Source organism: Streptomyces sp. NPDC003697 (assembly GCF_053587115.1).
Map to the genome: position 1 here is coordinate 1 of NZ_JBSFNN010000024.1, position 56,929 is coordinate 56,929.

Sequence of the window (56,929 nt, forward strand, 5' to 3'; positions counted from 1 at the left end):
GCCCGGCGTGAGCTTCGCGAGGTCGGCGACGTCCGAGTGGAGGTCGACCTCCTCCACGGTCCAGGTGTGGCGGCCCCACGGCCGGGCGGGTCCTCGGCCCGTCAGATCAGGGACGCGTACAGCGTGTGGAGGCGGTCGGTGACCGCGTCCAGCGAGAAGGACGTACGGGACAGGCTCCAGGCGGCCTCGGACGCGGCGTCGTTGGCGGCCGGGTCGAGCAGTTCCAGGATCTCCGCCGCCAGGTCCTGCGGCCTGCGGGCGACGCGGCCCGCGCGGGCGCGGGTGAGGTCGCCGGCGAGCCCGTTGGTCGGGGTCACCACCGACGGGACGCCCAGGGACAGGGCCTCCAGCACCGACATGGGGAACGGCTCGTCCACCGACGGCAGGACGTGCACATGGGTGCGGCGCAGTTCGGCCGCCACGGCGTCCGGGGCGAGCGTGCCGAGGTACTCGACGGAGCCGGCGACACCCAGGGAGGCGGCCAGCTTCAGCGCCGCGCCCAGCTCGCCCTCGTCGGCGCCGGCGAGCACGAACCGCGCGTCGGGGTGCCGGCGCAGCACCTCGGGGGCGGCGGCGACGAAGTCCGCGGGGCGTTTGCGGGCCTGCATACGGGCGAGGTAGAGCAGCCGCGGGGGTCCGGCCGGGCGCGGGCGCCGCTCCTGGGCGGGCACGCCGTTGACCAGACGGACCCCGTTGCCGGGGTCGGTGCCGCCCAGCACCGCGTTCAGTGCCCGGCGCTCGTAGGACGTCAGGTGCAGGACGGCGTCCGCGCGCCGCAGCACCCGGCGCACGGCGACCGCGTCCAGCATCCGGGCGAGGACCTTGTCGCTGGGGTCGACCATGCCGTGGGTCTGCACCACCAGCGGGCGGCGCGCGCGCAGCGCGGCCAGCGCGATCGGCAGGGTCACCAGATCGCGGGCGAGGTGCACGTGCACCACGTCGGCCGAGCGCACCAGACGGCGGGCGCCGGCCAGCAGCGCCGGTGAGGTGATCCCGCTGAACCCGGCGCCGGGAAGCACGCGGCGGGCCGGGAACAGGCAGGCGGGACGGCCGTCGACGTCGGCCGGGAGCGGCCCGTCGAATCCGGCGCCGAGGGCGACGATGCGGCTGTCCACACCGCGGGCGGCGAGGCCTGCGGTGAGGTTGACGGCGACCCGGACCGGGCCGCCGAACGCCCGGGTGGGCGTGTGCAGGGTGACCGCGTGCAGGGCCTTCACGACGCGGACTCCTTCCCGGCGGCCTCGGGCGCGGACCGGCGCCCGGCCTCCGGCACCGCCTCGCCGGACCGGTACCCGGCCTCCCGCCCCGCCGCCTCCGGCCGCACCGGCGGCTCCGGCCGAACGGCCGGTCGCGCCGACTCCTGCCCGGCCGTCCCCGCGGCCGACTCCCCCTGCACCGGCGGCTCCCCCCGGACCGGCTCCCGCCCGGGCGCGTGCCCGGACTCCGACTCGGGTACCGGCTCCCGCTCGGGGTCCCCCTTCGAGCCGGACGGTGCGCGGGCGGGGCGCTGCGCGGACGGCTCCCGGAGCGGGCGGTTCCCCGCCGTCGTGTGCAGGGTGAGTTCGGGCAGGTCGCGGCTGAGGACCGCGCCCGCCGCCACCACCGCGTGCCGCCCCACCGTCACACCCGCGAGCACGGTCGCGCGCGTGGCGACCCACGCGCCGTCCTCGATGCGGACGGGCGCGTTGCGGTAGCGGAAGTCGGTGGTGCGGTGGTCGTGGCTGCCGGTGCACAGCAGCGCCTCCTGCGAGACGCACACGTGGGAGCCGATGGTGATCGGCTCCAGGTTCAGCAGCCAGGCGCCCTCGCCGATCCACGTGTGGTCGCCGACCGTGAGCTTCCAGGGCCACAGCACCCGCACCCGGTGCCGTACGAGCACTCCCCGGCCGATCTCCGCGCCGAAGGCCCGCAGCAGCGCGACCCGCACCCGGGCCGGGCAGAACCAGGCCATGAACAGCGTGTTCAGCACGCAGAACCACAGGGCCTGGACGACGATCCCACGCCCCTTGTCGTACCCGGACAATGTGAACGTTCGCAGATCGCGCAAGAGTTCCCCCTCCTCCGCGCTCCACCCTAGGGATTCGCCACGCGGCTCGCACACGAATCCGTAGACTCTGCGAACGGGGAGCGGAGGGGGACCCATGGCGGCGGGAACGCCGGCTGCCGGACCGGCGGCCGCCGTACGACCCGCGCGCGCCGGTGTGGCGGACGCGCGCCGCGGTGTGCCGCGCGGCGCGCTCAGACGGGTGCTGGCCCTGCCGCTGGTCCTGGGCCTGACAGTGCTGCTGCCCGCGTTCGTGGTCCTGCGGGAGGGCGCGGGGTTGCGCGACCAGGCGTACTGGCTGCAACTGGTCCTCACCGTGTACGCGGGCGCCCGGCTGTCCGCGATGATCCTCGGCCGGCACCGCAAGCTCCTCCAGGGCACCTTCTGGCTCTTCGTCTACATGGCGATGGGCATCGCCCCGCTCGCGCAGGCCGTGATGGGCACGTACCCGGTGCCGGTGGCCGGGTCGCGCTCCGACCTGGCGCTGGCGGTGGGTCTGGTGCTGGCGGCCTGTGCGACGTTCGACGCGGGCGCGCTCCTGGTGCGGCCGGGGGTGCGGCCCACGGCCCGTACGGTGTTCCGCCCGGCGACGGTCGCCCGCCGGCGGACGGCGGTGCTGGTGGCGCTGGCGTTCGCCGGGAGCGGGCTGTTCGTCCTGAAACTGGGCGGCCTCGGCGTGTTCTTCGCCAGCCGGATGGAGATCACCCGCTCCATCGACGACAGCGGCGTGGGCGCACCCGGTTCACAGGCCGGCACGGCGATGCTGCGCGGCTTCGGCACCGTCCCGGCGCTGCTGGCGCTGATGGTGGTGACCCGCTGGCTGATCACCTCGCCGAGGGCGCGCGGGCGTCCCCTGCCGTGGCTGACGCTGGCCGCGCTGGCGGGCCTGAACCTGGTCGTCAACAACCCGGTCTCGAATCCGCGGTACTGGTTCCTGACCGTGCTGCTCGCGCTGCTGTTCACCGTCTTCCCGCAGAGCCCCGCGATGTACCGGGCCGCCCTGTCGCTGGGGGTCGCGGCGGCCGTGCTGGTCTTCCCCTTCGCGGACCGGTTCCGCTACGACGACGCGGGCACCCGCACCACGCGGACGTCCTCCGTGCTGGAACCGCTGGTCCTGAAGGACTACGACCAGATGGCCATGTTCGCCAACACGATCACGTACGCCGACGCGGGCAACGGCCACACCTACGGCCGCCAGCTGACCGGGGCCGTGCTGTTCTTCGTGCCCCGGTCGGTGTGGACGGCCAAGCCCCAGGACACCGGGGTGACGGTCAGCGAGTGGATGGCGGCGACGAACACCAACCGATCCTCCCCGCTGTGGGCGGAGCTCTGGCTGGACTTCGGCCCGGTGGGCATGGTCGCCGGGTTCGGGCTGACGGGCTGGGTGGCGGCCCGGGTGGACCGCAGGTACGCGCACGGGGTGCTGCGGGCCGGTCCGGTGAGCGTCCTCACCCTCGCCGTGCCGCTGGTGGCGGGCTACTCGTTCATCCTGCTGCGGGGGCCGCTCCTGCAGGCCTCCGGGCGGATCGCGATCGGTGTGCTGTGCCTGGCGCTGATCACGACGCTGCGCCCGGAGCGGTGGCGGCAGCTGCGCTGACGTCCGCCGCGGTCCCGGGCGGCCGCGCGGCCCGCAGCCAGGCGGCCGCGCCCTTGAGCGCCGAACCCAGGCCGAGGCCCCAGGCCGCGCCCGCGACCCCGGCCCAGGCGTAGCCGGCGAGGAGCAGTGCCGCCGAGACCGGCGAGAACACCAGTTGCACGGGCAGCGTGGCGCGGGGCGCGAGCACCCGCAGGGCGAGCAGCCCGCACACGCCGAAGGCCATCGCCGCGTACTGGGCGCCGGTGGCCGGGAGGACCGTCACCGCCGACTTCCAGGTGTCGCCCAGGAGTTGGCGGCCGTAGCGGGCGGGCAGCGCGTACAGCACGGCGGCCCAGCCGGCGGCCACGGCGGCGAGCGCGGCGCTCGCGGCCAGGGCGGCCCGCCGGGGCGCGGGGTGCCGGGCGAGCAGCGGCGGGCCGAAGCCGGTGGCCGCGTTGAACGCCACGTTCAGCGGTCCGAACAGGGTGGTGGCTCCGCGCAGCGCACCCACCGCGAGCGGGGTCGCGAACAGGCCGAGGGCGAGGACGGCGAGCTGGCTGGTGGCGTTGCCGACGCCGAACTCGACCAGGAAGCGGCGGCCCAGGTGGCCGCGGGCCAGGTAGCGCCGGGCGTCGCCCCGCCCGCCCCGGACGTGCGGCCGCAGCAGCGCCAGGGCCGTGAGCAGGGCGGGCAGCGCGGACAGCCCCCACACCAGGGTGGTGCGGGCCGCGGAGGCGCCGTCCGGCTGCACGGCCAGCAGCGGCAGGACGGCGCCCAGGCGCAGCAGGTCGGTGGCGAGGGCGAGGTGGGGCGCGCGGAGTACGGAGAAGCAGTACCGCAGGGTGTCCTGCGTCAGCGTCACCGGCAGGACGAGGCCGAGGGCCGCGAACACCGACGCGTCGGCCGGGATCGCGGCGGCGGTGGCCGCCAGCAGCACCCCGAGGACGCCCGACGCCCCGGCGGTGAAGACCACCGCGCCCCGGCAGGCCGTCCCCAGGGCCTCCGGCTCGCCCCGGTGCAGTACGAGTTCCTGGCCGACGTACGCGCCGAAGGCGCCGAGCAGGACGCTGAAGACCACGTACGCCGTCGCGAACACGGCGAAGGTGCCGGCCTCGCTGTGCCGGGCGACCAGGACCAGGACGGCGATGTTGGTGAGCGCGCTCACCGCCTGGTCGAGGACGGAGCACAGGACGGCGGTGCGCGCCCTCACCGGGTGCCCGAGGACAGGGTGTCCCGGGCGGCGGTCCGCGCGGTCGCGGTCCGCTCCCGCTCCGCCGCCGCGGGGGCGGCCGGCTGCCGCCGGCGGCCCCTGCGCTGCCCGTCGGTGGCGTGAAGGACCGCGCCGAGGACCTGGCCGCCGGCTCCGTCGATGAGTTCGCGGACGCGTTCGAGGGCGGTCCGGGCGGTGGTGCGCGGGTCGCACACGACCACGACCCCGTCGACGCGGTCGACGAGGGCCAGCGCGTCGGCGTACGAGAGCACGGGCGGGGCGAGGACCACGACCGTGGTGTTCGGGGTGTCGGCCTGGTCGATCAGGCGGGTGGTGGCGGAGGAGGTGAGGGTGCGGGCCACGTGCGGGACGCGGGCTCCGGGGACGAGTTCGAAGGTGCCGGACTCGCCCGCATCGACGGTGACGTGCCGGCCGCCGGGCCAGGGGGTGCCGTCCGCCGCCGGCCCGCGTGCCCAGCCGGCGCGGGCGCCGGGCGCCTCGGGCAGCCGGCCGGCCAGGCCGGGGCGGCGCAGGTCGGCCTCGACGAGCAGGGCGGCCATGCCGGTCTCGGCGAAACAGGCGGTGAGGTTGACGGCGACGGCGGCGGCCGTGGTGCCCTCGCCGTTCGGCTCGACGACCAGCAGCCGGCGCCGGTCGGCGAAGTGCCGGTCGTAGGCCAGCCGGAAGGCCACGGAGCGGTACTGCTCGGCGAGGGCGCCGTCGGCGGCGAGCAGCGGCTCCGCCGGGCCCTTCGGCAGGGCGGCGAGCACGGGGGCGCGCAGTGCGCGGGCCACGGTGTCCGCCGAGCGGGCCGACGGGTCGAAGATCATCCTCAGCCAGGCGCCGAGCAGGCCGAGCGCGAGGCCGATCACCCCGCCCAGCGCGATCAGCAGCGGCGTGCCGAGGCCCTCCGCGTTCGCCGGCGGCTCGGCCGTCACGGTGACGTAGCCGGGCGTGGTGTCCAGGGCCTTCAGCTCGCTGATGTTGTTGATGAGCTGGGTGATCTGGGCCAGCAGGTTGGCCTGGGCGGCGAGCACGGTGCTCTTCTCGGTGTCGCCCTGGAGCCGGTCGATCTGGTCGAGGAGGTCCTCGCGCTGCTTGGCCAGCGGGTCGAGCTGGTTCCGGTAGCCCTGGACCATGGTGGCGACGGTGCCGGCGGTCTGCTTCTGGCGGTGGTCGAGGTAGGCCTGCGCGAAGGCGTTGGCGCCCCGGGCGGCGGCCTTCGGGGTGCTCGCGACGTAACTGAACTTGAGCACCAGCGTGTTGGGCGGGTTGGTCACCTGCAGGTGGCGCTGCAGCTCGCCGACGTCCGCGGGTCCCCTGCCGAGCCGCTCGGCGGCGCGTGCGGCCACCGTGTTCCCGGCGGCCGTCTGCCGCTCGCTGCCGATGTCGACCTGCTTGTCGGCGGACGTGCCGTTGGCGGCGTACGGGTTGACGATGGCCGCCCGGACGAGGACCTCGCTGGAGGACTCGTAGGCCGGCGCCGTGCCGAAGGCGAACCAGCAGCCGGCGAGCAGGCCCGCGAGCAGGCCGCCGGCCACCAGGACGCGGTGCCGCAGGACCTGCTGCACCTGGTCGCGCAGGAGCTCCGGCTCGTCCTGCTGACCGCGTGCCTCGTCGCTCATGCGCGTGCCGCTCCTTCGTGCGCGGTGGTGCCCCGGTGCAGTGCCTCGGCGAGCACGTCGTCCAGGCGGCCGAGGCCGGCCGCGCGTCTCAGCCGCTCGTCCACGTACGCGGGCCCGCGGGCCCCCAGCCGGTCCGCCGCCGCCGGGTCGGCCGCCAGCTCCCGCACCGCCCGCAGCACGGCCGCCGGGTCCTCCGGCGGGACCAGCACGCCGGCACCCGAGCGGCGCACCTCGTCGGCGGTGCCGCCCTCGGCCGCGACGGAGGCGAGGACGGGGCGCCCGGCGGCGAAGTAGGAGGTGAGCTTGGACGGCACACTCATGTCGAGCACGGAGGCCCGCTGGGTGACCGCGAGGACGTCGGCGGCGGCGAGGACGTCGGGGAAGCTGGCTTCGTCGGCGGGCGGCAGGAAGTACAGGTTGGGCAGGCCGCGGCCGCGTTCGCGCAGGGCGGCGCGCTGGTTGCCGTCGCCCATGAGGACGAAGTCGGTGCCGGGGTCGAGCCGGGCCGCGTCGACGAGGACCTCCAGTCCCTGCTTCAGGCCCATGTTGCCCGAGTGCAGGACGACGGGGCGGTCCCGCGGCCAGCCGAGCCGGGCCCTGGTCTCGGCGCGCGGCCGCGACGGGCGGGCCACGTGGGACCAGTTGGGCACGAGCCGGATGCGGGCGGGCTCGACGCCCATCGCCTCCACCCGGGGCCGGAAGCTGTCGTGGATGACGCCGACGAGGGTGGCGCGGCCCAGGGCGTACCGTTCGGCGCGCGCGGCCACGGCGGCCGCCCGGTCGCCGCCCCTTATGCCGCTCTGCGCGGCGGCGGCGCCCATCAGGTCCTGCACGACGGGCACGAACGGCACCCCGTGACGGCGGGCGATCCGGGCGGCGGCCACCGCGCCCGCGAGGCTCGGCATCTGCGCGACGACGGCGTCCGGGCGCCGCATGCGGGGCGGCGCGGCCAGCTGGTGGGCGAGCAGCGACGCCTCGAACAGGGCCCGGCGCAGGGCGGTCTGCCGGGCCGGCACGGTGTGTCTTCGCCGGTGCACGGTGACCCCGCCGCGCTGCTCCGTCGTCCGCCAGAAACCCGCGTACGCCGGGTCCACCCGCCAGGACGGGTAGTGCGGCATGCCCGCCAGGACGTGCGTGTCGGCGCCGCGGGCCGCCCAGTGCTCGGCGAGCTGGGTGGCGTACGGGCCGATGCCCGTGTGCTCGGGCGCGTAGTTGGTGGACACCAGCAGCAGACGCCGGCCGGTCAGGGCGCCGTGCTCGGCCGGTTCCTTCGCGTCGTGCTCTTCGCGGGCATGTGCGGGCTCCGATCCGGTCAACGCCGGTCCCCTTCCCCCCAGAAGCGATCCCCGCCCACCTTAACCGTTCACCCGATCTCCAGGTGGGCTTCACAGTAAGGTCGGTGGACCATCAACTGCCGCTGGCGGATTGACGTTCACTGTGGGGGGAGAACGCATGGTCCATCGAGTCGGTTATGCGCCGGGGGTCTACGACCTGTTCCACATCGGCCATCTCAACATCCTTCGGCACGCCCGCAGCCAGTGCGACTACCTGGTCGCCGGGGTGGTCTCGGACGAGATGGCCGAGTTCGCCAAGGGCCGCCGTCCGGTGATCCCGCTGCCGGAGCGCCTGGAGCTCGTGCGCAGCGTCCGGCACGTGGACGCCGCGTTCGTCGAGACGGTCCCCGACAAGCTGGAGACCTGGAAGCAGGTGCGCTTCGACGTCCTCTTCAAGGGCGACGACTGGCGGGGGACCGAGAAGGGCGAGCGGCTGGAGCGGGACTTCGCCGGCGTCGGCGTCGAGGTCGTCTACTTCCCGTACACCGTCCACACCTCCAGCACTCTGCTGAGCAGGGCGCTGGACAAGCTGGTCACGCCGGGTTCCGGGGAAGCGCGGAGAGCTCCCTGAACCACTTGGCGAGGAACGCCACCAGGAACAGGGCGTGCGTGGCGGCCAGCACGGCGTAGGCCACGCGGAAGACGGGCGGTGCGCCGAGCGCGAGGAACACCAGGCAGAACACCCCGTAGTCCACCGGCAGCAGGGCGACGGCCCGCGCCCGGGAGGGCACGGCCGCCGGGGTGGCGCCGGCGCCCCGGCCCCGCTTGAGCTGCTCGGTCAGCAGTCCGCCGCAGAAGGTCACTACGGCCGCGAACTGGAAACCCAGGGGGATCAGCAGCCAGCCGTCGCCGGGCAGGTCGAAGAAGCGGTGGAACGCGATCAGGACGGCGGTGTGCAGCGCCACCATCTTGGCGCAGTCCACCACGTGGTCCAGCCACTCCCCTGCCGGTCCGCCGGTGCCGGTGAGCCGGGCGAGCTGCCCGTCGGCGGAGTCGAAGGCGAAGCCGGCGGCCAGCGCGGCGTACACCGCGACGGCCAGCGGCCACGAGGGCCGGACGAGCGCCACGGCGGCGATGCCGGCGAAGGTGAACGCGGCGCTGACCAGGGTGACCTGGTTGGGCGTCAGGCCGAGACGGTACGCCCCCGCCGCCAGGTAACGGCCCGCCGGCCGGTTGACGTACCTCGAGTACAGCGACACGCCCTTCGCGGACTTCTGCGCCCCGCGCAGCTCCCCCAGTACCGTCGTTGCCACGAGCCCCCCTCGTGTCCCCGCGCGGCACCGACCCCCCGGCGCCCGCGAACTGCGGTGGTTTCCCGCCCGGACGGCGAACCGGCGTTCGGGCGGGTGGACGCCATGATGGCACGCGGCGAACGGGGGCGGGTGGTGTTCGGGACGCCGGGGAGCGGCACGGCGGTCTCCCCGCCCCCGGCGGGCCCGTACGGGAACGACGGGGCGGGACCGCAGTCCGGCCGTCCGGCGGCCCCGGCCGGGGACCCTCACGCCGTGCGGGCCGGGAAAAGGGAGGGGCCCGGCCACCGGCAGACGCCGGCGCCGGGCCCCTCCGGGCGCGTCAGGGGGTCACAGGGCGAGACCGGTCAGCACCAGCACCCGCTCGTAGGTGTAGTCCTCCATCGCGGAGCGGACGCCCTCGCGGCCCACGCCGGACTGCTTGACGCCGCCGTACGGCATCTGGTCGGCGCGGTAGGACGGGACGTCGCCGACGACCACGCCACCGACCTCCAGCTCGCGGTGGGCGCGGAAGGCGGTCTGCAGGTCATGGGTGAACACACCCGCCTGGAGCCCGTACTTGGAGCTGTTGACGGCGGCGAAGGCGGCGGCGTCGCCGTCCACCTTCTGCACGGTGAGGACCGGCCCGAAAACCTCCTCGCAGGCGATCGTCACATCGGCGGGCACGTCGGCGAGGACGGTCGGCGCGTAGGTGGCGCCGTCGCGCTCGCCGCCGGTGAGCAGGGTCGCCCCGGCCTCGACGGCCTCCCGCACCCAGGACTCGACCCGCTTCGCGGCGTCCTCGCTGACCAGCGGTCCGACGTCGGTCTTGTCGTCGGCCGGGTCCCCGGTCACCTGGGCCTCGACGGCGGCGACGACGCGCGGCAGCAGGCGGTCGTAGACCGCGGCGTCGGCGATCACGCGCTGCACCGAGATGCAGGACTGGCCGCCCTGGTAGTTGGAGAAGGTGGCGATACGGCTCGCGGCCCAGTCGAGGTCCTCGTCGCTCGCGTAGTCGGCGAGGACGACGGCCGCGCCGTTGCCGCCCAGTTCCAGGGTGCAGTGCTTGCGCGGCACCGAGTCCATGATCGCGTAGCCGACCTTCTCGGAACCGGTGAACGAGATCACCGGCAGCCGCTCGTCCTGGACGAGGGCGGGCATGCGCTCGTTGGAGACCGTCAGGATGCTCCACGAACCGGCCGGCAGGTCCGTCTCGGCGAGCAGCTCGCCCAGCACCAGACCGGACAGCGGGGTGGCCGGGGCGGGCTTCAGGATGATCGGGGCGCCGGCGGCGACGGCCGGGGCGACCTTGTGGGCGCACAGGTTCAGCGGGAAGTTGAACGGCGCGATACCGAGGACGACACCCTTGGGGAAGCGGCGGGTGAGGGCGAGCCGGCCCTGGCCGCCGGCGTCGGTGTCGAGACGCTGCGCCTCGCCGCCGTTGAACCGCCGGGCCTCCTCGGCGGCGAACCGGAACACGGAGGCGGCACGGCCGACCTCACCCCGGGCCCACTTGATCGGCTTGCCGTTCTCGGCGGAGATCAGCTGCGCGATCTCCTCGGTGCGCTCGACCAGCCGCGTGGCGACGTGGTTCAGGGCGGCGGCCCGCACGTGCGCCGGGGTGGCGGCGAACTCGTCCCGCACGGCGTACGCGGCGGCCACGGCCTCCTCGACCTGGGCGTCGGTGGGCACGCTCACCTTGCCGACCAGCCGCCCGTCGTAGGGGTTGGTGACGTCGAAGGTGTCCTCGCCGGTGACCTGGCGGCCGGCGAGCCAGAAGGCGTGGGTGGAAGTCATGTACGAGTCCCGGCCCTTCCCGTTGGGGTGTGGTCAATGGATGGCGTGCTCCACGGTAGGGCGGGAGGCGCCGTCCGGCGTTTGTCCGAGCCGTAGCACTGGGCCCCGCCGACACACCGAATTGGCCTAGCCAGGAGCCTCCCGGCCGAAGGCCCGCCCTCCACCACACGCCATCGCCCCGCCGCCCCCGACCGCGGACCCCGAGCCGCGGCCCGTCGCGCCGTCCCGGCGGCGAAGGCAGGCACCCGGCCACCCCGAACCGCGGGCACCCGTGCCGCCGGAGCGGCACCGGTGGGCGCGGGCGGCACCCCGCACGCCGGGCCCGCGACCCGACGCGGCCTCCGCACACCACCGGGCACCCACCCGGCCGACGCCCGGGTCACCCCCCGAACGCCGCCCGAGGCAGCCCGCCCGGACCGACTCAGTCGGAGGACGTCGCCTTCAGCGCCAACCACAGCTCCATACGCACGTCCGGATCGTCCAGGGAGCGCCCGAGGATCTCCTCGACCCGCCGCATGCGGTACCGGAGCGTGTGCCGGTGCACTCCGAGGTCGGCCGCGGCCGCGTCCCACTGGCCGTGCCGCGAGAGCCAGGCCCGCAGGGAGGCCACCAGGTCCCCGCGCCCGGTGGCGTCGTGCTCGTACAGCGCGCGCAGCAGCCCGTCGGCGAAGGCCCGCACCGCGTCGTCGGCCAGCAGCGGCAGCACCGAGCCCGACGCCACCTGGTCGTGCTCGACGAGCACCCGGCCCCGCCGCCGCGCCACCGACAGCGCCTGCTCGGCCTGCTTGTACGCGGCCGCCGCGGCGATCGGGCCGGCGGGCGCCGACAGCCCGACGACCACTTCCTCCTCGTCCCCGCCGGGCGCCTGCTCGCGCACGGTGGCGGACCGTGCCTCCTCCAGCGCCGCCGCGTACGTCCCGCACGCCGCGACGGCCGCGCCCCCGTCGGCCGCCAGCACCACCAGCCGCTCCCCCTCGGGGACGACCAGGACGGCCTCCCCGGAGCGCGCGGCCGCCGCCTCCACGACCTCGGCGAGCCCCGCCAGCGGGTGGCCCGCGGAGCCGACGGCCGGCAGGGCGGGGGAGGGCCCGGCGGCGGGCGTCCAGGCGTCGGCGTGCGCCCGCGCGGGCGGCGCCGGGACCGACTCGGCCACGATCATCCGGAAGGGCGCGTCCAGCAGCCCGCCGTACAGGTCGCCCGCGGCGGCCCGGGCGTGGTCCTGCTGCCCGGCGAGCAGCATCCGCAGCACGGCCGCGCCGACGCGCTGCTCGGCGGCGTGCAGGGACCGCGAGCGTTCCGTGGTCAGCGTCATCAGGGCGATGGCGGAGTGGACGGCGTACCGCTCGGCGGTGCCGAGGGTCGCGGCCGTGCCGACGGCGAGGGCGGCGCGCGGACGCCGTCCGGTGCCTATGGAGTGCAGTTCGACGCGGTCCTCGGTCTGGGGCCCGCCGACGACCGAGCTGGCGGGCGCGGGCCGGTCCCGCAGCCGCTCCACCTCGGTCGTGAGCCGGGCCGCCCGCCGCCCCGCCCACTCCGGCGCGGTCGCGACCACGGCGCCCGAGGCGTCGTACAGGGCCGCCCAGCCGTCGACCTGGGCGGCGAGCGCGGCGAGCAGACCCTCGGGGCCGGCGTTCAGCGCCTGCCGGGTCAGCTCGCGCTGGGCGGCGAATCCGGCGGTGACCGCCCGGTACTGGTCGGCGGCGATGGCGGCCGAGACGGCCTTGCTGATCGCGAGGAACGGGGTGCGCCGGGGGACCTCCAGCAGCGGCAGGCCCTCCTGCTCGGCGGCGTCGACGAGCGCCTTGGGTATCTCGTCGTAGTTGACCCCGACGGCGAAGCCGAGCCCGACCACCCCGGCGCCGACCAGCCGCTTCACATAGCGGCGCATGGCCTCGGCGTCCTCCGCGTCCAGCTTCAGGGCGGTGATCAGCAGCAGCTCCCCGCCCTCCATGTACGGCACGGGGTCGGCCAGCTCGCTGACGTGCGCCCAGCGGACGGGCACATCCAGGCCGTCCTCGCCCGCACGCACGGTCAGCTTGAGCGCGGAGTGGTGGACGAGCGAGGCGAGCGTGGGGGGCATGGGGCCTTCAGGTCTGCGGAGATCGGGTGATCGTTGTGATCTTTTGGCCGCCGCGTATGAACGACCTCTGTCGATTCTGCCTCACCGTACGGTCACCGTGTGACCGTACGGTGCGATGTTCGGGTCGTCCGTCCGCGTTCAGCTCCGCAGGTCCACCAGCAGCGGCGGCGCGTGCTCGCCGCGCACGGTCGTCAGCGACAGCACCGCGTGCCCGGGCGGCACCTCGTGGGCCAGCCGGGAGGCCGACCAGCGCTCGCGCTCGACCTGCTTCACGGTCACCGCGTCCGTGGTGACGGCCTTCCCGGTGACCAGCTTGCGCAGGGCGTGCAGGGCCCGGGTCATCGGCTGGTCGGCGAAGACGGTGTGCTGGGCGACCTCCTTCGTCTCCACCCACTCGGTGCCCCAGGCGTGCGCGAACCGGCTGCCGTCCCAGGTGGTGACCCCGGACAGCGCCATGCGGCAGCCGACGGCGCCGAGCAGCGGGCCGTGCAGCGCCTCGGGGACGTCGGCGACCGACCGCAGCGCGAGGACCACACCGGCGTTCTGGGAGCGCAGCCGCTGGACGCGGCGCACCGACTCGGTGGTGACGGCCCCGGTGGCGTCGTCGAGCACCAGGCAGGCGAAGTGGGGACGGCGCGTGTCGCGCACGACGGTGGTGAACTGCGCCAGCACCAGCCGCGTGATCAGCCGGGACGCCTCCTCGTGGCCGCGTTCGGGCAGGTCGACGCGGACCCGGAGCGGGTGGTGGGCCACGGCCCGCAGGGAGAACGGCCGTCCCGTGCCGCCGGAGCCGAAGAAGTCGGCGAACACCGGCCGGTCCAGCAGCGCGAGCCGGCCGGCGAGCGCCGGACCGGCGTCGGCCGCGGTGCCGGCCTGGCGCAGACGGGCGTCCAGGTCGCGGCGCATCACGGCGTGCTCGTCCCCGGCGAGGGCGGCACGCAGCGCCGACAGTGCCGCCGGCTCGCCCTCCAGGAGTTCGCGCAGCACCGGCAGCGGCGGGAAGTGCCCGTGCACGGCCCGGTAGGGACCGAGCAGCTGGGCGAGCGCGGTGGCGGCGCCCTGGGCGCCGACGGTGTCGAGGTCTCCCACGAGGGCCTCGGCGAGGACGGCGGCGGCCTCGTCCGGGTCGTCGGCCTCCGCGTACGGGTCCAGGTCGTGGACGGATTCGCGGTCGCCGATGCGGACGACGACGTCGAAGGCCGGGTCCGGGGCGAGCGGGGTCCCGGCGGCGCAGACGGCGACGACGGCGCACCGGCCGGTCAGCGTCTGCAGCGCGAGCGCCTCCGTGACCGGTGCGACGACGTTGCGGGTCTTCCCGGAGCCGGGCGGTCCCACCACGAGCAGGGAGGTGCCGAGGGCGGCGGGGTCTAGGGCGGCGTCCGCGCCGTCGTAGGCGCGCGGGCCCCGCTCCCCCGGTACCCACCGGCCGAGGCGCACCTGCCCCTCGAGCAGGTCGTGCCGGGCCGTGCGGCCCGGCAGGTCGCGCGCCCCGGACGGGTGCGTCCAGGCGGCGGCGCCGTGCCGCAGCACCGTGTCCGTGAAGTCGGCGAGGCGGGCGCCGCCGCGGGCCCGCGTCCAGGCGTGCTCCACGCGCGCGCAGTCGACGTCGTTCATCCGGCCCCCCGCCACCTCGGCGGACAGCAGGTCCGCCGCCTGGTGCTGCCCGGCGTCGCGCAGGTCCGGCCACTGCGACCGGGGCAGGACGGCGGCCGGCACGGCGGCGGGCTCCGTCCGGGCCCGGCGGCGCGCCGCGAGCTCCCGGCCGTACGCCCACCAGCCGCCGAGCCGGGCGAACGGCCACACGACCAGCAGGGTGATCAGGGCGTACAGCCCGTCGGTGAACAGCTGCGAGGTGAACAGGCCGTAGCCGCCCGAGACGAGGACGACGAGCGAGAAGACCGGGTCGACGACCGGCAGGGCGTCCCAGCCGACGCCCGGGAAGGCGTTCGGGAAGACGAGGCTGAGCACGATCAGGGCGCCGGCGGCGGCATACAGGGCCCGGGCGGGCTGCGGGCGGCGGCCGACGAAGTGACGCAGGACGTCGGGCCAGCCGCCCAGGCGGCCCACGGCGTACACGAGCACGGCGAAGAAGACGCCGTCCTGGACGACGAGGGCCTCGCGGCCCTCCATGCCCTTCGGGGACACGGTGCCGCCCCACCACCAGTCGTCCGGCGTGAACAGCTTCAGCACCACCCACTGGTACGGGAAGCCGCCGTGCCGCCACAGGGACCACAGCACGAGAGCCACGACCAGCGGGATGAGCAGGCCGACGACCGTGACGGGGGCGAGCCGCTCCGGTTGCCGGGTGTCCTTCGGCGGGCGGTGCCCCAGCCGCCAGATGCCCGGCCCGGCGGCGGGGCGGGGCTCGTCGAGCCAGTCGGCGACGGCCGCCCGGGGCCCGTACCCGGACGCCCCGGCGCCGGTGTACGGCGGTGCGGCCGCGGGCCCCGGCGGCACCGCCGGCCGCGGCGGCGCCGCGGGAGCGTGCCCCGGCATCGCCGGGCGCGGCACGGGGTTCGCATGCGTGCCGCGTGCTTCCTGCGTCCCGTCGTCCATCGCCCTTGCCCCCTGAGCAGCCGTTCCGTCCACCGTCCGCGGGCCAATCTAACGCCCGGGCCGGGGAGTTCACCGTTGGCGCGGCACGGCGCGCGGCATCCCGGCCCGGCTTCCGCCGACGTACCCCCGCGGCCCGGACCCTGCCCGTATGTCCAGGACGGACAACCACGGCCGCCGACAACGCCCACATGGAGCATGCCCACGCCCGCCCCGCCGTCCTAACCTGCGAGAAAAGAAGGCAAGCGTCCGAAAAGGCCCCGACCGGAGACACCCACCCGGTGCGCCGGCGCCCGGGCGCACGGACCGCCCGGTACGCACGATCACAGGGAGCCCCCCATGACCGCACTTCCGCAGGAGCGCCGCGTCGTCACCGCCATTCCCGGCCCGAAGTCGCAGGAGCTGCAGACCCGCCGTCTCGCCGCGGTCGCCCAGGGCGTGGGCTCCACGCTGCCGGTCTTCGTCACGCGTGCGGGCGGCGGCATCATCGAGGACGTCGACGGCAACCGCCTCATCGACTTCGGCTCCGGCATCGCCGTGACCTCGGTCGGCGCCTCCGCCGAGGCCGTCGTCCGCCGCGCGTCCGCGCAGCTGGCCGACTTCACGCACACCTGTTTCATGGTCACGCCGTACGAGGGCTATGTGGCCGTCGCCGAGGCGCTGGCCGAGCTCACCCCGGGTGACCACGCCAAGAAGTCCGCCCTGTTCAACTCGGGCGCCGAGGCGGTCGAGAACGCCGTGAAGATCGCCCGCGCGTACACCAAGCGCCAGGCCGTCGTCGTCTTCGACCACGGCTACCACGGCCGCACCAACCTCACCATGGCGCTGACGGCCAAGAACATGCCGTACAAGCACGGCTTCGGCCCGTTCGCCCCCGAGGTCTACCGTGTCCCGGTCGCCTACGGCTACCGCTGGCCGACCGGCCCGGAGAACGCGGGCCCCGAGGCTGCCCAGCAGGCCATCGAGCAGATCACCAAGCAGGTCGGCGCGGACAACGTCGCCGCGATCATCATCGAGCCGGTGCTCGGCGAGGGCGGCTTCATCGAGCCGGCCAAGGGCTTCCTGCCCGCGATCCGCCAGTTCGCCGCCGACAACGGCATCGTCTTCGTCGCCGACGAGATCCAGGCCGGCTTCTGCCGCACCGGCCAGTGGTTCGCCTGCGAGGACGAGGGGATCGTCCCGGACCTGATCACCACCGCCAAGGGCATCGCCGGTGGTCTGCCGCTCGCCGCCGTGACCGGCCGCGCCGAGATCATGGACGCCGCGCACGCCGGCGGCCTCGGCGGCACCTACGGCGGCAACCCGGTCGCCTGCGCCGGCGCGCTGGGCGCGATCGAGACCATGAAGGAGCTCGACCTCAACGCCCGGGCGAAGGACATCGAGGCCGTCATGAAGGCCCGGCTGAACGCCATGGCCGAGAAGTTCGACGTCATCGGCGACGTCCGCGGCCGCGGCGCCATGATCGCCATCGAGCTGGTCAAGGACCGCGCGACCAAGGAGCCCCACCCGGAGGCGACCGCCGCGCTGGCCAAGGCCTGCCACCAGGAGGGCCTGCTGGTCCTGACCTGCGGCACCTACGGCAACGTGGTCCGCTTCCTGCCCCCGCTGGTGATCGGCGAGGACCTGCTGAACGAGGGCCTGGACATCATCGAGCAGGCTTTCACCCGCATCTGAGCACCCCGTTCGCACGCCCTGTCGCCTCCCGCGGCAGAGCGTGTGAAGAAGGTGTGCGAGGTGGATGGGGGGACGCGGTTCCGCCTGTCGCGTCCCCCTCCCCTGCCGTAGGTTCTCCCGAGATGAGAGATACACCCAGCCCGCAGGGCACTGTGGGCGACAACAGGCCGGGGCCTCCCCAGCTTCGACCTGGCCGTGCCTCGCGCACACCCGGGGTCTGACGGCCCCGGATCTTCTCGATCGGACGGTCGCCCGCCCCAGACCCCCCGGGGCGTGCGGCGTTCCGGTCCGGACGGCCGCCCCGGGAACCATCCCCCCGGTTCCTGGGCGGCCGACCCCTCCTTCTCGGCCGTCCCGCCGCCGCCGCGCCCCTCCCACGGACGCGACGGCGGCGGTGCCGGTTTCACGCCCGCCCACCCGCCCGGCCGGTGGCGCACGGCCGGTTTTGCCAAGCTGTACTCCGTGTCGACCTCCCGGAACCGGATGCCCGAGCAGAGGCGGGGGCCCGTGGCGCACGGCAGGGGGCTCCCCCTTCCCGGGCGGCCGGCCTCCGCCGCCTCCCGCGTCCTCTGTGTCCTGCTGCTCCTCGCTCTCCCGGCCGTCCTCTTCGCCCTGATCACCTGGCAGGTCGTCGCGCACGGCCCGCTGCTGCGCGTCGACGAGCGCCTCAGCCGCTTCCTCGTCCACCCCGACCGCCCCTCCGAACTCCTCGCCGACCTGGGCAACGCGCAGGTCGCCGTGCCCGTTCTGGCGCTGGTCCTCGGTCATACGGCCCGGCGGGGCCGCGCAGCCGGTGTCCACCGCTGGTGGCTGCCGCCGGCCGCGGCGGCCGCGCTGATGGCCCTGGTGCCGGTCCTGGTCGTGCCGCTGAAGGAGTGGACGGCCCGTCACGGCACGGCGGTGATGCCGCCCGGGGTCGGCTACTACCCCTCGGGGCACACCGCCACCGCCGCCGTCGCCTACGGGTCCGCGGCCCTGCTCCTCCTCCCCTGGCTCCGCAGGGCCGCGGCCCGCCGCCTGCTCGTCGCCGTCTTCGCCGTCCTCGTGCTCGGCGTCGGCTTCGGTCTGGTCCGGCGCGGCTACCACTGGCCCCTGGACGTGGTGGCCAGCTGGTGCCTGTGCGCGGTCCTGCTCACCGCGCTGCGGCTGCTGCTCGGCGGAGGCGCCCGCCGGCCCTCCGCCGGGCCTCCCCCCTCCCGTACCGATCCCGGCTGACCGGCCACGCCACCGTTCCGGGCCCCCCGACCACGCCCGCCAGGCCGCCACGGACCACCGCGGAAGGCCGCCCGACCGGCGAGCCCCGGGGCGCACCGGCCTGGCCGGCCCTGATCGGCCGGGCGCGGGTCCCGCCATGGCCGACCGGCGGCCGAGGCCTCGCGGAACGTGCGGTGCCGGCGGGCAGCAGGGCGACCGCGTGCGGGTCGCGCGCCCACTGCCGGCGGCAGCCGCCGGGATCCGGCGCGACGGATGCCAGCCACTCGAGCGCCGTCCTGGTCGCAGCCATGAGAGACCTCCCCTTCCCTCGTGGACGCGCGTGTCGCGTCCACGAGGGAAGGGGACCCGGCCGCGGGCATTACGCGGGTTGCGGTCCCTCGTCCGGGTGAACCGCCCGCGCCCGCCGCCCCGCGTCAGCTGTCGAAGCCCAGCCCGAGCCGGTCCATCGTCCGCAGCCACAGGTTGCGCCGCCCGCCGTGCGCGTCCGCCCGGGCCAGGGACCACTTGGTGAGCGCGATGCCGGTCCAGGCGAACGGCTCGGGCGGGAAGGGCAGCGGCTTCCTGCGGACCATCTCCAGTTCCGTGCGGGCGGTGCGCGCCCCGGCCAGCAGGTCGAGCATGACCTCGGCGCCGAAGCGGGTGGCGCCGACCCCGAGCCCGGTGTAGCCGGCGGCGTAGGCGACCCTGCCCCGGTGGGCCGTTCCGAAGAACGCCGAGAAGCGCGAGCAGGTGTCGATGGCCCCGCCCCAGGCGTGCGTGAAGCGGACGCCCTCCAGCTGCGGGAAACAGGTGAAGAAGTGCCCGGCGAGCCTGGCGTACGTCTCCGGGCGGTGGTCGTACTCGGCGCGCACCCGGCCGCCGTACGGGTAGACCGCGTCGTAGCCGCCCCACAGGACGCGGTTGTCCGCGGTCAGCCGGAAGTAGTGGAACTGGTTGGCGCTGTCCCCCAGGCCCTGGCGGTTCCGCCAGCCGATCGAGGCCAGCTGCGCGGCGCTGAGCGGCTCGGTCATCAGGGCGTAGTCGTAGACCGGGACGGTGTAGGAGCGGACCCGCCGCACCAGGTTCGGGAAGACGTTGGTGCCGAGGGCGACCCGCCGGGCGCGGATGTGCCCGTACGGGGTGCGCACGGCCACGCCGGCGCCGTAGGCCCTCAGCGTCAGGGCCGGCGTGTGCTCGTAGACGCGCACCCCCAGCCGCAGGCAGGCACGTTTCAGGCCCCAGGCGAGCTTGGCCGGGTGGACCATGGCGACGCCCCGGCGGTCCCACAGGCCGGCTTCGAAGGTCGGTGAGTGGACCTGTTCCCGCACCGCCTCCCGGTCGAGGAACTCGGTGCCGTCGGCCAGCCCCCGGCGCTCCAGCTCAACGTGCCGGTCCCGCAGCTCCCGCGCCTGGTAGGGCTCGGTGGCGACGTCGATCCCGCCGGTGCGCTCGAACTCGCAGTCCAGCCCGTGGCGGACGACCGCCTCCTCGATGGCGTCGAGGTTGCGGGCGCCCAGTTCCTCCAGCCGGTGGATCTCCTCGGGCCAGCGGGCGAGCCCGTTGGCCAGGCCGTGGGTGAGCGAGGCGGCGCAGAAGCCGCCGTTGCGGCCGGAGGCGGCCCAGCCCGCCTCACGGCCCTCCACCAGCACCACGTCCGTCTGCGGGTCGCGCTCCTTGGCGAGCAGCGCGGTCCACAGTCCGCTGTAGCCGCCGCCGACGACCAGCAGGTCGCAGGTCTCCGCGCCGGTGAGCGCCGGCTCGGGGCGGGGCCGGCCGGGGTCGTCCAGCCAGTACGGGACCGGCTGGGCCTCGGCGAGGGATCTCGTCCAGTTGTCGTTACGGCTCATGGCGCTCGGGGCCATGATGTCAACTCCCTACGGAATGCGTCCGCTCACGCCCGCTGCCGGGCGCGGCGGTTGCCGACGGCCATGGAGGCCAGGACGAAGAGCACGGCGACCACGAACATGGCCGTGCCGATGACGTTGATCTGGACGGGGGTGCCGCGCTGGGCCGAACCCCAGACGAACATGGGGAAGGTGACGGTCGAGCCGGCGTTGAAGTTGGTGATGATGAAGTCGTCGAAGGAGAGCGCGAAGGCGAGCAGCGCGCCGGCGGCGATGCCGGGTGCAGCGATGGGCAGGGTGACCCGCCAGAACGTCTGCAGGGGACCCGCGTAGAGGTCCTGGGCCGCCTGCTCCAGTCTCGGGTCCATCGACATCACGCGCGCCTTGACGGCGGTGACGACGAAGCTGAGGCAGAACATGATGTGGGCGATGAGGATGGTCCAGAAGCCCAGCTGCGCGCCCATGTTGAGGAACAGGGTGAGCAGCGAGGCGGCCATGACCACCTCGGGCATCGCCATCGGCAGGAAGATCAGCGAGTTCACGGCGCCGCGTGCGCGGAAGCGGTAGCGGACCAGCGCGAAGGCGATCATCGTGCCGAGGACGGTGGCGCCGAGCGTGGCCCAGACGGCGATCTGCAGGCTGACCGACAGCGAGCCGCACAGGCCGGCGACGCCGCACGGGTCGCGCCAGGCGTCGGTGGAGAACCGCTGCCACTCGTAGTTGAAGCGGCCCTTGGGCCGGTTGAAGGAGAACACCGTGACGACGACGTTGGGCAGGAGCAGATAGCCGAGCGTCAGCAGTCCGGCGAGGACGACGAGGTTGCGCTTGAGCCAGTTGACGAGGGTCATTCAGACCAGATCCTCCGTGCCGGACCTGCGGATGTAGACGGTGACCATGGTGAGGATCCCGGCCATCAGGATGAAGGAGAGGGCGGCGGCCGTCGGATAGGCGAGGATCCGCAGGAACTGGGTCTGGATGACGTTGCCGACCATGGGGGTGTCGGCGGAGCCGAGCAGGTCGGCGTTGACGTAGTCGCCGGCGGCGGGGATGAAGGTCAGCAGCGTGCCGGAGACCACGCCCGGCATCGACAGCGGGAACGTCACCCTGCGGAAGGTGGTCCACGGCCTCGCGTACAGGTCGCCCGCCGCCTCGTGCAGCCGGCCGTCGATGCGCTCCAGCGAGGTGTACAGCGGCAGGATCATGAACGGCAGGAAGTTGTACGTCAGTCCGCAGACCACCGCGAGCGGCGTGGCCAGCACCCGGTCGCCGGAGGTCCAGCCGAGCCAGCCGGTGACGTCCAGGACGTGCAGCGTGTTCAGCGCGCCGACGACCGGGCCGCCGTCCGCGAGGATCGTCTTCCAGGCCAGGGTGCGGATCAGGAAGCTGGTGAAGAACGGCGCGATCACCAGGACCATGATCAGGTTCCGCCAGCGGCCCGCGCGGAAGGCGATGAGGTAGGCGAGCGGGTAGCCGAGGAGCAGGCACAGGATGGTCGCGGCGGCCGCGTAGAGGACCGAGCGGATGAACTGCGGCCAGTAGGCGGACAGGGCGTTCCAGTAGGTCACGAAGTGCCAGGTGACCTTGTAGCCCTGCTCCAGGGAGCCGGTCTGCACGGACGTGGACGCCTGGTAGACCATCGGCAGGGCGAAGAAGACGACCAGCCAGAGGATGCCGGGCAGCAGCAGCCAGTACGGCGTGAGGCGGCCCCGCCTGCGCGGGGGCTTCGTGTCCGTGCCGCCCGGGGCGGTGGGCGCCGCCGGCGGCGGCGCCTCGGTGACGACGGCCATCAGGCGGCCTCCCCCTCGTGCGGCCCCACGCTCTCCACGCCCGCGTCGATGTCCTGTGCCGCGTCGAGGGCGAAGGTGTGGGCCGGGTTCCAGTGCAGGACGACCTCGGTGCCGGGCACCAGGCGGGGGTCGCGGTCGATGTTCTGGACGTAGACCTCGAACTCGGGGCAGACCGCGCAGTCGACGACGAACTGGGTGGAGACGCCGATGAAGCTGGAGTCGGCGATGGTCCCGGTGATGCGGTTGCGGCCCTCGGGGATGGTGCCCTCGTCGTCCACGTGTGTGAGGGAGATCTTCTCCGGACGGACGCCGGTCAGCACCTTGCCGCCGGCGGTCGTGGACGCGGAGCAGCGCGCCTCGGGCAGGACGAGCTTGCCGCCCCCGGCCCTCACGACGATCTCGCCGCCGCTGCGGGTGTCGACCTCGGCCTCGATCAGGTTGGAGGTGCCGAGGAAGTTGGCGACGAACGTGGTCCGCGGGTTCTCGTAGAGGTCGGTGGGCGGGCCCAGCTGCTCGACCCGGCCCGCGTTCATCACGGCCACCTGGTCGGCCATCGTCATGGCCTCCTCCTGGTCGTGCGTGACGTGGATGAAGGTGATGCCGACCTCGGTCTGGATCCGCTTCAGCTCCAGCTGCATCTGGCGCCGCAGCTTCAGGTCGAGGGCGCCGAGGGGCTCGTCGAGCAGGAGCACCTTCGGGTGGTTGATCAGGGCACGGGCCACGGCCACACGCTGCTGCTGGCCGCCGGAGAGCTGGTGCGGCTTCTTGCGCGCCTGCTCGCCGAGCTGGACCAGGTCCAGCATCTCCTCGACCTGCTTGCGCACCGACTTGATGCCGCGGCGGCGCAGGCCGAAGGCGACGTTCTCGAAGATGTCGAGGTGCGGGAAGAGTGCGTAGGACTGGAAGACCGTGTTCACCGGCCGCTTGTAGGGCGGCAGGTGGGTCACGTCCTGGTCGCCGAGGTGCACGGTGCCCGTGCTGGGCTCCTCCAGGCCGGCGATCATGCGCAGGGTGGTGGTCTTCCCGCAGCCGGAGGCGCCCAGCAGGGCGAAGAAGGAACCTTTCGGCACCGTGAGGTCCAACGGGTGCACGGCGGTGAAGGAGCCGTAGGTCTTGCCGATCCCGGTGAGGCGGACGTCGCCGCTGTTGTCTGTCGTCATCATCGTCACGCCCCTGTGAGCTTTGCGAACTTCTCTTCGTAGGCCGTCTCTTCCTTCTGCGTCAGGGAGCGGAAGGCGTGCGACTTGGCGGCCATGGCCTTGTCGGGAATGATCAACGGGTTCTTCGCCGCGTCCGCGTCGATCTTCGCGAGGTAGGGCTGCACGCCGTCGACGGGCGTCACGTAGTTGATGTACGCGGCCAGCGCGGCGGCCTGGTCGGGCTCGTAGAAGAAGTCGATGAGCCGCTCCGCGTTCGCCTTGTGCCGCGCCCTGTTGGGCACGAGCAGGTTGTCCGTCGACGTCATGTAGCCGCTGTCGGGGATGACGAAGTCGACGTCCGGGCTGTCCGTCCTGAGCTGCACCACGTCGCCGGCCCAGGCGACGCAGGCGGCGAAGTCGCCCTTGGTCAGGTCGGAGGTGTAGTCGTTGCCGGTGAAACGGCGGATCTGCCCCTTGTCGACGGCCTTCTGCAGACGGGCGATCGCCGCGTCGTAGTCGTCGTCGGTGAACTTCGCGGGGTCCTTGCCCATGTCGAGCAGCGTCATCCCGATGCTGTCGCGCATCTCCGACAGGAAGCCGACGCGTCCCTTGAGGCGGGGGTTGTCGAGCAGGTCCGAGACCGACTTCACCTCGATGCCGTCGAGCGCCTTCTTGTTGTAGGCGATGACGGTCGAGATGCCCTGCCAGGGGTAGCTGTAGGCCCGGCCGGGGTCCCAGTCGGGGTTGCGGAACTGCGCCGACAGGTTGGTGTAGGCGTGCGGCAGGCGGGACGGGTCCAGCTTCTGCACCCAGCCCAGGCGTATCAGCCGGGCGGCCAGCCAGTCGGTGAGGACGACGACGTCGCGGCCGGTGTCCTGGCCCGCGGCGAGCTGCGGCTTGATCTTGCCGAAGAACTCGTTGTTGTCGTTGATGTCCTCGGTGTACTTGACCTGGACGCCGGTCCGCCTGGCGAACGCCTCCAGGGTCGGGTGGTGCTTGCCGCTGTCGTCGACGTCGATGTACTCGGTCCAGTTGGAGAAGGCGACGACCTTCTCCTTGTCCGAGTAGTCCCGCGTCGCCGTGCCGTCCTGCGTCCTGCCCGCCGCGGGGATCCCGCAGGCGCTCAGCGCCCCGAGTCCACCGGCCGCGAGCGCGCCGCCCGCTGAGGCGCGCAGCAGCGAACGGCGGGTGAGGGAGGCCCGGCCGTTGCGGAAGCTGCGCCTCACGGCGGCCACTTGGGCCGGAGTCAGGCGGTCGGGCTCGTACTGCTCCATGCGCGTGGTGCCCTTTCAGGAGGGTTGGGCCTGGTCGGTGGCCGGTCGTCCCACCGGCGACAGCCGCCGAGCGGCTATCGCCGGTCCCCGAAGACGGTGCGGTGCCAGTCCTTCGCGGCCACCGCCGTGTTGTCGAACATGACGTGCTTGATCTGCGTGTACTCGTCGAACGAGTAGGTGGACATGTCCTTGCCGAAGCCGGAGGCCTTGTAGCCGCCGTGCGGCATCTCACTGATGATCGGGATGTGGTCGTTCACCCACACACAGCCCGCCTTGATCTCACGGGTGGCGCGGTTGGCCCGGTAGACGTCGCGGCTCCACGCCGACGCCGCCAGGCCGTAGGGGGTGTCGTTGGCCAGCCGGATGCCCTCGTCGTCGGTGTCGAACGGCAGGACGACCAGGACCGGACCGAAGATCTCCGACTGGACGATCTCGCTGTCCTGCGCGGCGCCGGCGATCAGGGTCGGCCGGTAGTAGGCCCCGCGCGCCAGCTCGCCGCCGGGAGCCTCGCCGCCGGTGACCACGCGCGCGTAGCCGCGGGCCCGGTCGACGAAGCCCGCCACCCTCTCGCGCTGCGCGTGCGAGATCAGCGGGCCGAGGTCGGCGCCGGGGGCGAAGGGGTCGCCGAGCCGGACGGTGTCCATGAGGGCGGCGGTCCGCGCGACGAACTCCTCGTACAGGGGCCGCTGGACGTAGGCGCGCGTGGCGGCCGTGCAGTCCTGGCCGGTGTTGATGAGCGCGCCCGCGACCGCGCCGTGGACGGCGGCCTCCAGGTCGGCGTCGTCGAAGACCACGAACGGCGCCTTGCCGCCGAGCTCCAGGTGGAGGCGCTTGACCGTGGCGGTGGCGATCTCGGCGACGCGCCTGCCGACGGCGGTGGAGCCGGTGAACGAGGTCATGGCCACGTCGGGGTGGCCGACCAGGTGCTCGCCGGCCTCCCGGCCGGCACCCGTGACGATGTTGACCACACCGTCCGGGATCCCGGCATCGGTGGCGGCCTGGGCGAACATCAGCGCGGTCAGCGGCGTCAGCTCGGCGGGCTTGAGCACGACGGTGTTGCCCGCGGCGATCGCCGGGAGGATCTTCCAGGCGGCCATCTGCAGGGGGTAGTTCCACGGTGCGATGGAGCCGACGACGCCGATCGGCTCGCGGCGCACGTACGAGGTGTGGTCGCCGGAGTACTCGCCCGCGGACTGTCCCGCCAGGTGCCGGGCGGCCCCGGCGAAGAAGGAGGTGTTGTCGATCGTGCCCGGCACGTCGAACTCGCGGGTCAGCTTCAGCGGCTTGCCGCACTGCAGCGACTCGGCGCGGGCGAACTCCTCGGCGCGCTCGGCCAGGACGGCGGAGAAGCGGTGCAGGGCGTCGGAGCGCTCGCCCGGGGTGGCGGCGGCCCAGGCCGGGAAGGCCGCGCGGGCGGCGGCCACGGCCGCGTCGACGTCGGCGGTGCCGGCCAGCTCGTAGGTGTACACCTCCTCGCCGGTGGCGGGGTCCACGACCGCGTGGGTGCGGCCCGAGGTGCCCTGGCGCGGGCGGCCGGCGATGTACTGCGCGCCGTCCGCGAAGCGTGCCTGTGCGGGGAACCGTTCCGGGGTGGCGTTGCCCGGGTTGTGCATGTCGCTCTCCTCCGCCGTACCCCGCAGGGAAGAGGGGTGGGTGGCGTAGCTCCAGCTCGATGTGAGTGCCGATCCTGACAGAGCCAGTGCACTGCAACAAGTGATTCCGTTGTTGCCTTTTGGTTACGCGACGGAATCTGTCGACCGGGTGTCGAGTCGACATGGAAAAGGCGGGACGGACTGTCCGTGGTGCGTGCCAGACTCGCGTGACATGGGGACGATCGATTCGCGGGAGGCCCTGATCGGGGCGGTCCGCACGGGGGCGAGAGTCAGGTATCTGTATTTCTGGGGACACCGGCCGCCGCCGGACGGCCGGGTGGGCGCGAGTTGTCTGAGCCAGTGGTGGCCGTCGCCGTTCACGGTGGACGGGGTCTGCTACGCGACCGCCGAGCACTGGATGATGGCCGGCAAGGCGCGGCTGTTCGGGGACGCGGAGGCGGAGCGCCGGGTGCTGGCGGCCGGGCATCCGGCCGAGGCGAAGAAGGCCGGGCGGCTGGTGCGCGGCTTCGACGAGGCGGTGTGGGAGCGGGAGCGCTTCCGGATCGTGGTGGAGGGCAGCGTCCACAAGTTCGCGGCGCACCCCGAACTGCGGGAGTTCCTGCTGAACACGGGCGGGCGAAGCGAGGTGGGTGTCCCCCCGGCCGAAGGCTGGGGGAGGGTGCTGGTGGAGGCGAGCCCCGTGGACCTCGTGTGGGGCATCGGGCTGGCCGCGGGCGACGAGGCGGCGACGGACCCGGAGCGCTGGCGGGGCCTGAACCTGCTGGGGTTCGCGTTGATGGAGGCCCGGGAGCGGCTGCGGACGGGCGCGGAGTGAGACGAGGGGCCGGGCTTCCGCCCGGCCCCTCGCTCGCAGGCGTGCGCCCCGCTCAGAACGTACTCGCGCTGCCCATGACACTGGCGAAGATCAGCAGCCCCAGCAGCGGCAGCACCACGGTGGCCAGGATGCCGCAGACCAGACCGCCGGTCGCCGCACCCTTGTTGGTGGCCTCGCCGCGGTTGGCCTTCCCCCGGCCGATGGCGCCGAAGATGATCCCGAGGATGCCCAGGACGACGCCGAAGAACCACAGGAAGAAGGTCAGGCTGCACACCAGGCCGATGATGCCCAGCACCAGTCCCGTGGTGCCCATGCCGTTGCTCGGCTGCACCGGCATCGCGTAGCCGGGGGCCTGCGGATAGGCCACGGGAGGCGCGACCGGATGGCCGGGAGCGGACTGCGGGTAGCCGTAGCCCGGGCCGGACTGCGGATACCCGTACCCCGGCGCCGGCTGCTGCGGCGGCTGGGACGGCGGCCCGAACCCGCCGGGGGCGGGATGGGTGTCGGACATGAAGTGATCTCCCCTCCGTTGACGTGCAGCATCGTAGTGGCCCGGGCCGCCGGGGGGAGGCGGTCGCGGCAAGCCGCCGGGTGGCCGGGCGCGGCCGGGTGCCGCCTGGTACTGCGGAGCGGGGCGGGCCGGGCGGACTGGTCCGAGCCGAGGGAGCGGGTGGGACGGAGCGAGCGGGACGGGGCCGGCGGGTGACGGTGGGTCAGCGGTCGGCGGCCAGGACGCTCACCGACGTACCGGCGGCGCCGTAGTAGGGGTCCTCGTCCGTCTGCCTGTTGCGCTCGTCGTTGATGGCGAACGTGATGCCGATGGCGACCAGCACGAGCACCACCACGCCGAGGATGAGGCCGATGACGCCGGTGATCAGCCCGGCCTGGGCCTGCCCGTGGTTGTCGGCCTCGCCCCGCTCGGCCTTCCGGCGGCCCTTGACGCCGAAGACGATCGCGAGGATGCCGAGCACGACGGAGACCACGCCGTACAGGCAGAACAGGCAGCAGGACAGAATGCCCAGAACCATCGCCGCCGTGCCCATGCCGTTCTGCCGGGCCATCGGCATGCCGGGCCAGCCGTAGCCCTGGGCGTAGGCGGGGTAGCCGTACCCGCCGGGGGCGGGCCCGGTGGGAGCGATGGGCGGGGGCGGCACGGCGGACTCCGCGCCGGGCGGTCCGAAGCCGGGCGGCGGGAAGCCGGCCGCCGGTATCGAGGCCATCGTGGCCTGGTCGTGCACGGACGCCGGCGGCGGGAACGCGGGCGGCTGGTCCTGCACCGGCGGCTGCGAGGGGGCGGACGGCTGGTCCCACGCCGCGGGCTGCTGGGGCGTGGGGGGTGCCTGGTACTGCGGCGCCGACTGCCCGGGCGCGGGCTGCTGCGGGTCCTTGGCGAGCGAGGGGCGGCTCTCGGGCGGGGCCCAGGGGTTGTCGCCGGCCCCGGCATCGCCACCCTGCTGCGTTCCGTCCGTCATGTCGCGCTCCCCCTCGATCGAATGTCCCGCCATGCTAAGGCGTGGTCGCCCCGGCCCCTCCGCCCGGTTCGGCGGTCCCCATCCCCGCCCCTCTCCCCCTCATCCCGTCTCCCCTTCTCCCCCCTCTTCCCCTCGCCCCGGCCGACCGGCCGGGGCGAGGGGGTCGGGGCGGTGTCCCGGCGGCCGGGTCCGGCGGGCCGCCGGGACGGTGGCGGGCGGCGGACGGCGTGGCGGGACGGGCGCCTACGATGTGCGTGCCACTCGATCAGCCGATCACCCGCGCCGTGCCCGCAGCGGCCCCGCGGCGCCGTTCCCCGGGGAGGGATCCCTTGACCGACCAGCGCGCATCCCGCGACCTGCACGCCTTCATCGCCGGACTGCCCAAGGCCGAACTGCACGTGCACCACGTCGGCTCCGCCTCTCCCCGCATCGTGTCCGAACTGGCGGCCCGCCACCCCGACTCCAGGGTGCCCACCGACCCCGAAGCCCTGGCCGACTACTTCACCTTCACGGACTTCGCGCACTTCATCGAGGTGTACCTGTCGGTCGTCGACGTGGTCCGCACCCCCGAGGACGTGCGTCTGCTGACGTACGAGGTGGCCCGTGACATGGCCCGGCAGCAGGTCCGCTACGCCGAGCTGACGATCACCCCGTTCTCGTCCACCCGCCGCGGCATCGACGAGCGCGCCTTCATGGACGCGATCGAGGACGCCCGCAAGTCGGCCGAGGCGGAGTTCGGCACCGTGCTGCGCTGGTGCTTCGACATCCCCGGGGAGGCGGGCCTCGAATCCGCGGAGGAGACGGCGCGGCTGGCCACCGACGACCGGCTGCGTCCCGAGGGGCTGGTGTCGTTCGGCCTCGGCGGGCCCGAGATCGGCGTGCCCCGGCCCCAGTTCAAGCCGTACTTCGACCGGGCGCTGGCGGCCGGGCTGCGGTCGGTGCCGCACGCGGGCGAGACGACCGGCCCGGAGACCGTCTGGGACGCCCTGAACCACCTGGGCGCCGAGCGCATCGGCCACGGCACCCATTCCGTCCGGGACCCGAAGCTGCTGGCGCACCTCGCCGAGCACCGGATCCCGCTGGAGGTCTGCCCGACCTCCAACATCGCCACCCGCGCGGTGCGCACCCTGGACGAGCACCCGCTGCGGGAGTTCGTACGCGCCGGGGTCGTCGTCACGATCAACTCCGACGATCCGCCGATGTTCGGGACCGACCTCAACAACGAGTACGCCGTCGCCGCCCGTCTCCTGGACCTGGACGAGCGGGGTCTGGCCGAGCTGGCCAAGAACGCCGTGCGGGCCTCCTTCCTCGACGAGGCCGGCAAGACCCGCATCGCGGACGAGATCGACACCTACACCACGGGGTGGCTCGCGCCCTGAGGCCCGCCCGCGACCCGGGCCCCCGCGTCCGGTCCGCCGCCCGGACCCCGGTCGGGTCGGCTGTCGGGCCCCCGCCTCCGGCCGGCCGTCGGGCCCCTGCAGCACAATGTGGCCATGCAGACCCTGACGGCCGTGGCGCACCGCGGCGACCCCTACCGCGTCCGTGAGAACACGATCGCCTCCCTGCGTTCCGCGCTCGACCGGGGCGCGGACGCCGTGGAGATCGACGTCCGGCTCACCCGGGACGGGGTGCCCGTGCTGCTGCACGACGACACGCTGAGCCGGTTGTGGGAGCACGACCGGCCGCTGCGGTCGATGTCGGCGGACGAGGTGCGCGAACTGACGGCCGGGCGGGTGCCCACGCTGGTGGACGCTCTGGCCGCGACGGACGGCAGCCGGGTCATGCTCGACCTTCCGGGCGGGCCCGGCCTGCCCGCGGTGCGGCGGATCGTCGGGGCGGTCCGCGACTGCGGCGCGCAGGACCGCGTGTACTACTGCGCGGGCCCCGAGACGATGCTCGCGGTGCGCGCGGCCGACGCGTCCGCCGAGATCGCGCTGACCTGGGCGACGCTCGCCCCGCCGCGGGCCGGTCTGCTGGCCGCGGTCCGCCCGCGCTGGCTCAACTACCGCTTCGGGTTGGTGACCCGGGACCTGGCGGCCCGGATCCACCGCGACGGCTACCTGCTGTCGGTCTGGACGCCCGACACCCGCCGCTCGATGCGGCGCCTGATCGAGTCCGGCGTCGACTCGATCACGACGAACCGCGTCGACGCCCTGTGCGCGGTCCGCGGCCACTGAGGCGGGACGTGGACGCCTGACGGGGACTCAGCCGCCGACGGCGACGGGGGCGCGGGACGCCGGCTGGGGCGTGAGCGCCTCCAGCCGCTTGATCCTCCTGCGCACGACGTACAGCGGGACGACCCCGAACACCCCGAACGACATGTCGACGACCGACCACCACGAGGGGATGCCCCGGATCGGCCCGCAGATCAGCGCGAGGGGGACGATCCCCGCGCAGGCGATCATCCCGAAGTCGACGACCCAGACGTTGCGGACGGGGTCGCGGTAGGGGCCGTAGAAGGCGACGGCGATGACCAGGTGGGCGAACGCCAGCCAGTCCGTGCCGTACAGCACGAACGGGTACTCGGCGTCGGCGGTGTCGAGTCCGCGCCGTACGCGTTCGATCCACTCCATCAGGCCGGGGGCGTGCTCCGGTGCGGACAGGGACCGCAGGAGGCTCTCGGCCCAGTGCAGTTCGTGCACCAGCGGGAAGGCGGTGGCCCCGCTGAGCACCAGACAGACGACGAAGAAGGCCAGCCAGGCGCGTATGCCCTTCAGCAGGGCGGCTCTGTCGCTCATGTCGGGAGCCTACGCCCGTAGTTGAACACGTTCAAAACCTGTTCCCCGGCTGTCCGCCGGGCTCAGCGCCGGGCCTGATCGCTCCGCGGTGCCGCCGGGGCCGGCGAGGGGACGCCCTGCGCGCGGCCGCCGCACCCCGGCGGGCGGGGGTGTGCGCTACGGCCGGGTCCGGCTCGTGGGCGTGGTGGCCGCCCCGGTCCGCGACTGCTCCTCCGACGGCTGCGCGGGCGTCGCCGACCGTTCGCGGGTGGGGACGGCCGGGCCGCTCGGGGCGCCGGAGACCCCGGTGCGGGGGCGCGGGACGAGGGACGTGCCGGCCGGATCCGGCACCGCCGACGGGGTGGGCGCGACTGCCTGGGTGGGCGGGACCGACGGAGCGGGCGAAGCGGGGGGCACGGGCGGCGACGGGCGGGGAGACGCAGTGGACCGGTCCGCGGACGGCGGTGCGAGAGGGACCACCGGCACACGGGGGGCCTCGTGTGCCGCCAGGCGCAGGGGCAGCGCGACGAGGAGGACGACCGCGCAGGTCAGACCGGCCCCGGCCGCGGCGCGCAGCAGCCGGCGGCGGGCCGCGGCACGGCGCAGCGCCTCGTACCGGCCGGGGGGCGGGGCGAGGCGGTCGGCGGCGGGCCGCAGGATCACCGCGAGGGGATCGTCGGGTTCGAACTCCGGACCGTCGTCAAAGCGTGCGATCAAGGCTTCTCCTCAGGTGGGCACGGAGCAGTTCACGGGCCGTGTGGAGGTCGGCCTTGACGGTTCCCTCCTTGCGCCCGGTCAGCACGGACACCTCCCGGATCGGCATGTCGGCGTAGTAGTGCAGCAGGATCGGGACGCGCAGCCGTTCGGGCAGCGACTGCACGAGCAGACGCACCGACGGGTCGGCCTGCTCGGTGTGGGGGCGGACGGCGGCCTCCGAGGTGGCACGGCGGACGGCCCTGCGCTCCCGCTCCAGCTTGCGCCAATGATCCCGGACGAGGTTGGCCGCGGTGACGTAGAGGAACCCGCGGGGCTCCTCCACGGACGTCCAGCGGGCCCAGAGCCGGGTGAACGCCTCGGACGCGATCTCGTGGGCCGTCTCGTCGTCGTCGACGAGACGGCGGCACCAGCCGGCGAGGCGCGGGTAGACGGCGGCGAACAGCTCGGACGCCGCCCTGTCGCGGGACCGTTTCAACGCTCTCCAGGGTCGTGCGGACACTCGTGGGACAGGACCCCGGGCCGTCGGCGTGCGTTCCACCGGCCCGGGATCCGGACGGGGGCGGATCAGGGGTGCGCGGAGGTCAGCGCACCGAAGACGATCACGTTGTCGCGGTAGCCGTCACCGCTGCGGGGGCCGCCGCACGTGATGAGCCGCACCTCCGGGCGGTGCACGTCCCCGTAGACGTCGTCCGTCGGGAACTCCGCCTTGGTGACCGTGCGTACGACGGTGACGGCGAACTCCGCCGCCGTGCCGTTCCCCAGGCGCACGACGATCCGGTCGCCGCGGCGCAGCCGTGCCAGGTGGCGGAAGACCCCGTCCCCGTAGGCACCGACCGTGACGTGCCCGAGGATCACCGACGGGCCGACCTGGCCGGGCGCCGGTGACATCCCGTACCAGCCCGCCCGGTCGTGCGCGGTCACCGGCGGCACCTGCATGCCGCCGTCCGGCGCGAGCCCCAGCCGGATGACGGGGGTGTCGACCCCGATGGCCGGGACGAACAGCCGGACGGGGACCGAACGCCCGGGCGCGGGCGCCGTCCCGGCCGCGGCCGGGGAGGGCGGCGGCGCACCGGCCTGGCGTCCGGTCTCGGCACGCCGGTCCGGATGGCCGCCGCAGCCCGTGAGCAGGGCGGCCGCCACGGCACCGGCGAACGCGCGCCGGGGAAACGGTGTCATGCCCCGGTCGTCCGCCGGCGACGGACGGCGAGGACCGTCGTGCCACCCGCGGCGGACACCGCGGCGGCGCCCGCGCCGATCAGTGCGCCACCTGGTCCCGCGGACGTGGACCCCGCCGCCACGCCGGTGTCGGGCGCCCCCTCGGGAACGACGGCGACCTGACCGCGACCCCGGTCCGGCACCGGCGCCGGTGCTCGGCCGGGGGCCTCGGAGGGCTCGGCCGACACCCTGGTCGGCGCCGGGGCCGGTGTCTGAGTGGCCGTGGGACGGCTGGTGGTCGTGCGGCCCGAGGGGGCCGGCGTGGCGTCATCGGCGCCGGCGGGCACGGCGCCCGCCAGCACGGCGGTACACGCGAGTGTCAGGGCGCTCAGGACGGTTCGGCGCATCGCATCGCTCTCTTTCGTCGGCCCGCCCGGTGCTCGGCGGGCTGCGTGACAGATCGAGCGGAGAGACGACGCGGCGAGAGAACGGGTTGTAAAGAGAGGGCAAAGCCGCCAGAGCCCACGGTCCGGCCCACGGCGCGTCCGGCCCGGGCGCGGGGCGGCGCCCGACCGCCCGACGCGGAGCCGCACGGCGACCGGCCCGGCGCAGGACGGAGCGGGGCGACCGGTCCGCGGCAGCCGAGGCAAGGCAGCGTCCGGGTTGGGCCGGCCGATCACCGCCGCCCCCGCGCATGGCACCCGGCGCAACACGGAGGCGCACGGCGGTGGGTGGCGGCTGCCGGTGTCCGGCGCACGACCGCCGGTCTGCGGCGCCGGTGTCCGGCCCACGGCAGTCGGCGCATCACCGCGTCCGGCGCCGGCCGGCGCACGCCGCGTCGGCGTACTTCAGTCGGCGCCCGGCACAGCGCCGTCGGCCTGTGGCGCCGCCAGACGTACGGCAGTCGACGCCCGGTGGTCGGCGGCGGCGGACGGCGGTCCCGGACGCTTCGCGGCCCCGGACGGTGCGTCACCGTCCGGGGCCGCGAAGCGGGAGGGGCCGGGGGCTCGGCGAGGGGCGCGCGGCACCTCACCCGGCGACGCGGGGGCCGCGCGTCACAGCTCGCGGCCCCTCGCGCCTCACGCGTCCAGCGACGTCATCACGTGCTTGATGCGGGTGTAGTCCTCGAAGCCGTACGCCGACAGGTCCTTGCCGTAGCCGGACTTCTTGAAGCCGCCGTGCGGCATCTCGGCGACCAGCGGGATGTGGGTGTTGATCCACACGCAGCCGAAGTCGAGCTTCTTGGACATCCGCATGGCTCGGCCGTGGTCCTTGGTCCACACCGAGGACGCGAGGGCGTAGTCGACGCCGTTGGCCCACTCCACGGCCTGGTCCTCGTCGCGGAAGGACTGCACGGTGATGACCGGGCCGAAGACCTCCTTCTGGATGATCTCGTCGTCCTGCTTCAGACCCGAGACCACGGTCGGTGCGTAGAAGTAGCCCTTGTCGCCGACCTGATGGCCGCCGGCCTCGACCTTGGCGTGCGCGGGCAGCCGCTCGATGAAGCCGGCGACCTGCTTGAGCTGGTTCGGGTTGTTCAGCGGGCCGTACAGGACGTCCTCGTCGTCCGGCCGGCCGGTCTTGGTCGCGGCGGCGGCCTTGGCGAGCGCGGAGACGAACTCGTCGTGGATCGACTCGTGGACCAGGACGCGGGTGGCAGCCGTGCAGTCCTGGCCGGCGTTGAAGAAGCCGGCGACCGAGATGTCCTCGACGGCCTTGTCGATGTCGGTGTCCTCGAAGACCACGACGGGGGCCTTGCCGCCGAGCTCCAGGTGGACGCGCTTGAGGTCCTTGGAGGCGGACTCGGCGACCGACATGCCGGCGCGCACGGAGCCGGTGATGGACGCCATCGCCGGGGTGGGGTGCTCGACCATCAGGCGGCCGGTGTCGCGGTCGCCGCAGATGACGTTGAAGACGCCCTTGGGCACGATCGAGCCGATGATGTCGGCGATCAGGACGGTGGACGCCGGGGTGGTGTCCGACGGCTTCAGGACGACCGTGTTGCCCGCGGCGAGCGCCGGGGCGAACTTCCACACGGCCATCATCATCGGGTAGTTCCAGGGAGCCACCTGCGCGCAGACGCCGATCGGCTCGCGGCGGATGATCGAGGTCAGCCCGTCCATGTACTCGCCGGCCGACCGGCCCTCGAGCATCCGCGCCGCGCCCGCGAAGAAGCGGATCTGGTCCACCATCGGGGGGATCTCCTCGGAGCGGGTGAGCCCGATCGGCTTGCCCGTGTTCTCCACCTCGGCCGCGATGAGCTCCTCGGCACGCTCCTCGAACGCGTCCGCGATCTTCAGCAGTGCCTTCTGGCGCTCGGCCGGGGTGGTGTCGCGCCAGCCCGGGAAGGCCGCCGCGGCGGCCGCCATGGCGGCGTCCACGTCCGCCTGCCCGGACAGCGGCGCGGTCGCGTACGCCTCGCCCGTCACGGGGTTGACCACCTCGGTGGTCCGTCCGTCGGCGGCGTCCCGGAACTCACCGTCGATGTAGTTGCGCAGACGACGCAGCTCGGTGCTCACTGCCGGCCCTCCTGTCAGGTTCTGGCTGCTTGTGAAGGTCTCTCGGGCGGGTCTGGGATGTCCACGCACTGAGACATGCCCACCCTAGTCGGCGAGCCGACGTTTTCAACACCCCCACTCGCGTCAACGCTGCGAAATCCGCAGGTCTCAGTCTCGTAAACAACGAAATTCATCGCCGCAGCCTTGCGGAACGGTCGATACGTCGTGCACAGTGAGGTGTGGCCAGTCGAAGCGCAGACCAGAGGGACCTTCGCGAGTTCAGGCACGGCACCCCCCATCTGGACGCCGTCTCCCTCGCGATCATCGAGCAGCTCCAGGAGGACGGCCGCCGGCCGTACGCCGCGATCGGCAAGGCCGTCGGCCTCTCGGAGGCGGCCGTGCGCCAGCGCGTCCAGAAGCTGCTCGACCAGGGCGTGATGCAGATCGTCGCCGTCACGGACCCGCTCACCGTGGGATTCCGCCGGCAGGCGATGGTCGGCGTCAACGTCGAGGGCGACGTGGAGTCCGTGGCCGACGCGCTGACCGGCATGTCGGAAGTCGAGTACGTGGTGATGACCGCGGGCTCGTTCGACATCCTCGCCGAGATCGTCTGCGAGGACGACGACCACCTGCTGGACGTCATCAACAAACGCATCCGGGCCCTGCCCGGCGTGCGCTCCACCGAGAGCTTCGTCTACCTCAAGCTCAAGAAGCAGACCTACATGTGGGGAACCCGATAACCGTGAGTACCAAGGACCTCAGCCGCACCGCGTACGACCACCTGTGGATGCACTTCACCCGGATGTCCTCGTACGAGAACTCCCCCGTGCCGACGATCGTCCGGGGCGAGGGCACCTACATCTACGACGACAAGGGCAAGCGCTACCTCGACGGTCTCGCGGGCCTGTTCGTGGTCCAGGCCGGGCACGGCCGCACGGAACTCGCCGAGACCGCGGCCAAGCAGGCGCAGGAACTGGCGTTCTTCCCGGTGTGGTCCTACGCCCACCCCAAGGCCGTGGAGCTCGCGGAGCGACTCGCCCACCACGCGCCGGGCGACCTGAACAAGGTCTTCTTCACCACCGGCGGCGGTGAGGCCGTCGAGACGGCCTGGAAGCTCGCCAAGCAGTACTTCAAGCTGGTCGGCAAGCCCACCAAGCACAAGGTGATCTCCCGCGCGGTCGCCTACCACGGCACCCCGCAGGGCGCCCTGTCCATCACAGGCCTGCCGGCCCTGAAGGCCCCGTTCGAGCCGCTGGTGCCGGGCGCGCACAAGGTCGCGAACACCAACTTCTACCGCGCCCCGATCTTCGGCGACGACCCGGAGGCCTTCGGCCGCTGGGCCGCCGACCAGATAGAGCAGCAGATCCTCTTCGAGGGTCCCGACACGGTCGCCGCGGTCTTCCTGGAGCCGGTGCAGAACGCCGGCGGCTGCTTCCCCCCGCCCCCCGGCTACTTCCAGCGGGTCCGCGAGATCTGCGACCGCCACGACGTGCTGCTCGTGTCCGACGAGGTCATCTGCGCCTTCGGCCGCCTCGGCACGATGTTCGCCTGCGACAAGTTCGGCTACGTCCCGGACATGATCACCTGCGCCAAGGGCATGACCTCGGGCTACTCCCCGATCGGCGCCTGCATCGTCTCCGACCGCCTGGCCGAGCCGTTCTACAAGGGCGACAACACCTTCCTGCACGGCTACACCTTCGGCGGGCACCCCGTCTCGGCCGCGGTGGGCCTGGCCAACCTCGACCTGTTCGAGCGGGAGGGCCTGAACCAGCACGTGCTCGACAACGAGTCGGCCTTCCTGCAGACCCTGCAGAAGCTGCACGACCTGCCGATCGTCGGCGACGTCCGCGGCAACGGTTTCTTCTACGGCATCGAACTCGTGAAGGACAAGGCCACCAAGGAGTCCTTCAACGAGGAGGAGACCGAGCGCGTCCTGTACGGCTTCCTGTCCAAGGCCCTGTTCGACAACGGCCTGTACTGCCGTGCCGACGACCGCGGCGACCCGGTCGTCCAGCTCGCCCCGCCGCTGATCTCGACCCAGGAGACCTTCGACGAGATCGAGCAGATCCTGCGCGCGACCCTGACGGAGGCCTGGACCAAGCTGTGACACGCCGGCGGGTGACCGGCCCGGCGTGACGCCCGCGCCGGGCCTGGCGTGACACCCGCCGCGCCCGGCGGCTCCCCGCCACGACCGGGCGCGCCGGCCACCCGCTCACCACCGCACGGCCACCCCAAGCGGTGACCCTCAGCGGTCACACGAGGTGATACCTCCGATCAGATGATCAACACCGGCCCCGGGGCCGCCCGTTCGAGTGAGAAACGGGCGCCCGGGGCCGCGTGCTCTGCGGCCCCCGGCCCTCGGCTGCCTAGCGTGCAGTGACCGATCGGCTTCGCCTTCGTTCCCCCAGATGGGGGAATTCGCGGATCGCGCACGGCATTTCCGATGTGAACGAGGTGTACGCCATGGTGGCCCCGCCGGACAGCGACGTGCTCTGGGCACGCGCCCTGCACTTCACCCACAACGACGGCTCGCCCGCGCTCAGCGGCGTCTCGCTCGGTGTCCGCCAGGGCGAGATCCTCGCCGTCGGCGGCCCGAGCGGCAGCGGCAAGACGACCCTGCTGCGGTGCCTGTCCGGGCTGGTGCGCATCCGGCGCGGCGAGGTGTGGTTCAACAGCACGGCCGTCCACACCATGGGCCCGTTCGCCCGTGAGCGGCTGCGCCGCGACCGGTTCTGCTGGATCGACCCCGCCCCCGTGCTCGTACCGGAGCTGAACGTCTGGGAGAACACGGCCCTGCCGCTGATGCTGCGCGGCACCGACCGGCGGCGGGCCCGCAGAGCGGCCCAGGAGTGGCTGGAGCGCCTCGACATCGGGGACCTCGCCCGCCGGCGCCCGCACCAGCTCCGCCAGGCCGAACGGCAGCGGGTCTGCATCGCCCGCGCGCTCGCGCCCGCCCCGACGGTGCTGTTCGCCGACGAGCCCACCGCGCCCCTGCACCGCGCCGACCGCGCCCACGTCCTGCGCACGCTCACCACGGCGGCCCGCTCGCACGGCATCACCGTCGTGCTCGCCACGCACGACGCCGAGACCGCGGCGCTCGCCGACCGCACGGTGTCCCTGCTCGACGGTCGGTGCGTGAGGACGGTGCACCTGCCCCCGGTGGGAGACACGGAAGGCCGGCCGGCGTGCTCGCTCTCCGTCTGACCCGCCTCGCCCGGCCCGCCGTCCAGCTGCGCCGGCTGACGGTCTGCGCCGCCTCGGCGGGCACGGGCTTCCTGCTGCTGTGCGCCCTCGGCTACGCGCTCGCGCACCCGGCCACGCCCGCCTCCGCCGTGCTGCGCCTGGCCTGGTGCGCGGTGCCGCTGGCCACCACCGCCTACCTGGCGGTCGCCGTGGCGCGCACCGATCCCGGCACCCGGCCCCGTCCGGGCCTGTCCGCGGTCGGTCTCGGCCCCGGCCGGCTGATGGCCGTCTCGGCGGCGACGACGGCGCTGTGCTGCGGGCTCGGCTCGGTGGTGGCGCTGATCACCTTCCTGCGTCTGCGCGGCGACCTGCTGGGCGGGCCGCTCACGGGGACGGCCGCGGAGTTCCTGGCGCCCGGCGGGCCGCTGCCGCTCCCGGCGATGCTCACCCTGCTCGCCCTGGTGCCGGCGATCGCCTCCGTGGCGGTGGCTGTGGCGCTGCGGCCGCGCGACCCCCGGCCGCCCGCGGCGGCGCGGAGCGCGGTCCGGGGATACGGACGCTTCGGGGCGTACCGGCGCACCGGGGCACGGGAGACGTTCGGGGCGTACGGACGCTTCGGGGCGCGGTGGCGGGCCGCGGCCCGCCCGGAACCGTCCGACGGACCGCACGCCGACGACGGCCGGCCGGCACCGCAGCCGGCCGCAGCACGGGTCGCCGCCGGCACCGCGCACCGTCATGGAGCCGCGCTGTCACGGGTGCCCGGCGACCCGACCGGCGCCGAGGCGGCGGCCGACTCCCCGGCCACCGCGGAGGACCGGCCCGACCCCCCTACCGGCCCCGGGCCGGAACGGGACGACCTCGACCCAGGCCGCCCGCCGGCGCCCCGCAGGCCTCCCGGCGGTCTGCCCTGGGGCATCGCCGTGCTGGCCGCCGGGCTCGCCGTCGAGGCCTACGCGAGCCGCACCGCCGCCTCCCCCTCGCCCGCGCTGCCCGGGGGCCTCGCGGTCGACTCCGTCTCCGTCCTCCTCGGCTGGCTGCTGACCGCCGTCGGCCTGGCACTCGCCGGGCCCGGCCTCACTCACCTGTGCGGACGCGCGCTGCAGTCGGTCGGCCCGGGCGCGCTGCGCCTCCTGGCCGGCCGCGTCCTGATGGAGGAGGCCGGCCGCATCGGCCGCCCCCTGGGGCTGGTCTGCGCGGTCGCTTCGGGCACGTACGCCATGGTCACGCTGTCCGGCGACGCGCCCGCGGTCGGCCCGCTGACCGCCCTCGGCACTCTCCTGGTGGCCGGCTGCGCGCTGGCCACGCTGCTGACGGCCGCCGTGGAAGCGCGGCAGGCACGCGCCGAAACTGTCGCGGCCCTGCTGCGGCTGGGCGCGCCCGCCACGATGCTGCTGGCCGCCGCCGCCCTGCGCGCCACGGCCCTGCTGGCCCTGTTCGCCCCGCTGACCCTGGTGATCGCCCACCTCGCGGCCCTGCCGCTCATCCGCTGACCCGGCGCCGGCGGGCGGTGCCGGAACGCACGAGGCCGGCGGAGCGGCAGCGGTCGGTGAAAAGACCGCCGTATGCCGATGAGTTTCGCCCGGTTCCCGGGTCTGCCCCACCGAACGGACCAACCCCGAAGGGAGCACCGCATGTACCAGCAGATGATCTTCGTCAACCTGGCCGTCGGCGACGTCGACGCCTCGAGGAAGTTCTTCACCGAGCTCGGCTACGCCATCAACCCGCAGTTCACGACCGACGACTGCGCCTGTGTCGTCATCAGCGACACGATCATCGCCATGCTGCTGTCCCGGCAGCGCTACGCCGGCTTCACCAAGAAGGAGATCGCGGACTCCACGCGGACCAGTGAGGTCCTGCTGTGCCTGAGCGCCGAGAGCCGCGGGAAGGTCGACGAACTGGTCGACCGGGCGATCGCGGCTGGCGGCTCGGCGACCGGCGAGACCCAGGACCACGGCTTCATGTACGGGCGTGCCTTCGACGACCTCGACGGCCACACCTGGGAGGTCATGTGGATGGACCCGGCCGCGGTACAGGGCTGAGCCCGTCGCGGCGCGCCGCGCGGCACGGCACGGGCGGCTGCGTCGGCACCCGCCCGTGCCGTGCGACGGTTCCCCGGCCGCGGGACCGCGCCGCCTCGCCACGCGACAGCGTCGTCCCGCGCCGCCCGATCCCGCCTCCGTGCCCTCGATCTGACGGCGGATCGGACGCCCCGCCCGATGCGTTGAAACATGCGGCCGGTTAACGAGTGTGCAAAGTCAACACCCGTGGGCGGCTCACGCATTGACACTTCTTATGGAACGCTTATAGACCTGTGAGCCTCCCGGGGGCGCTGGGGTGTGCTTCGTCGTCGCCCCAACTCCCCTGCCACCCCCCGCAAGAGCACATCCCGAAGGGCACAGTGTCCACCTTGTCGATATCACGCCGTACCGCCCGAACCGTGCGCGTCCTCGGTGTCGCCTCCGCCTCGGCCGCACTCGCGATCGGTGTCGCGGGCAACGCGCTCGCCTGCAACATCAAGGAGTTCTCGGCCGAAGCCAAGTGCGCCGGGAACAAGGGCGTCATCGTCGTCACCGACGTCGACCCCTCCGGCACCCCGGCCGAGGTCACCGTGTTCCTCGAGAACAACGGCGCCGACGCCAGGCAGGTCGGCCGGCAGACGGTCGCGGGCACCCGCAAGGGCGCCACGATCACCTTCGTCGAGGACTGGCAGCCGAACGCCGTCTACCGCGTCCACGTCAAGGCCCCCAAGAAGGTCGGAGCCAAGGTCAAGGACCTGGTCAACGCCGACATCACGCCCAACCTGACCACCCCCTCCACGGCCTGCTCGGCGGAGGCGAGCCCGAGCCCGTCGGCCGGCGCGTCCTCGCCCGCCACCTCGCCGGCACCGACGGAGTCCGGCACTCCGGCACCGTCCGCCTCGCAGAGCAGCACCGCCCCGGCAGGCAGCACCGCCCCGGCGGGCACGTCCGGTCCGGCGGGCGCCCCGAGCAACGCCCCGTCGCCCGCGGCCGGTGAGTCGAACCTCGCCGAGACCGGCGCGGACTCCAACACCGGCCTGATCGCCGGTGCCGCGGTGGTCCTGGTCGTCGTCGGCGGTGCCGCGGTCTTCTTCGGTCTGCGCCGCCGCGGGGCGAACGGCCGCCGCTGACACCACCGTGTCCACTGCGGGCCCGTCCCGGCTCCGGGGCGGGCCCGCGGTGGACAGGCGCCGCTGCGGGGCCGGCACAACGATCCGCTCCGCGTCCGGCACCGGCCGTGTGCGGGGCGGCCGTACGGCTCACGCCGGGCGGCGATCAGTCCAGTACGACGACGTCGGCCACGTCGAACGTCACGCCGACGTCGTCACCGACGTCCGGTGCCGCCCCGAGCGCGCAGGCGGCCTCCAGCGGCGGCGCGTCCCCGGGACGCAGGCGGACGGCGACGTGGGTGCCCTTGAAGGTGCGGGCGGTCACCCGGCACCGCAGGCCCTCGTCGGCGGGGGCCAGACGGACCCCGGCGGGCCTGACGAGGAGCGTGCGGGTGCCCTGCGGTGCGCCGAGTGGCACCGGCACCTTGCCCCAGGGCGTGACCGCGGTGTCCCCGTCGACCGCCGCCTCGGCCACGTTCTCGAAGCCGAGGAAGCGGGCGACGAAAGCGTCCGCCGGCCGCTGCCACACCTCGATCGGCGTACCGGACTGGGCGATGCGCCCGTCGCGCATCACCACCACCCGGTCGGCCAGCGCGAAGGCCTCGCCCTGGTCGTGGGTGACGGCGAGGACGGTGGTGCCGAGGCGCCCGAAGAGCTCCCGCAGTTCGACGACCAGCCGCTCCCGCAGCGCGCGGTCGAGCTGGCCGAGCGGCTCGTCCAGCATCAGCAGCCGCGGCCGGGGCGCCAGCGCCCGGGCCAGCGCCACCCGCTGCTGCTCGCCGCCGGAGAGGGCGGCCACGGGCCGGGGCCCGGCGCCGGGCAGCCCGACCAGGTCGAGCAGCGTGCCGACCCGGCCGGCCCGTTCCCCCTTCGGGGTGCCGTGCATGCGCAGCCCGAACGCGACGTTGCCGGCCACGTCCCGGTGCGGGAAGAGCTGGTGGTCCTGGAACATGAGCCCCACCTCGCGCCGGTGCGGCGGCACTCCCGCCTGGTCCCGCCCGTCGAGCAGCACCCGCCCGGAGTCGACCGGCTGGAGCCCGGCCACCGCCCGCAGCAGCGTCGACTTGCCGCTGCCGCTGGGTCCGAGGACGCACACGATCTCGTGCTCGGCCACCTCCAGGTCGACGGTGTCGAGCACGGCCCGTCCGTCGAAGCGGACGGTCGCGCCCCGCAGGGTCAGCAGCATCTAGAACTCCCCGCTCCGGTCGAAGGACGCCTTCCCGGCCGCGTGGGTCCGGGACCGCGGGAGCAGTCGCTCCAGCACCAGCAGCGCCACCGCGCACACCACCATCAGAATCGTCGACAGGGCCATCGCCTGGCCGTAGTTGAGGTCACCCGGCCGCCCGAGCAGACGGGCGACGGCGACCGGCAGGGTCGGGTCGTCGGGCCGCGCGATGAACACGGTGGCCCCGAACTCGCCGAGCGACACCGCGAAGGCGAACCCGGCGGCGATCAGCAGCGCCCGCCACACCAACGGCAGGTCCACCTCCCGCCACACCCGCCACGGGGAGGCGCCGAGCACGGCCGCGGCCTCGCGCAGCCGCGCGTCGACCGCCCGCAGCACCGGCAGCATGGTCCGCACGACGAACGGGACCCCGACCAGGGCCTGCGCGAGCGGCACCAGGATCCACGAGGACCTGAGGTCCAGCGGCGGCTCGTCCAGCGTGATCAGGAACCCGAAACCGACCGTCACCGCGGACACCCCCAGGGGCAGCATCAGCAGCGCGTCGAAGCCGCGCACGATCCGGCCCGCGTCCCGGCGGGCGAGGCCCGCGGCGGCGAGCCCGCCGATGACCACGGCGATCGCGGTGGCGGCGACGGCGTACGACAGGGACGTGCCGACGGCGTGGACCGGCGCGACCAGGAAGGTGCCGCCGTCCGCGTCGGTCAGCGCCCGGTAGTAGCCGAAGCCGGACGCGAACGACCGCTGCACGAGTACGGCGAGCGGCAGCAGCAGGAGCAGCAGGACGGTGGCGAGGACACCGGCGAGCAGCGCCCACTGCCCGGCCCCGCGCGGCCTGCGGGCGGTCGTGGCGGCGTCGGCCAGCCGCAGGGCGGTCTCGCGCCGCCGTACGGTCCAGGCGTGCACGGCGAGGATCGCGCCCACCGCGAGGAACTGGACGATCGTCAGGACGGCGGCCGTGGACAGGTCGAAGATCTCGGAGGTCTGCCGGTAGATCTCCACCTCCAGGGTGGCGAAGGTGGGGCCGCCGAGGATCTGCACGACACCGAAGGAGGTGAAGGTGAACAGGAAGACCATGAGCGCGGCGGCGGCCACGGCGGGCGCGAGCGCCGGCAGCGTGACCTTGCGCCAGGCGGTCAGCGGGCAGGCACCGAGCATCCGGGCGGCCTCCTCCTGCCGCGGGTCGAGCTGTGCCCACAGGCCGCCGACCGTGCGGACGACGACGGCGTAGTTGAAGAAGACGTGCGCGAGCAGGATCGCCCACACCGTCGTGTCGAGCCGCAGACCCCACAGCTCGTCGAGGAGACCGCCGCGGCCGACGAGGGCGAGGAACGCCGTCCCGACGACGACCGTGGGCAGCACGAAGGGCACGGTGACGAGCGCGCGCACGACCTGGCGGCCCGGGAAGTCCAGGCGGGCGAAGACGTAGGCCGCGGGGAGCGCGAGCAGCAGGGTGAGGGCGGTCGAGGCGGCCGCCTGCCAGGTGGTGAACCACAGCACGTGCCGGATGCCGCTCTGCCCGAGCACCTCCGCGATCCGCCCGGCCTGCCAGACACCGTCCACCCGCAGACCGCGCGCGACGATCGCGGCCACCGGGTAGGCGAAGAACACGGCGAAGAACGCGACGGGCCCGGCCATGAGCCCGAGCCGCGCCGCGCTCCCCGCCCGGTCCCTGGGCGGGGCTACTTCAGGACGAGCGATGTCCACGACTTGACCCACTGGTCGCGGTGGTCGGCGATCGTGCCGGGGGCCATGGTCCGGGGGCTCCTGGCAGCCGGGCCGAACCGGGTGAACTCGGTGGGTACGGCCGCTCCCGCGGTCACGGGGTAGACGAACATGTTGAGCGGCATGTCCTCCTGGAACCGCCGGGAGATCAGGAAGTCGATGAGGGCCTTGCCGCCCCTGGTGTTCCGGGCGTTGCTCAGCAGTCCGGCGAACTCGACCTGCCGGAAGCAGGTGCCCGCCGCGACGCCGGTGGGGGCGGTCTTCGGCCTCGGGTCGGCGAAGACGACCTCGGCGGGCGGCGAGGAGGCGTACGAGACGACGAGCGGCCGGTCGCCCTTGGCCTTCCTGCCGCCGGCCGAGCCCGAGAACTCCTCGTCGTAGGCCTGCTCCCAGCCGTCGACGACCTTCACGCCGTTGGCCTTGAGCTTCTTCCAGTAGCCCTGCCAGCCTCCGTTGCCGGCACCGCCCCCGGCGGTGTCCCCGTCGCCGTACTTCGCGGCGCTGCCGAGCAGGAAGCCGAGGCCGGGTGAGGAGGTGGCGGCGTTCTCGGTGACGAGGAGGTTCCGGTAGGCCGGCTTGGTGAGGTCGTCGAAGGTCTGCGGCGGGCTCAGCCTGTGCTCGCTGAAGTACGCCTTGTCGTAGTTGACGCAGATGTCGCCGTAGTCGACCGGTGTGACCCGGTGCTTGCCCCGGTCCAGCTGGTAGGCGGAGCCGACCTTGTCCAGGCCCTTGGCCTCGTACGGCTGGAACAGCCCGTTGCCGAGCGCCCGCGACAGCAGTGTGTTGTCGACGCCGAAGAGCACGTCGCCCTGCGGGTTGTCCTTGGTGAGGATGGCCTTGTTGACGGCCTGGCCCGCGTCGCCGTCCTTGAGGACCTTGACGGTGTAGCCGGACTGCTTCTCGAACTCCTTGATGACGCCCTCGGACACGGCCCACGAGTCGTGGCTGACCAGGGTCACGGTGCGGGAGTCCGCCGCGCCGCCTCCGCCGGCGGAGCCGTTCGGCGACCCGCAGGCGGACAGCGTGACGAGGCCGAGCCCGACCGCCACGGCCACGAAGGTCTTGGTGTGCACTGGATTCCTCCTGGAGTGACCAGGAAGAGACGCGGCCCTGCCCGGGGCCGGCGGAGAAGGTCCGCCGGCCCCGGGCAGGGCGCAACAGCTCGAGTGATGACCGATCTCCCTACCCAGAATGACCTGGGCGAGGTTCAGAGGGTCTGCGGCCTGTGTGCCGCACTCTCAGCGCTGTGGCGCTCCCCTGTCGGAATATGAAGATGTACGGATGTGAAGACAAGACGAGTATGCGGTTGTCGGACGGCTCAGACTACCTCTCGGTCGCCGCGAGCTGACCACACGCCCCGTCGATCTCCTGGCCCCGGGTGTCCCGGACGGTCACCGGCACCCCGTGAGCGGCGATCGCCTCCACGAACGCCTTCTCGTCCTCGGGCCGCGAGGCGGTCCACTTGGATCCCGGCGTCGGGTTCAGCGGGATGAGGTTGACGTGCACCGGCCTGTTCTTCAGCAGCCGGCCGAGCCGGTCACCACGCCACGCCTGGTCGTTGATGTCCCGGATGAGCGCGTACTCGATGGAGAGCCGGCGCCCGGACCTGGCGGCGTACTCGAACCCGGCGTCGAGCACCTCACGCACCTTCCAGCGGGTGTTCACCGGCACGAGCGTGTCGCGCAGTTCGTCGTCGGGCGCGTGCAGGGAGATGGCGAGCCGGCACTTGAGGCCCTCGTCGGCGAACCGGTGGATGGCCGGCACCAGCCCGACCGTCGACACGGTGATCCCGCGCTGCGACAGCCCCAGCCCGTCCGGCTCGGGGTCGGTGAGCGCCCGGACGGCACCGACGACACGCTTGTAGTTGGCGAGCGGCTCGCCCATGCCCATGAAGACGATGTTGGACAGGCGCGCGGGACCGCCGGGGACCTCCCCGTCACGCAGGGCCCGCATCCCGTCGACGATCTGGTGCACGATCTCGGCGGTGGACAGGTTGCGGTCCAGGCCCGCCTGCCCGGTGGCGCAGAAGGGGCAGTTCATGCCGCAGCCCGCCTGCGAGCTGATGCACATGGTCACCCGGTCCGGGTACCGCATGAGCACCGACTCCACGAGCGTCCCGTCGGACAGCCGCCACAGTGTCTTGCGGGTGGTGCCCTGGTCGGTCGACAGGTGCCGGACGACCGTCATCAGCTCCGGGAGCAGCGCCTCCCGCAGCTTGGCCCGTGATCCGGCGGGGATGTCGGTCCACTGCTCGGGGTCGTGGGCGTACCGCGCGAAGTAGTGCTGCGAGAGCTGCTTGGCACGGAACGGCTTCTCGCCGATCTCGGCGACGGCCTCCTTGCGCTCGGCAGGCGTGAGGTCGGCAAGGTGCCGCGGCGGCTTCTTGGCTCCGCGCGGGGCGACGAAAGTGAGTTCTCCGGGCTTGGGCATGGTGCGTCCAGTGTCGCAGATCCAATCGGGTGACCTGGGGCTGTCCACCTGGACGACTGTCGTCAGTGGTCGTCACCGGCCGTCGTTGATCGCCCTCGGACGGTCCACAGACGGCCCGGCCCACACACAGATCCCCCGGACAGCCCTGGCGGCGGCTGAGCGGCTGGGCTGCCCGGGGGGTGCTGGGCGCGCTGGACACCCTGGAGCAGGGACTGCTTCGTCCCGAAGCACACCGGGCGGGCGTGCGACCTGTACCCGAATCGTCTGTGACCTGTGATGACCGTCCCCGGGAGTCCGTGGTCGTCCGTCTGGGTTCGGGGCCGTTGCAGCGCAGTCAGACACTCAGGTGATCGATGCGGCGCTTGAGAAACGGCTCCCGGCAGCCCGCAATGTCGCCGCTTCGTGCGGCCGCCACGAGAGCAGTGACGAGCGGTACGGACCATGTGATGACGTGGGTGGACAGGGGGAAGCTCGACAGGGAATAGCCGTCCCCGCTGAGGAAAGCGACCGCAAGCAGCACAACGGGTGTGCCGGCGGTGAGTGCTGCGAGCAGCCCTCGCAGCAGCGGACGCTTCAGCAGCCGGCCGGGGGCCAGCGCCAAAGCGAGCCCGGTGGTCGCACCGAGCAGCACCCCGAAGGCCAAGCTGCCCATCACCAAGCAGGCTCCTACCAGCATGACCAAGCGAAAACCGCCCCATTGCCCCGCGGTCAGGTAGCAGAGCGCAGCCACGAGACAGACGGACCCCAGGATCCCGGCGGGCCAGGCTCCCATCCCGGCACCCAGACGCACACCTCGCCAGACCACTATCCGGCTTCTCAACGGGGCCCCCTCCGCAGCTGGATGCTCGACCCTACCGCCGGCTTCGCCGTGCATCCGCAGGGGGCGAGAAGGAGAAGACTGAGCCGTCGGGCATATGTGCGGATTAGGTACCGAACGGCCCTTCCCGGTGGCGTGCCGTGCCCGTTGCCTGAGAGGGAGACCCGGGATGCCGAGGAAAGGGGCACCGGAGGTGGTCGCAGTGCGAGACGTCCGCGCCAGACTGTCGTGCGCCGGCGTCCGGAGACATCCCAGAACACAAACCGCGGTGCTGGTTCTGTTCCCGGTGCTACTGCTGGCGGCGGACGAGCTGACCCCGCCTGACGTCCGCCTGGGTCCGCTCATGGGGGCGGCTCCGGCGTTCGCAGCCGTCCTGTGCTGTACCTCGTGCGTCGTCCTGGTCTGCGCGGTGACGCTGCCCTGCGCGGTGGCGGCGGCCGAGGCGAACGGTCAGTTGGGCACGGTGAACTTCGCGGTGCAGATCGGCGCCATCGCACTGATCAGCGCAGCCGCCGTGGCGGCGAGCGCCGTGCGGGTGCGCAGGGAGCGGGAGCTCGCCCAGTCACGCTGGGTGGCCGAGGTCGCCCAGCGGGTGCTGCTGCACCCGCTGCCGCGCCGGACCGGGCCCTTCGACCTGGCGTCGCTGTACATGGCGGCGGACGAGGAGGCCGCCATCGGCGGTGACCTCTACGCGACCACCCGCAACGGCTCGTGCGCGCGCATCCTGCTGGGGGACGTGCAGGGCAAGGGACTGGCCTCACTGGAGATGGTCAGCTGCGTGGTGAACAGCTTCCGGCAGTCGGTCCGGCACGACAGCCCGCTGGTGGAGGTGGTGCGGGAACTGGAGGCGACCTTCGTGGAGGACGTCGAGGAGCTGTCCGCCGCGGCGAACGCCGATCCCCGCTCGGGCAGTCCCTACGGGGACGAGGCGTTCGTGACCGCGGTCGTGCTGGAACTGCCCGACGACGGTCCGGTGCGCCTGGCGAATCTGGGCCACCCGCCACCGCTGCTTCTCCACGCGGGGACGGTCGCCGTCCTCGAACCGACGGTCCCGGTGCTTCCGCTGGGCCTGGGCGTCCTGAACGGGCAGGAGGTGCCGGTGGACCACGCCGACCTCCCGCCGGGGGCGACTCTGCTGCTCTACACCGACGGTGTGACCGAGGCCCGCGGTCCGACCGGCGCGTTCTACCCGCTCGCCGACCGGCTGGAGCGCTGGACCTCGCTGCCGCCGGACGCGCTGCTCGCCGAGGTCCGGAACGATCTGCGGGACTACGTGGGTTCCCGGCTCACCGACGACGTGGCCATGGTGGCGGTGCGGCGCTCCCCCGCCCCTGTCGCGTCCCGTACCCGCTCCGAGCCCAGGGGCCGCTCCGCCGAGCTGACGGAGGCCCGGGGCGCCGCCTGACCGGCGGGCGGGGAGAAGACAGCCGACCGCCTGAGACCGGCCTCTCTCAGCGGAGCGGAAGACGGGAAGGGACCCGTCGCGCCGTGTGGCGACAGGTCCCTTCCCGTGTCCGGCTACGGGTCTGCCCTTGCGTCAGCTGCCGCCGACGAAGATCACCAGCAGCAGCCAGACGACCGGCGCGGTGGGCAGCAGGGAGTCCAGACGGTCCATGATGCCGCCGTGGCCCGGCAGGAGCGTGCCCATGTCCTTGATGCCGAGGTCTCGCTTGATCATGGACTCGCCGAGGTCGCCCAGCGTGGCGCTGGCGGCGACCGCCAGCCCGAGCAGCAGGCCCTGCCACCAGCTGCCGCCGTCGATCAGGAACTGCATGCACAGCGCCCCCGCCACCATGGCGAAGGCCACCGCCCCGATCAGTCCCTCACGGGTCTTTCCGGGGCTGATGCGCGGCGCGAGCTTGTGCCTGCCGAAACGCCATCCGACCGCGTACGCGCCGGTGTCGCTGACCACCGTCAGCACCAGGAACGTCAGCACGCGCAGCGGGCCGTCGTCGGCGGTGAGCATCATCGAGACGAACGTGGCCAGGAACGGCACGTAGAAGGCCGCGAACACGCCCGCCGTGACGTCCTTGAGGTAGTTCGCCGGCGGCTCCGTCATCCGCCACACCAGGACGGCCAGCGTGGTCAGGGCCATCGCCACCCAGGCGCCCTCGGCACCACTGACGTAGCCGGCGACCACCATGGCCGCACCGCCCAGCGCCAGCGGCACGAGCGGCGCCCTGACGCCCTTGCGCTCCTCCAGCCGCTTCGTCAGCTCCCACAGTCCGACCACGACCGCGACCGCGACCACGCCGACGAACACGGCCTTGACGACGAACAGGGAAGCGATGATGACGACGCCGAGCCCGACGCCGACTCCTATGGCCGCGCCCAGGTCGCGGCCCGCGCTCTTCTTCTGCGGGGCGTCGGGCATGGGCTCCGGATTCTGCTGCGCCGGCCCGTCGGCGGGCGGGGGCTGTGCCGTGTCGTAGGGCCATGGGTGCGGCGCGTCGTCGCGCCGGGACGGCGGCGGGTCGTGAGGCCGCGTGTGCGGCGTGTGCTGCACACCGTCGCGGAACAAGGGGCCGCTCAGCCGAGCGGCCCCCCGGTCGTCCTCCTGGATTCCGCCGTGGTCGGGTACGTGGGGCACGAAGGGCATCGGGCGAGTCTGCTGGGCGTCATGCGCATCGTGAGCGGAACCCGCCGGCGCGGCCCCCGGGACGGGGTCCGGGTCCGCGGGCCCCCAGTACCCGGCCTGCTGCGGCGCCCCCCAGGAAGAGTCGTTCATCAGACCTCGAGAAGCTCCGCTTCCTTGTGCTTGAGGAGCTCGTCCACCTGCGCGACGTACTTCGCGGTGGTGTCGTCGAGCTCCTTCTCCGCACGGCGGCCCTCGTCCTCGCCGACCTCGCCGTCCTTGATCAGCTTGTCGATGGCCTCCTTGGCCTTGCGGCGCACGGAGCGGATCGAGATCTTGGCGTCCTCGCCCTTGCCCTTGGCGACCTTGATGTACTCGCGGCGGCGCTCCTCCGTGAGCTCGGGGAACACCACACGGATGATGTTGCCGTCGTTGCTCGGGTTGACGCCCAGGTCCGAGTCACGGATCGCCTGCTCGATGTTGCGCAGCGCGCTCTTGTCGAACGGGGTCACGACCGCCATGCGCGGCTCCGGCACGGAGAACGAAGCCAGCTGGTTGATCGGCGTCGGCGCACCGTAGTAGTCGGCCACGATCTTGTTGAACATCGCCGGGTGCGCACGGCCGGTGCGGATCGCGGCGAAGTCCTCCTTGGCGACCACGACGGCCTTCTCCATCTTCTCCTCGGCCTCGAGGAGGGTCTCTTCGATCACCACTTGCTCCTGCGTGTCTTGAGTAGGCCCGGCTGCGGTTCCTCGTCGGGGCCGACGGCCGGCTGCGTCGCGTCTTCTGCCTGCACGGTTCCCGACCGCCAGGACATTGTCCATCCCCCGGCCCGGCTCCGTCCCGTCCGTCCCCCGGACAGTGGCGTGCGCGGACGGGGTGGTGCACCGGTCAGTCCCGGCTGCCTTGGTCACCCACAAGCGTGCCGATCTTCTCACCCTTGACGGCCCGGGCGATATTGCCCTCCTTCAGGAGCTCGAAGACGACGATCGGGAGTTTGTTGTCGCGGCAGAGTGTGATGGCCGTGGCGTCGGCGACCCTCAGGTCGCGGGTGATGACCTCGCCGTAGCCCAGCGCGTCGAACTTCACGGCGTCCGGGTTGGCCTTCGGGTCGGAGTCGTAAACACCGTCCACGCCGTTCTTACCCATGAGCAGTGCCTCGGCGTCGATCTCCAGGGCGCGCTGGGCGGCGGTGGTGTCGGTGGAGAAGTACGGCATGCCCATACCGGCGCCGAAGATGACCACGCGGCCCTTCTCCAGGTGACGCACGGCGCGCAGCGGGATGTACGGCTCGGCGACCTGGCCCATGGTGATGGCGGTCTGGACGCGGCTGTCGATGCCTTCCTTCTCCAGGAAGTCCTGCAGCGCGAGGCAGTTCATCACCGTACCGAGCATGCCCATGTAGTCGGAGCGGGCCCGGTCCATGCCGCGCTGCTGGAGTTCGGCACCGCGGAAGAAGTTGCCGCCGCCGATCACGACCGCGACCTGCGCGCCGTCCCGGACGACGGCCGCGATCTCACGGGCGATGGCGTGCACCACGTCGGGGTCGACGCCCAGACCCCCGCCGCCGGAGAAGGCCTCTCCGGACAGCTTCAGCAGAAACCGGCCGGGTACTTTGCCGTCGTCGCTCTTCTGGGCCTTGGTGGTCATGGAGATCCCGCCTCTGTTACGTGGTGCACATACGAAGAAGGCCATTGCCGGTGGGGCGTGTTTCGCATCCCATACGCGGCAATGGCCTCCTCGTCAGATCTGCTGTCGTCCGTCACGCGCGCGTGCGTAGCGGCCTGCGCGGGCGACACGGACGACTGCTGTCGACCCTATCCGGGTCGGGTGTCCGTCGCGCTGCGGACTCAGATGCCGACCTTGATGCGCGTGAAGCGCTTCAGGGTGACACCGGCCTCGTCCAGCACCTTCTGGACGGACTTCTTGTTGTCCAGGGCGTAGGGCTGGCCCAGCAGCGTGGCGTCCTTGAAGAAGCCGTTGAGGCGACCCTCGACGATCTTCGGCAGGGCGGCCTCGGGCTTGCCCTCGGCGCGGGTGGTCTCCTCGGCGATGCGGCGCTCGGCCTCGACGACGTCGGCCGGCACGTCCTCCTTGGAGAGGTACTTCGGCGCGAAGGCGGCGATGTGCTGGGCGACGCCCTTGGCAACCTCGGCGTTCGGCTTGTCCAGCTCGACCAGGACACCGATCTGCGGGGGCAGGTCGGGCATCGTGCGGTGCATGTACGCGGTCACGAAGCCGTCGGCGAACTGCGCGAAGCGGTCCAGGACGATCTTCTCGCCGAGGTTGGCGTTGGCCTCGTCCACGAACGCCTGGACGGTCTTGCCGGGCTCGATCTCGGAGGCGAGCAGGGCCTCGATGTCGGCCGGGGAGGTCTTGGCGACGTGCTCGGCGATGGTCTGGGCCACGGCCTGGAACTTCTCGCCCTTGGCGACGAAGTCCGTCTCGCACTTCAGCTCGACGAGGACACCGGAGGAGTTGTCGTCGGCGATGATCGAGACCACCGCGCCGTTCTCGGCGGAGCGGCCCTCGCGCTTGGCGACGCCCTTCTGGCCCTTGATGCGCAGCGCCTCGACGGCCTTCTCGACGTTGCCCTCGGCCTCGTCCAGCGCCTTCTTGCAGTCCATCATGCCGGCGCCCGTGAGCTCGCGGAGCTTCTTGACGTCGGCGGCGGTGTAGTTCGCCATGAGTCTGTGAATCTTTCTCGAAGTCTGGAAGATCGAAGATCGGCGGGCGGGCGGCCCCGAGGAACCGGAGGCCGCCGGCACACCGCTGACCTACGGGTGAACGGCGGGAGCGGACTTCATGTCCCCGCTCCCGCCGTCAACTCGGACGCTGACGGGTCAGGCCTGCTCGGCCTCGGCGGCGGCAGCCGGAGCCTCGGAAGGCGCCTCGGCAGCGGGAGCCTCGGCCGGAGCCTCAGCAGCGGCCTCGGCGGCGGGAGCCTCGGCCGGAGCCTCAGCAGCGGGAGCCTCGGCAGCGGCCGGCGCCTCCTCGGCCTTCTTCTCGCCCTCGAGCAGGTCGCGCTCCCACTCGGCGAGCGGCTCGCCCGCGGCCTTCTCGCCCTTGCCCTCGGTCGCGACGCCGGAACGGGCGATGAGGCCCTCGGCGACGGCGTCGGCGATGACACGGGTCAGCAGGGTGACGGAGCGGATCGCGTCGTCGTTGCCCGGGATCTTGTAGTCGACCTCGTCGGGGTCGCAGTTGGTGTCGAGGATGGCGACGACCGGGATGTTGAGCTTGCGGGCCTCGCCGACCGCGATGTGCTCCTTCTTGGTGTCCACGATCCAGACGGCGCTCGGCACCTTCTGCATCTCGCGGATACCGCCGAGGGTCTTCTCCAGCTTGGCCTTCTCACGGGAGAGGACCAGGAGCTCCTTCTTGGTCAGACCGGAGGCCGCGACGTCCTCGAAGTCGATCTGCTCGAGCTCCTTCAGGCGCTGCAGGCGCTTGTAGACGGTCGAGAAGTTGGTGAGCATGCCGCCCAGCCAGCGCTGGTTGACGTACGGCATGCCGACGCGGGTGGCCTGCTCCGCGATGGCCTCCTGCGCCTGCTTCTTCGTGCCCACGAACATGACCGTGCCGCCGTGGGCGACGGTCTCCTTGACGAACTCGTAGGCGCGGTCGATGTACGACAGCGACTGGAGCAGGTCGATGATGTAGATGCCGTTGCGCTCGGTGAAGATGAAGCGCTTCATCTTCGGGTTCCAACGACGGGTCTGGTGACCGAAGTGGACGCCGCTCTCCAGCAGCTCCCGCATCGTGACGACGGCCATGGCCGCTCTCCTTGAATTTCTCGGTTGTGCCGCGAGTACCGGATGGCACTCGCGCCTGACGCCCGCGGTGCGCCGTGCCGCGAAGGACCGAGGGGCGCTGACACCGGCCGTTGCCGGTCCGGGTGCTGGGGCGTGCGAAGTCGACCCGGTGGCCCGGGTCGCCACGAGAAGTGTACGGGACCGTCGGGGCCCCGGGTGACGCCGCTGTCCACAACCGGGTGGTTGTCCACAGATCGAGTGGCTGACCGGTGGAGTGCGGGAGCGTGGCCACATGTTGCGGATGCGAGGGGAGCCAGGGATGCGCGCTGCGGGGGTGCGGCCGGGACGGCCGCCGGGGCCTTCGACGGGTGCGCCGCGGGGACGGCTGCTCGCGGTGGCGCCGGTGCTGCTGACCGGCGTGGTGCTCGGGTTGCTGCCCGCTGCGGCGGCGGACGGCGGAACGCCGGTCGCCCGGACGGACGGGATCGCTCCGGCGGCCGCGACCGTGGCGGACATGCCAACGTCCGGAGCGGGCGCCACGGCGGCCCGGACGGGCTCCTTCGCTCCGGCTGCCGTGGCCGGCACTGGCACCTCGGGGCCGGGCGCGGCAGACGCAGGGGTGGTCGCGGCGGGGGTGGCCGTGAGCGAGGCCGGCGCCTCGGACACGGACGACTCGGAGGCCGGTGCTGTGGAGGCAGTCGGGGAGGAGTCAGCGCCGGGGGACGCCGCGGTGCCGGCCGTGGGGCGGGCGTGGCCGGTGGGAGGGCGAGGAGCGCGTCCCCGGGTCCTGCGCGGCTGGGAGCCTCCGGCGACGGTGTACGGCCGTGGTCACCGCGGGGTGGACCTGGCGGCACCGGCGGGTGATCCCGTGCGGGCGGTGGCACCGGGGCGGGTGCTGTTCGCGGGCCGGGTGGCCGGCCGCGGCGTGATCTCCGTGGCGCTGACGGGCACGGGCGATCCGCCGCTGCGGACCACGTACGAGCCGGTGCGGGCCTCCGTACAGGTGGGCGACGAGGTGGCGCCGGGCGAAGTGATCGGCACGGTGGAGGCCACGGGATCGCACTGCGCGGCGACGTGTGTGCACTGGGGGCTGCTGCGCGGCGACACGTACCTGAACCCCCTGGCGCTGCTGCCTGCGTGGCTGCTGAACGGGGGCCCGTCGAGGCTGCTGCCGGTCCTCGGGGTGCCGTTGCCCCAGGGCTGACGTTCGGAACAGCCCGCAGGCGGCATCCGAGCGGTCGGACCGGACGAGCGGACGAGGGGTCAGGCCGACTCCGGGCACTCCGGCCGGATCCGAACGGTCCGGTAGGACCCGGGCAGCCTGGACGGACCCGAGCAGCCTGGCCGGATCCGAACGGTCAAGTCGGACGGGAGCGGCCCGACCGAAACCGAGCGGCGTCACCGGAACCGAGCGGCCTGGCCGAAGCCGGCTGCGCTGGAGCTCGCGCTGGTGGCTGTCGGGCCCGTCGCTCCTGTACCGACGACGCCGACCCGGTCCGATGAAGCCGGCCCGACCCGGCGACGCCCCCGGACCCGGCGTCGGCAGGCCCCGGCACTGTGCCCGGCCGCGTACCCCGGGCAGCCGTCCGGGGATCAGCCCCGTACGCCTCGCAGGGCCATGGCGACCGCCGCCTGCGTGATGCGGGCCGGGTCCTCCGCCACGCCCAGTTCGATGCGCCGGACCGCCGCGTCGACGACGCCCTGGAGCAGCATCGCCGCCAGCCGGGGGTGCGGGTGCCCCAGGTCCTCCAGCGCCTCGACGATCATCGCGACCAGTCCGCCGTGCGCGGCCCGGATCTTCTCCCGCGCTCCCGCGTCCAGCTCGCTCGCGGAGATGGCCACCACGGCCCGGTGCCGCCGGTCGCCGACGAGGGTGAGCTGCCCGCGCACATACGCCTCGACCTTGGCCTCGGGCCCGTCGGCGCGGGACATCGCCGCCTCGACCTCCGCGGCCCACACCGGGAAGTCGGCCTCGCACAGCTCCTCGACGACCGCGGCGCGCGACCGGAAGTACTCGTACACGGACGACCGCGCAAGTCCCGTCCGCTCGGCAAGGGCCGGGAAGGTCAGCGCCTCCGTCCCGCCCTCGGACAGCAGGGTCCGTGCCGCGTCCAGCAGGGCGGCGCGCTGCATCGACCGGTGCTCGGCCACGGTGGCCGCTCGAATCCTTGGCACGGCGTCCACTGTACGGACGGGGCGACCGCGGCCGGAGCGACCACGGCCGGTCCCCCGTCCGGCCGGTCCCCCGTCCGGCCCATCCACCCGTCCCCGCCCAACCGCCCGTACGCGGGTCACCGTCCAAAGCCGGCCAGCTTCGCCCGGAGCTGGAGCACCGACTTGGTGTGGATCTGGCTGACGCGGCTCTCGGTCACGCCGAGCACATTGCCGATCTCCGCAAGGGTCAGCCCCTCGTAGTAGTACAGCGTCACGACGGTCTTCTCACGGTCGGGCAGGGTGTTGATCGCCCGCGCCAGGAAGCGCCGCAGTTCGCGGTCCTCCGCCACCTCCACCGGGTTGTCGGCGGCGGTGTCCTCCAGCGTATCCATGAGGCTCAGCCGGTTCCCGCCCTCGCCGCCGACGTGCAGCAACTCCTCCAGGGCCACCACGTTGGCGAGTGACAACTGGCTGAACACCGCGTGCAGTTCGTCGACCGCGATGCCCATCTCGGCGGCCACCTCGCCCTCCGTCGGGGTGCGCCGCAGGCGCGCCTCCAGCGACGCGTAGGCGCGTTCGACGTTGCGTGCCTTCTGCCGCACCGACCGCGGGATCCAGTCCAGCGCCCGCAGCT

49 protein-coding genes and 1 pseudogene (1 of these 50 cut by a window edge) are annotated in these 56,929 nt (G+C 73.4%); 15 read left to right on the forward strand and 35 right to left on the reverse strand.

Features of this window, described 5'->3' with window-relative positions:
- Positions 1-101: 101 nt before the first annotated feature.
- Together ACWDNY_RS12695 and ACWDNY_RS12700 are read right to left on the reverse strand one after the other, a co-directional pair.
- On the reverse strand, positions 102-1,217 hold the full coding sequence (locus ACWDNY_RS12695) for a glycosyltransferase (RefSeq protein ID WP_451645740.1): 1,116 nt from the start codon (positions 1,215-1,217) through the stop codon (positions 102-104).
- Between the two features lie 299 nt (positions 1,218-1,516).
- Positions 1,517-2,047: pseudogene (locus ACWDNY_RS12700) on the reverse strand (WcaF family extracellular polysaccharide biosynthesis acetyltransferase); the annotation flags it as partial.
- Positions 2,048-2,141: 94 nt separating this feature from the next.
- Here ACWDNY_RS12700 and ACWDNY_RS12705 point away from each other — a divergent pair.
- Positions 2,142-3,641, forward strand: coding sequence for a hypothetical protein (locus ACWDNY_RS12705; protein WP_451645741.1), 1,500 nt, complete (start codon positions 2,142-2,144; stop codon positions 3,639-3,641).
- Here ACWDNY_RS12705 and ACWDNY_RS12710 read toward each other — a convergent pair.
- From ACWDNY_RS12710 to ACWDNY_RS12720, 3 genes are read right to left on the reverse strand one after another with little or no spacing between them, the layout of a single operon-like run.
- On the reverse strand, positions 3,601-4,830 hold the full coding sequence (locus tag ACWDNY_RS12710) for a hypothetical protein (protein WP_451645742.1): 1,230 nt from the start codon (positions 4,828-4,830) through the stop codon (positions 3,601-3,603). The two genes, ACWDNY_RS12705 and ACWDNY_RS12710, sit on opposite strands and share 41 nt — an antisense overlap.
- Complete coding sequence (locus tag ACWDNY_RS12715; protein WP_451645743.1) at positions 4,827-6,455, reverse strand: lipopolysaccharide biosynthesis protein; 1,629 nt, start codon at positions 6,453-6,455, stop codon at positions 4,827-4,829. Before ACWDNY_RS12715 ends, ACWDNY_RS12710 begins: the two co-directional genes overlap by 4 nt.
- Positions 6,452-7,702: a glycosyltransferase gene (locus ACWDNY_RS12720; RefSeq protein WP_451645803.1), complete on the reverse strand. Its 1,251-nt coding sequence runs from the start codon at positions 7,700-7,702 to the stop codon at positions 6,452-6,454. Before ACWDNY_RS12720 ends, ACWDNY_RS12715 begins: the two co-directional genes overlap by 4 nt.
- A 205-nt stretch (positions 7,703-7,907) precedes the next feature.
- On the opposite strand from ACWDNY_RS12720, the gene ACWDNY_RS12725 reads away from it, so the two are divergent.
- Positions 7,908-8,360, forward strand: coding sequence for an adenylyltransferase/cytidyltransferase family protein (locus ACWDNY_RS12725; protein ID WP_451645744.1), 453 nt, complete (start codon positions 7,908-7,910; stop codon positions 8,358-8,360).
- Here the strand turns inward: ACWDNY_RS12725 and ACWDNY_RS12730 are convergent.
- The 4 genes from ACWDNY_RS12730 to ACWDNY_RS12745 all read right to left on the reverse strand — a co-directional run bounded on the left by ACWDNY_RS12730 (position 8,323) and on the right by ACWDNY_RS12745 (position 15,451).
- Positions 8,323-9,042 carry a CDP-alcohol phosphatidyltransferase family protein gene (locus tag ACWDNY_RS12730; protein ID WP_451645745.1) on the reverse strand — a complete coding sequence of 240 codons (720 nt, stop codon included), beginning with the start codon at positions 9,040-9,042 and terminating at the stop codon, positions 8,323-8,325. The genes ACWDNY_RS12725 and ACWDNY_RS12730 overlap by 38 nt on opposite strands.
- Positions 9,043-9,369: 327 nt before the next feature.
- Complete coding sequence (locus tag ACWDNY_RS12735) at positions 9,370-10,815, reverse strand: aldehyde dehydrogenase family protein (RefSeq protein ID WP_451645746.1); 1,446 nt, start codon at positions 10,813-10,815, stop codon at positions 9,370-9,372.
- Between the two features lie 421 nt (positions 10,816-11,236).
- Positions 11,237-12,895, reverse strand: a complete 1,659-nt coding sequence (locus tag ACWDNY_RS12740) for a PucR family transcriptional regulator (protein ID WP_451645747.1) — start codon at positions 12,893-12,895, stop codon at positions 11,237-11,239.
- A gap of 138 nt (positions 12,896-13,033) precedes the next feature.
- Entirely contained in the window at positions 13,034-15,451 is a 2,418-nt protein-coding gene (locus tag ACWDNY_RS12745; protein ID WP_451645748.1) for an ATP/GTP-binding protein, read from the reverse strand.
- A 336-nt stretch (positions 15,452-15,787) separates the two neighbouring features.
- Between ACWDNY_RS12745 and gabT the strand changes: the two genes are divergently transcribed.
- Entirely contained in the window at positions 15,788-17,122 is a 1,335-nt protein-coding gene (gabT, locus tag ACWDNY_RS12750; protein ID WP_451645749.1) for a 4-aminobutyrate--2-oxoglutarate transaminase, read from the forward strand.
- Positions 17,123-17,698: 576 nt separating this feature from the next.
- Positions 17,699-18,337: a phosphatase PAP2 family protein gene (locus ACWDNY_RS12755; protein WP_451645804.1), complete on the forward strand. Its 639-nt coding sequence runs from the start codon at positions 17,699-17,701 to the stop codon at positions 18,335-18,337.
- Between the two features lie 413 nt (positions 18,338-18,750).
- Here ACWDNY_RS12755 and ACWDNY_RS12760 read toward each other — a convergent pair whose 3' ends face one another.
- The 6 genes from ACWDNY_RS12760 to ACWDNY_RS12785 form a co-directional block, all read right to left on the reverse strand.
- Complete coding sequence (locus tag ACWDNY_RS12760) at positions 18,751-20,178, reverse strand: NAD(P)/FAD-dependent oxidoreductase (RefSeq protein ID WP_451645750.1); 1,428 nt, start codon at positions 20,176-20,178, stop codon at positions 18,751-18,753.
- A 29-nt stretch (positions 20,179-20,207) separates the two neighbouring features.
- A complete protein-coding gene (locus tag ACWDNY_RS12765; protein WP_451645751.1) occupies positions 20,208-21,008 on the reverse strand; it encodes an ABC transporter permease in 801 nt (266 codons plus the stop codon).
- Positions 21,009-21,947 carry an ABC transporter permease gene (locus ACWDNY_RS12770; RefSeq protein WP_451645752.1) on the reverse strand — a complete coding sequence of 313 codons (939 nt, stop codon included), beginning with the start codon at positions 21,945-21,947 and terminating at the stop codon, positions 21,009-21,011.
- The gene (locus ACWDNY_RS12775; RefSeq protein ID WP_451645805.1) at positions 21,947-23,107 is read right to left on the reverse strand and encodes an ABC transporter ATP-binding protein; all 1,161 of its coding nucleotides are present in this window, start codon (positions 23,105-23,107) and stop codon (positions 21,947-21,949) included. Before ACWDNY_RS12775 ends, ACWDNY_RS12770 begins: the two co-directional genes overlap by 1 nt.
- A gap of 5 nt (positions 23,108-23,112) precedes the next feature.
- Positions 23,113-24,360, reverse strand: coding sequence for a polyamine ABC transporter substrate-binding protein (locus ACWDNY_RS12780; RefSeq protein ID WP_451645753.1), 1,248 nt, complete (start codon positions 24,358-24,360; stop codon positions 23,113-23,115).
- Between the two features lie 74 nt (positions 24,361-24,434).
- On the reverse strand, positions 24,435-25,973 hold the full coding sequence (locus ACWDNY_RS12785) for a gamma-aminobutyraldehyde dehydrogenase (protein WP_451645754.1): 1,539 nt from the start codon (positions 25,971-25,973) through the stop codon (positions 24,435-24,437).
- A gap of 211 nt (positions 25,974-26,184) precedes the next feature.
- On the opposite strand from ACWDNY_RS12785, the gene ACWDNY_RS12790 reads away from it, so the two are divergent.
- Positions 26,185-26,787 carry an NADAR family protein gene (locus ACWDNY_RS12790; RefSeq protein WP_451645755.1) on the forward strand — a complete coding sequence of 201 codons (603 nt, stop codon included), beginning with the start codon at positions 26,185-26,187 and terminating at the stop codon, positions 26,785-26,787.
- A 52-nt stretch (positions 26,788-26,839) separates the two neighbouring features.
- Here the strand turns inward: ACWDNY_RS12790 and ACWDNY_RS12795 are convergent, their stop codons facing one another.
- Both ACWDNY_RS12795 and ACWDNY_RS12800 read right to left on the reverse strand, forming a co-directional pair.
- Entirely contained in the window at positions 26,840-27,298 is a 459-nt protein-coding gene (locus ACWDNY_RS12795; RefSeq protein ID WP_451645756.1) for a DUF4190 domain-containing protein, read from the reverse strand.
- 202 nt (positions 27,299-27,500) lie between these two features.
- Entirely contained in the window at positions 27,501-28,259 is a 759-nt protein-coding gene (locus ACWDNY_RS12800; protein ID WP_451645757.1) for a DUF4190 domain-containing protein, read from the reverse strand.
- Positions 28,260-28,507: 248 nt separating this feature from the next.
- On the opposite strand from ACWDNY_RS12800, the gene ACWDNY_RS12805 reads away from it, so the two are divergent.
- A complete protein-coding gene (locus tag ACWDNY_RS12805; RefSeq protein WP_451645758.1) occupies positions 28,508-29,638 on the forward strand; it encodes an adenosine deaminase in 1,131 nt (376 codons plus the stop codon).
- 114 nt (positions 29,639-29,752) lie between these two features.
- On the forward strand, positions 29,753-30,436 hold the full coding sequence (locus ACWDNY_RS12810) for a glycerophosphodiester phosphodiesterase (protein ID WP_451645759.1): 684 nt from the start codon (positions 29,753-29,755) through the stop codon (positions 30,434-30,436).
- A gap of 27 nt (positions 30,437-30,463) precedes the next feature.
- On the opposite strand, the gene ACWDNY_RS12815 is transcribed toward ACWDNY_RS12810, so the two are convergent.
- The 6 genes from ACWDNY_RS12815 to ACWDNY_RS12840 all read right to left on the reverse strand — a co-directional run bounded on the left by ACWDNY_RS12815 (position 30,464) and on the right by ACWDNY_RS12840 (position 35,367).
- Entirely contained in the window at positions 30,464-30,997 is a 534-nt protein-coding gene (locus tag ACWDNY_RS12815) for a hypothetical protein (protein WP_451645760.1), read from the reverse strand.
- Positions 30,998-31,153: 156 nt separating this feature from the next.
- Positions 31,154-31,693, reverse strand: coding sequence for a hypothetical protein (locus tag ACWDNY_RS12820; RefSeq protein WP_451645761.1), 540 nt, complete (start codon positions 31,691-31,693; stop codon positions 31,154-31,156).
- Positions 31,677-32,168 carry an RNA polymerase sigma factor gene (locus ACWDNY_RS12825; RefSeq protein WP_451645762.1) on the reverse strand — a complete coding sequence of 164 codons (492 nt, stop codon included), beginning with the start codon at positions 32,166-32,168 and terminating at the stop codon, positions 31,677-31,679. Before ACWDNY_RS12825 ends, ACWDNY_RS12820 begins: the two co-directional genes overlap by 17 nt.
- A gap of 89 nt (positions 32,169-32,257) precedes the next feature.
- Entirely contained in the window at positions 32,258-32,869 is a 612-nt protein-coding gene (locus ACWDNY_RS12830; protein ID WP_451645763.1) for a class F sortase, read from the reverse strand.
- Complete coding sequence (locus ACWDNY_RS12835; protein WP_451645764.1) at positions 32,866-33,255, reverse strand: sortase-dependent protein; 390 nt, start codon at positions 33,253-33,255, stop codon at positions 32,866-32,868. Before ACWDNY_RS12835 ends, ACWDNY_RS12830 begins: the two co-directional genes overlap by 4 nt.
- A 672-nt stretch (positions 33,256-33,927) precedes the next feature.
- Entirely contained in the window at positions 33,928-35,367 is a 1,440-nt protein-coding gene (locus ACWDNY_RS12840) for a gamma-aminobutyraldehyde dehydrogenase (RefSeq protein WP_451645765.1), read from the reverse strand.
- 218 nt (positions 35,368-35,585) lie between these two features.
- Between ACWDNY_RS12840 and ACWDNY_RS12845 the strand changes: the two genes are divergently transcribed.
- The 6 genes from ACWDNY_RS12845 to ACWDNY_RS12870 all read left to right on the forward strand — a co-directional run bounded on the left by ACWDNY_RS12845 (position 35,586) and on the right by ACWDNY_RS12870 (position 41,677).
- Positions 35,586-36,086: an Lrp/AsnC family transcriptional regulator gene (locus ACWDNY_RS12845; RefSeq protein WP_451645766.1), complete on the forward strand. Its 501-nt coding sequence runs from the start codon at positions 35,586-35,588 to the stop codon at positions 36,084-36,086.
- A complete protein-coding gene (locus ACWDNY_RS12850; RefSeq protein ID WP_451645767.1) occupies positions 36,071-37,453 on the forward strand; it encodes an aspartate aminotransferase family protein in 1,383 nt (460 codons plus the stop codon). Before ACWDNY_RS12845 ends, ACWDNY_RS12850 begins: the two co-directional genes overlap by 16 nt.
- Before the next feature lie 356 nt (positions 37,454-37,809).
- Positions 37,810-38,550 carry an ABC transporter ATP-binding protein gene (locus ACWDNY_RS12855; RefSeq protein ID WP_451645806.1) on the forward strand — a complete coding sequence of 247 codons (741 nt, stop codon included), beginning with the start codon at positions 37,810-37,812 and terminating at the stop codon, positions 38,548-38,550.
- The gene (locus ACWDNY_RS12860) at positions 38,532-40,019 is read left to right on the forward strand and encodes a hypothetical protein (protein ID WP_451645768.1); all 1,488 of its coding nucleotides are present in this window, start codon (positions 38,532-38,534) and stop codon (positions 40,017-40,019) included. Before ACWDNY_RS12855 ends, ACWDNY_RS12860 begins: the two co-directional genes overlap by 19 nt.
- A 141-nt stretch (positions 40,020-40,160) precedes the next feature.
- Positions 40,161-40,568 (forward strand): VOC family protein, encoded by a 408-nt coding sequence (locus ACWDNY_RS12865; protein ID WP_451645769.1) that lies wholly within the window; start codon positions 40,161-40,163, stop codon positions 40,566-40,568.
- Between the two features lie 368 nt (positions 40,569-40,936).
- On the forward strand, positions 40,937-41,677 hold the full coding sequence (locus ACWDNY_RS12870; RefSeq protein WP_451645770.1) for an LAETG motif-containing sortase-dependent surface protein: 741 nt from the start codon (positions 40,937-40,939) through the stop codon (positions 41,675-41,677).
- Between the two features lie 145 nt (positions 41,678-41,822).
- On the opposite strand, the gene ACWDNY_RS12875 is transcribed toward ACWDNY_RS12870, so the two are convergent.
- From ACWDNY_RS12875 to ACWDNY_RS12895, 5 genes are all read right to left on the reverse strand, one after another.
- The gene (locus tag ACWDNY_RS12875) at positions 41,823-42,842 is read right to left on the reverse strand and encodes an ABC transporter ATP-binding protein (RefSeq protein ID WP_451645771.1); all 1,020 of its coding nucleotides are present in this window, start codon (positions 42,840-42,842) and stop codon (positions 41,823-41,825) included.
- A complete protein-coding gene (locus ACWDNY_RS12880; RefSeq protein ID WP_451645772.1) occupies positions 42,843-44,477 on the reverse strand; it encodes an ABC transporter permease in 1,635 nt (544 codons plus the stop codon).
- A 44-nt stretch (positions 44,478-44,521) separates the two neighbouring features.
- Positions 44,522-45,637: a thiamine ABC transporter substrate-binding protein gene (locus tag ACWDNY_RS12885; protein WP_451645773.1), complete on the reverse strand. Its 1,116-nt coding sequence runs from the start codon at positions 45,635-45,637 to the stop codon at positions 44,522-44,524.
- A 250-nt stretch (positions 45,638-45,887) separates the two neighbouring features.
- Positions 45,888-46,994, reverse strand: a complete 1,107-nt coding sequence (rlmN, locus tag ACWDNY_RS12890) for a 23S rRNA (adenine(2503)-C(2))-methyltransferase RlmN (protein ID WP_451645774.1) — start codon at positions 46,992-46,994, stop codon at positions 45,888-45,890.
- Positions 46,995-47,328: 334 nt separating this feature from the next.
- Positions 47,329-47,652 (reverse strand): hypothetical protein, encoded by a 324-nt coding sequence (locus ACWDNY_RS12895; protein ID WP_451645775.1) that lies wholly within the window; start codon positions 47,650-47,652, stop codon positions 47,329-47,331.
- A 427-nt stretch (positions 47,653-48,079) separates the two neighbouring features.
- Between ACWDNY_RS12895 and ACWDNY_RS12900 the strand changes: the two genes are divergently transcribed.
- Positions 48,080-49,216, forward strand: coding sequence for a PP2C family protein-serine/threonine phosphatase (locus tag ACWDNY_RS12900; protein WP_451645776.1), 1,137 nt, complete (start codon positions 48,080-48,082; stop codon positions 49,214-49,216).
- Between the two features lie 132 nt (positions 49,217-49,348).
- Here the strand turns inward: ACWDNY_RS12900 and ACWDNY_RS12905 are convergent, their stop codons facing one another.
- The 5 genes from ACWDNY_RS12905 to rpsB all read right to left on the reverse strand — a co-directional run bounded on the left by ACWDNY_RS12905 (position 49,349) and on the right by rpsB (position 54,162).
- On the reverse strand, positions 49,349-50,539 hold the full coding sequence (locus tag ACWDNY_RS12905; RefSeq protein ID WP_451645777.1) for a phosphatidate cytidylyltransferase: 1,191 nt from the start codon (positions 50,537-50,539) through the stop codon (positions 49,349-49,351).
- Positions 50,539-51,096 carry a ribosome recycling factor gene (frr, locus tag ACWDNY_RS12910; protein ID WP_006136598.1) on the reverse strand — a complete coding sequence of 186 codons (558 nt, stop codon included), beginning with the start codon at positions 51,094-51,096 and terminating at the stop codon, positions 50,539-50,541. Before frr ends, ACWDNY_RS12905 begins: the two co-directional genes overlap by 1 nt.
- 181 nt (positions 51,097-51,277) lie before the next feature.
- Entirely contained in the window at positions 51,278-52,036 is a 759-nt protein-coding gene (gene pyrH / locus ACWDNY_RS12915; RefSeq protein ID WP_451645778.1) for a UMP kinase, read from the reverse strand.
- A 200-nt stretch (positions 52,037-52,236) separates the two neighbouring features.
- A complete protein-coding gene (gene tsf / locus ACWDNY_RS12920) occupies positions 52,237-53,073 on the reverse strand; it encodes a translation elongation factor Ts (RefSeq protein WP_451645779.1) in 837 nt (278 codons plus the stop codon).
- Between the two features lie 156 nt (positions 53,074-53,229).
- Positions 53,230-54,162, reverse strand: coding sequence for a 30S ribosomal protein S2 (rpsB, locus tag ACWDNY_RS12925; RefSeq protein ID WP_451645780.1), 933 nt, complete (start codon positions 54,160-54,162; stop codon positions 53,230-53,232).
- Positions 54,163-54,655: 493 nt separating this feature from the next.
- Between rpsB and ACWDNY_RS12930 the strand changes: the two genes are divergently transcribed.
- Positions 54,656-55,345 (forward strand): murein hydrolase activator EnvC family protein, encoded by a 690-nt coding sequence (locus tag ACWDNY_RS12930; RefSeq protein ID WP_451645807.1) that lies wholly within the window; start codon positions 54,656-54,658, stop codon positions 55,343-55,345.
- Between the two features lie 389 nt (positions 55,346-55,734).
- Here the strand turns inward: ACWDNY_RS12930 and ACWDNY_RS12935 are convergent, their stop codons facing one another.
- Entirely contained in the window at positions 55,735-56,292 is a 558-nt protein-coding gene (locus tag ACWDNY_RS12935; protein ID WP_451645808.1) for a TetR/AcrR family transcriptional regulator, read from the reverse strand.
- Between the two features lie 140 nt (positions 56,293-56,432).
- Positions 56,433-56,929: the 3' portion of an RNA polymerase sigma factor WhiG gene (gene whiG, locus ACWDNY_RS12940; protein WP_451645781.1), read on the reverse strand. 346 nt of this gene lie beyond the right edge of the window; only the last 497 of its 843 coding nucleotides appear in the window; the start codon falls outside the window, past its right edge; the stop codon is at positions 56,433-56,435.

What these genes read in the sequence shown, in the direction of transcription:
- ACWDNY_RS12705 (WP_451645741.1), top strand. Translation starts at nt 2,142, where the DNA reads ATGGCGGCGGGAACGCCGGCTGCCGGACCGGCGGCCGCCGTACGACCC.
- ACWDNY_RS12715 (WP_451645743.1), bottom strand. Translation starts at nt 6,455, where the DNA reads ATGAGCGACGAGGCACGCGGTCAGCAGGACGAGCCGGAGCTCCTGCGC.
- ACWDNY_RS12725 (WP_451645744.1), top strand. Translation starts at nt 7,908, where the DNA reads ATGGTCCATCGAGTCGGTTATGCGCCGGGGGTCTACGACCTGTTCCAC.
- ACWDNY_RS12735 (WP_451645746.1), bottom strand. Translation starts at nt 10,815, where the DNA reads ATGACTTCCACCCACGCCTTCTGGCTCGCCGGCCGCCAGGTCACCGGC.
- ACWDNY_RS12740 (WP_451645747.1), bottom strand. Translation starts at nt 12,895, where the DNA reads ATGCCCCCCACGCTCGCCTCGCTCGTCCACCACTCCGCGCTCAAGCTG.
- ACWDNY_RS12745 (WP_451645748.1), bottom strand. Translation starts at nt 15,451, where the DNA reads ATGGACGACGGGACGCAGGAAGCACGCGGCACGCATGCGAACCCCGTG.
- gabT (WP_451645749.1), top strand. Translation starts at nt 15,788, where the DNA reads ATGACCGCACTTCCGCAGGAGCGCCGCGTCGTCACCGCCATTCCCGGC.
- ACWDNY_RS12760 (WP_451645750.1), bottom strand. Translation starts at nt 20,178, where the DNA reads ATGGCCCCGAGCGCCATGAGCCGTAACGACAACTGGACGAGATCCCTC.
- ACWDNY_RS12765 (WP_451645751.1), bottom strand. Translation starts at nt 21,008, where the DNA reads ATGACCCTCGTCAACTGGCTCAAGCGCAACCTCGTCGTCCTCGCCGGA.
- ACWDNY_RS12770 (WP_451645752.1), bottom strand. Translation starts at nt 21,947, where the DNA reads ATGGCCGTCGTCACCGAGGCGCCGCCGCCGGCGGCGCCCACCGCCCCG.
- ACWDNY_RS12775 (WP_451645805.1), bottom strand. Translation starts at nt 23,107, where the DNA reads ATGACGACAGACAACAGCGGCGACGTCCGCCTCACCGGGATCGGCAAG.
- ACWDNY_RS12780 (WP_451645753.1), bottom strand. Translation starts at nt 24,360, where the DNA reads ATGGAGCAGTACGAGCCCGACCGCCTGACTCCGGCCCAAGTGGCCGCC.
- ACWDNY_RS12785 (WP_451645754.1), bottom strand. Translation starts at nt 25,973, where the DNA reads ATGCACAACCCGGGCAACGCCACCCCGGAACGGTTCCCCGCACAGGCA.
- ACWDNY_RS12790 (WP_451645755.1), top strand. Translation starts at nt 26,185, where the DNA reads ATGGGGACGATCGATTCGCGGGAGGCCCTGATCGGGGCGGTCCGCACG.
- ACWDNY_RS12795 (WP_451645756.1), bottom strand. Translation starts at nt 27,298, where the DNA reads ATGTCCGACACCCATCCCGCCCCCGGCGGGTTCGGGCCGCCGTCCCAG.
- ACWDNY_RS12800 (WP_451645757.1), bottom strand. Translation starts at nt 28,259, where the DNA reads ATGACGGACGGAACGCAGCAGGGTGGCGATGCCGGGGCCGGCGACAAC.
- ACWDNY_RS12805 (WP_451645758.1), top strand. Translation starts at nt 28,508, where the DNA reads ATGTGCGTGCCACTCGATCAGCCGATCACCCGCGCCGTGCCCGCAGCG.
- ACWDNY_RS12810 (WP_451645759.1), top strand. Translation starts at nt 29,753, where the DNA reads ATGCAGACCCTGACGGCCGTGGCGCACCGCGGCGACCCCTACCGCGTC.
- ACWDNY_RS12815 (WP_451645760.1), bottom strand. Translation starts at nt 30,997, where the DNA reads ATGAGCGACAGAGCCGCCCTGCTGAAGGGCATACGCGCCTGGCTGGCC.
- ACWDNY_RS12830 (WP_451645763.1), bottom strand. Translation starts at nt 32,869, where the DNA reads ATGACACCGTTTCCCCGGCGCGCGTTCGCCGGTGCCGTGGCGGCCGCC.
- ACWDNY_RS12835 (WP_451645764.1), bottom strand. Translation starts at nt 33,255, where the DNA reads ATGCGCCGAACCGTCCTGAGCGCCCTGACACTCGCGTGTACCGCCGTG.
- ACWDNY_RS12855 (WP_451645806.1), top strand. Translation starts at nt 37,810, where the DNA reads ATGGTGGCCCCGCCGGACAGCGACGTGCTCTGGGCACGCGCCCTGCAC.
- ACWDNY_RS12865 (WP_451645769.1), top strand. Translation starts at nt 40,161, where the DNA reads ATGTACCAGCAGATGATCTTCGTCAACCTGGCCGTCGGCGACGTCGAC.
- ACWDNY_RS12875 (WP_451645771.1), bottom strand. Translation starts at nt 42,842, where the DNA reads ATGCTGCTGACCCTGCGGGGCGCGACCGTCCGCTTCGACGGACGGGCC.
- ACWDNY_RS12880 (WP_451645772.1), bottom strand. Translation starts at nt 44,477, where the DNA reads ATGGCCGGGCCCGTCGCGTTCTTCGCCGTGTTCTTCGCCTACCCGGTG.
- rlmN (WP_451645774.1), bottom strand. Translation starts at nt 46,994, where the DNA reads ATGCCCAAGCCCGGAGAACTCACTTTCGTCGCCCCGCGCGGAGCCAAG.
- ACWDNY_RS12905 (WP_451645777.1), bottom strand. Translation starts at nt 50,539, where the DNA reads ATGAACGACTCTTCCTGGGGGGCGCCGCAGCAGGCCGGGTACTGGGGG.
- pyrH (WP_451645778.1), bottom strand. Translation starts at nt 52,036, where the DNA reads ATGACCACCAAGGCCCAGAAGAGCGACGACGGCAAAGTACCCGGCCGG.
- tsf (WP_451645779.1), bottom strand. Translation starts at nt 53,073, where the DNA reads ATGGCGAACTACACCGCCGCCGACGTCAAGAAGCTCCGCGAGCTCACG.
- rpsB (WP_451645780.1), bottom strand. Translation starts at nt 54,162, where the DNA reads ATGGCCGTCGTCACGATGCGGGAGCTGCTGGAGAGCGGCGTCCACTTC.
- ACWDNY_RS12930 (WP_451645807.1), top strand. Translation starts at nt 54,656, where the DNA reads ATGCCAACGTCCGGAGCGGGCGCCACGGCGGCCCGGACGGGCTCCTTC.